A 57,671-nucleotide genomic window follows, 5' to 3' on the forward strand; every position below is an offset into this window, starting at 1 on the left:
CCCATTTTGGTTTGGGCAAGGTTGATAAGATCGATTCGGTGGTTATTAAATGGCAGAACGGTAAACAGCAAACGCTGAAGAACGTAAAGGCCGACCAAACCCTTGTGGTGGATATAAAAAACGCCGGTGACGGCTATAGTTTCGATATCGCGCCTATCGCTAAATCTACGTTGTTTACAGAAGTTACCAGCTCATTGGGTATTACTTACAAGCACCAGGCCGATGATTTTATCGATTTCAATATACAGAAACTGCTTCCACATAAATTATCGGCCTACGCACCCGCAATAGCCGTTGGCGATATAGATGGTAACGGCTTCGACGATATGGTGCTTGGCGGCACCGCTAAATACCCTGCACAGCTGCTTTTGCAGCAGGCAAACGGCAAGTTTACCCAACGTAACCTGCTGGCGGCTGTTGGCCCCGACGAAAAATACCAGGACGAAGGCTTGCTATTGTTTGATGCAGACGGCGACGGCGACCTTGACCTGTACGCTGCAAGCGGTGGTTACGAAGACAAAACAGGGGCAAAATCATACCAGGACAGGATGTACGCCAACGATGGCAAGGGTAATTTTACCCTGCAACCCAACGCCCTACCCGCAAACTTTACCAGCAAGCTGTGTGTAAAGGCGGTAGATTATAATAAAGACGGCTCGCTGGATCTGTTCGTATCGGGCCGTGTTAACCCATGGAATTACCCTAAACCGGTATCGAGCTTCGTGCTGCGAAACGATAGCAAGAACGGGCAGATAAAGTTTACCGATGCCACCCCAACAGTAGCCAAAGGGCTGGACAATATAGGTTTGGTATGCGATGCCGCCTTTACCGACTACGATAACGACGGCTGGCCCGATCTGGTGCTCACCGGCGAATGGATGCCCGTAACCTTCCTGAAAAACGACCATGGCGTGTTCAAAAACGAAACGCCAACCACCGGCATTGCCGATAAATTAGGCTGGTGGAACACGATAGCCGGCGGCGACTTCGACCACGACGGCGATATCGATTACATTGTAGGCAATACGGGCACAAACACCTTTTATAAAGCCAGTGACGAATATCCGGTGTACATCACCGCGAAAGATTTCGATAACAATAATAGTTATGATGCTTTTCCGTCTTTGTTTTTGAAAGACCGCGAGGGCAAGATGCAGGAGTTTCCGGCCCATACGCGCGAGGATATTGTTAAGCAGATGATCAGCATGCGCGTACGGTATCAAAATTATAAGTCGTTCGCGGTATCAACCATGGATTCGGTGCTTACGCCCGCTATGCGCGAAGGCGCCATCAGGTTAAAAGCCAATACCTTACAGTCGGGTTACCTGCGTAACGATGGCCATGGTAAATTTACCATGTTGCCGCTGCCTGCCGAGGCGCAAATATCGCAGTTGGCCGGTATGGTAGTAGATGATTTCGACGGAGATGGCAACCTTGATGTAGCACTAAACGGCAACGACTATGGCACCGAGGTAAGCACCGGCCGGTACGATGCTTTTAACGGCTTGCTGCTAAAAGGCGATGGCAAGGGCGGCTTTAAGCCTTTATCCATAATGCAAAGCGGTATTTATATCCCCGGCGACGGCAAGGCATTGGTAAAATTGCGTGGGGCAGGCGGGCAATACCTGCTGGCGGCCAGCCAGTTTAGGGGTGCCCTAAAAATATTCGAGCTGAAGAAGCCCGTGCAAACCATTGCTTTGCAGCCAACTGATATGTTTGCTACCATTGGGTACAAAAACGGGACAACCGCAAAACAAGAATTTTATAATGGACAATCGTTCTTGTCACAGTCGGGCAGATTCTTTAATATTGGTGGTTCAATGGCTTCGGTTACCATAACCGATATTGCTGGCCACAAAAGGAGCATACCAATTAAATAACCTATTGCACTAAATTATGAGATACATTAAAGTATTATTTGTCGCCGCGTTTTGTTTGGTTATCGCCGGCTGCGTTAATAAATCCAAAATAGCCCTTAAAAGCGATGCCGACGTATTGCACGAAAATGTAGACCAATTAACCCAGGTTATCATATACGATGTGTTTACGCCGCCCGTGGCCAGCCGCATATACGGTTATACTTCGTTGGCTGCCTACGAAGCCATGCGGTATTCAAACCCAAAATATAATTCGATAACGGGCCAGTTGAAGGGCTTCAAAAAAATGCCCGAGCCCGAAAAAGGCAAAAAGTACAACTTTGCGCTTGCTGCTACCAAGGCTTTTTTCACGGTAGCGCATAAGGTAACTTTCTCTATTGATACCCTAAAAAAATACGAATCGAAAGTATTTGCCATGTATCAGGACAACCTGGATACGGCAGAGTTTTCGCGCTCGGTTGATTTTGGCGAGAAGATAGGTAAAGCCATACTGGCCCGCGCCGCATTCGATAATTATCCGCAAACGCGCGGCAAGCCTCGCTTTATAGGCAGCAGCGACCCTGGTAAATGGCGCCCAACCGCTCCCGATTATCTGGACGGCGTTGAATATTGCTGGGGTACCATGCATACTTTCGCTATAGATACGTCTACCCAGTTCAAAATGCCGCCGCCGCCGCCCTTCAGCACGGATAAAAACAGCGAATTTTTTAAGCAGAACGTAGCAGTTTACGAGCAAAGCAAAAGCCTTACGCCCGAGCAGATAGAGATTGCCCGTTTTTGGGACGATAACCCCTTCGTAATAACGCACCAGGGGCATTTGATGTTCGTTAACAAGAAGATTACGCCGGGCGGCCACTGGATAGGCATAACCGCTATAGCCTGCAAAAAAACCAAAGCCGATGGCGTAAAAACCGCGCAGGCCTATGCTTTAACCTCTATTGCCCTGTTCGATGCCTTTATAAGCGGCTGGCAGGTTAAATACGATACCCGCTACATAAGGCCGGTAACCGTTATCAACGAAAAAATCGACCAGAAATGGCTGCCTATGCTGCAAACCCCGCCCTTCCCCGAGTATCCGAGCGGGCACAGCGATATCAGCGCGGCATCGGCAGTAATGCTTACGCATTTATTTGGCGATAATTTCGAATACGACGACACCAGCGATCTGCGTTACATAGGTATGCAGCGCCACTTCAAGTCGTTCATGAAAGCATCGGATGAAACATCCATTAGTCGCTACTACGGAGGCATCCACTATCTTAACAGCGTAAATGCGGGTGCCGCACAAGGCAAGCAGATAGGCGAATACATCTGGAACAAGCTAAAGCTGACCAATTAATATAGGCGGCGTTACTTTTATCATCAAAAATGAAAAGGACTTTTTTATTTACCTCCTGCATATTATCGGGGGTATTGGTATTATCCATAAGCACCATTTTCAATAGCTGCAAAAGCAAGGTTGGCGGGCCGTATGAGCTAACAGGCGATACTTTGGCCGATGGTAAAGCGCTTGTACAGCAGCATTGCACCAAATGCCATGCGCTTGTGCCGGTTGATGCACTCACCAAAGATGTATGGACGATACACACCCTGCCGGCCATGGCACAGTTCTTCTCGATAAAAACCTACGGTGCCGATTACTATAAAGCCGATAACGATACCAGCGGCATGAGCCTGGTTAACTGGCAGGCCATCGTATCCTACTATAAGAAAGCAGCACCCGATACGCTGGTTGCTGCAAAGGCCCCTACGCCATTATTGAATGATTGGGCGGGCTTTGCCCTGAGGAAAGCCGAGAAAACGGCGGATATTGCCTTTACCTCGATGGTAATGGCTAACCCTAAAACCGGCAACATTTATACGGGCGATGTGGTAACCGGCAATTTAACCGAGTTTAATAACCAGCTTAAGCCTATAAACAAAGTTAATTTGCCTTCGGCAGCTGTCGACCTTAAATTTATAGCAGATTCTGCCGGGGTAAACCAGGCCATTGTATCGTGCATCGGTCGTATCGATCCGGTCGATTTTCCTAACGGCCGCGTATTTAAGGTTAATCTGGGCAGTACGCTAAAGCTTAACCAGTTAGAAACCGACCTGCCGCGACCCGTGCAAACCCTAAGTGCCGATTTTGATAAGGATGGCAAACAGGAAGTTGTGATATGCGCCCAGGGTTTCCACACCGGCGGCGTTTACCTGCTTAAAGCATATGCAGACGGCAAGGGGTACAAGCGCACCTCCATTGCCGATAGGCCGGGCGCGGTACAGGCCGTTACCGGAGATTTCAACAACGATGGCTGGGCCGACGTTATGGTGCTATACGGTACCGGCGATGAAGGCCTTGCCATGTACATCAACAATAAAAAGGGTGGCTTTGATGCTACGGAGCTGCTGAAATTCCCGCCTACCAACAGCTCCACCAGTTTCCAGCTGGCGGATATTGACCACGATGGCGACCTGGATTTGGTTTACACCTGCGGCTACAACTTCCACGATTCGCGCATCCTGAAACCATACCATGGCTTATACATTTACGAGAACACGGGCAAATTCAGCTTGAAGCAAAAATGGTTTTACCCCATTAATGGTTGCACCAAAGCCATTGCGGCCGATTTTGACGGCGACGGCGACCTGGATATAGCTACCATTGCCTTTTTTGCCGATATGAAAGATAAGCCGGCCGAAGAATTTATATATTTTGAGCAGGATAAGGCCATGCAATTTAAGCCGCACGCCATCCCGGTAAGTAAATTAGGCCGCTGGATGGGCATGGATGTTGCCGATATAAACCACGATGGTAAGCCCGATATATTGCTGGCCAACTATGCTACCGGCTTTTTGTTCCAGCCGAATTTTGCACCAAATTGGGATGAGCATACGCCCTTCATCGTGTTAGAGAATCACACAAAAAAATAAATGCCATATGCAGGCGCAGCAGGCATAGGATATGCGGTGAGTAGGAGATCGCTAACCACCACGTCATCCCGAGCGAGCTGCGCGAGGCTGGAGGGCAGGGGTGAGGCGAGAATTTATGCGGCGTGTATGCGTGTACGCATATCAACGTATTCTTACGCCGTGACCTTCTTTCAAACCTGGAAATTCCTGGAAAACCATAGCTGAAACTGTTCAAAAACCTGGAAAAAGCTGGACAAGATTTCGCAGCCCGCAAATCTGCATTTAGCCTACAAATGCCATTTTGATGCAAATTTCGCCCTTTTTTAGCCTGCGATGAAAAAACCATAAAAAAGCGTAAAAAAGTCCGAAAAAAACCGAAAAGCACAGATTTTCACGGGTGTTTTTTGCATGTTTGAACCGCAGCCGGGGCAATAAAACCGGGTTTGAAATTATCTGAATCTGTCATGTTTTCCGGCTGATTTTCCAATTTTCTATAAAACAAAAACTAGACAAACAAAACTTCTCACCATCCGCCCAAATAGTATAACCAAATGATAAATAAGTACACTCTTTTCGCCCGCGTTGAGCGTAGTTTTACCTCGTTAACTATTACTGATGAAGAAACTATTTTTCGCCGCCACGTTCGGTACCCTCATAAACGCTTTGCTGCTTACAACCGCTTTTGCCCAGCAGGTTAAACAGGTAAAGCTTACCAATTTCGATTTACAATCCTCCTCGCTTATTAAAGAAAACGGTGCCGAACTATCGACCACAAAATACCATTCGGGCGTTTATTGGTTCCCGGTAAAGGTACCCTCAACCGTGCTCACCGGCCTGGTAGCCAATAAAATATACCCCGACCCCTACCAGGGCCTCAACAACATGCTGATACCCGATGCTTCGGACCAGTTCAACAAAGAGTACAACCTGGAGCAATATAGCCACCTGCCAAACGACCCCAACCCATGGAAAAAGCCATACTGGTACCGCACCACCTTTAAAGTGCCGGCGGCAGACAAGGGCAAATTTTTTCAGCTGATATTTAAAGGCATCAACTACCGCGCCGCGGTATGGGTAAACGGCAAGCAAATTGCCGATTCTACCCAAATGGCGGGCATGTTTGCCGAACATAACCTTGACGTTAGCGCAGCCATTATAGCCGGTGGCGATAACGCCCTCGCCGTAAAGATATACCCGCTTGATTATCCGGGTTATCCTGCAAAAGAACAATTGAAGGCCCTCGGCCCATTCTATGAAAATGGCGGCCCTACAGGCGATATCGGCAAAAACGTTACCATGCTTTGCTCTGCAGGCTGGGACTGGATACCCCCCGTGCGCGACCGTAACATGGGTATCTGGCAACCTGTATTCCTGCGCACCACAGGCGGCGTTACCATTGGCAGGCCCAAATTAGTTACCGACTTACCCAAACTACCCGATACCAGCGTGGCTAAGCTATCCTTGAGCCTCACGCTGGCCAACCATAGCGCGGTGGCAAGTACCGGCAAGCTCACCATCAGCATAAAACCTGAGAACTTTACGGGTGCAGCTGTACAGTTCTCGCAAAGCTTCAACGTGCCTGCCAATGCAGGCAAAACGGTGTCGCTCAGTGGCGATAATATTAGCCAATTGCTTATCAAGCAGCCAAAGCTGTGGTGGCCAAACGGCTATGGGAGGGCCAATTTATACCGTATTCGCTTACAATATAGCAGCGGCACTGCTGTTTCTGACGATACCACGTTCGTTTTCGGCATACGTACGGTAAGCTCTAAGGCCGAGGTGGTGAACGGTTTTGTGCGCCGTAAGTTTTTCGTGAATGGCCAAAATGTGCACCTGGTTGGCGGCGCCTGGGTGCCCGATATGATGGTGAACCGCGATTCGGCACGGTACGATTATGAAATGCACCTGTGCCGCAACGCCAACGTGAACCTGGTGCGTATTTGGGGTGGCGGCGTTACCGAGCCCGATGCTTTCTGGAACGCAGCCGATAAATATGGCCAGATGGTATGGTCAGATTTTTGGATAACCGGCGATACCCAGGGCGAATTCAAAGGCTCGCCCGATTGGCCGCTGGAGGGTAACGTGTTCATCAACAACGTGGAGAGTACCATATACCGCATACGCAACCACCCCAGCCTGCTGGTTTGGACGGGCGGCAACGAGGGCCACGCCCGCAAAGAACTGTATGATGTAATGCGCAACGACATCATTACGCTGGATGGCACGCGCCCATTTATCCCAAGTTCATCGGGCTTTGCCAAATTGCCCGAGGGTTGGAAAGGCTCCTGGCCGGATGATATGCCATCGGGCGTGTACAGCGGCGGGCCATACGAATGGAAAGACCCTAAAGACTATTACGCGCTAGCCAATGCCGGCAAGGATTGGGTGTTCAAAGATGAAACCGGCCTGCCATCGCAACCGCCATACACTACCCTCAAGCGGATAATCCCCAACCTGGTTTGGGATACCAAACTGCCTTTCCCGCTGAATGATAGCTGGGGTTATCACGATGCCGCCACCGGTGCAGGCAGGTACGATAAGTACATCAACGAAATGGCAAAACGCTACGGCCAGCCCAAAACCATGGTGGAGTTCAGCGATAAAATGCAGCTGATGAACGACAACGGCTACCGCGGCATTTTTGAGGCCGACGGCCATAAATTGAACGAAACCGGCGGCGTAATGCTCTGGAAGCTGAATGCCGCGCTACCCAGCGTTATCTGGCAGATTTACGATTGGTACCTGGAACCTAACGCGGGCTACTACGCTATGCAAAACGCTTGCGAGCCGTTGCACATCCAGTATAATTACGATAACGGCAGCGTGGCCATCATCAACCGTATGCACAAGGCTACCGGCAGTTTAACCGCCACCGCCGATGTTTACGATGTGGATAGCAAACTCATCAAATCGATAAAGGTTGCCCATGTGGGCCTCGCCCAAACAGGCGTGCAGGAAGTGGTACAATTGAAAGACGTATTGGCCGGCAACAAAAGCATGAGCTTCGTGGTGCTTAACCTGAAGAATGCTGTCGGCAAAGTGCTGTCGCATAATGTGTACTGGTTATCGGCTACCGATGACTTTAATGCGCTGAACACGCTGAAAACGGCCACTGTTATCGCCAAAGTCATCAAAACCGAAAAAGGCGCAAGCGAAAATAAATGGACTATTACGTTCAGCAACACATCTGATAAGCTCGCTTTCTTTGTGCGCCCGCAGTTGATGAGCAATGGCGACGAAGTGATGCCCAGCTATTGGACGGGTAACTACTTTTCGCTCGCGCCGCACGAAAGTATTACCGTAACTGTAGGCGCTCCGCTGGCCAAATTAGGCGGCAAAACTCCTACAGTACTATTAGAAGGATGGAACCTGCAAAAACAGGTAATTACGTTGCCAGTTAAATAGTTATATATAGTTGGGAATTGGTGTAAGCCGGGCGACACTTGCCCGGCTTTTTTTTGCACGGCCACCATGTACGAAAGTGTACGTAGTAGTGTCCGTTATCGTACACCTCAAAAATAAAAAAGGCTCTAAATACTGTTTCAAGGCAGTTTTTGCGGGTGGCATTGGCTTTGACTTAGTTTGGCAAGCTAATTAACTAACCCAACTGTTATGATAAAAAACCTCTTTAAAACCGCATGGCGTAATGTGTACAGGCAAAAGGCCTACACGTTTATCAACATTATCGGCCTGGGCTCGGGCATTGCCGTTTGCCTGGTGATTTTCGTGTTGATACAGTTCCATACCAGTTTTGATAACTTCCACGCCAAAAAAGACCGGACGTACCGCCTGCTTACGGAGTATCACCATGCAGATTCTAAAGAGATTTTTTACGGGAAAGGCGTGTCGTGGGCTATACCGCAATTCCTGAAACAATATATACCCGGCGTGCAGGAAGTTGCGCCGGTATTCAACGCCCGGCAAGAGCAAATGCAAGTGTTGAATGCAGAAGGGGAGGTATTAAAGAAATTTAAAGAGACCCAAGGCGTATTCGCAACCACACCCGCTTTTTTTCGCATTTTCGATTTCCCGATGCTGCAAGGCAGCCCCAACGTGCTGAAAGACCCCAACATTGTTTTGCTAAGCCAGGCTACTGCCGAGCGTTACTTTGGCGACTGGCACAAGGCCATTGGCCAATCTATCAAATGGAATAATCAAACAACCATGAAAGTGGCCGGCATCATCAAAAATGCCCCTGTCAATACAGATTTCAACCTCCAGATCGTAATGTCGCTAGGCACCGGTTGGACCGAACGCATGGTGAAAGAGCATGAGTGGAACGGCACCATGGGTAGTTTTGGCTGTTATGTATTGGTACCCCCCGGTATGACGGGCGATTACCTTACTGCCCAGGCACGTGCCATGGTGAAAAAGAACCACGAGCCCGACAATAAAGATAGCGAAATAGCCCAGGCACTGAATGCTGTGCATTACGATACCAAAGCCGGTGATTTTTCAGATAAAAGCATCAGTCCGCAGATGATAACCATGCTTTGGATGATCGCATCCTTCATATTGGTAATAGCCTGCGTAAACTTCATCAACCTGGCTACTGCGCAAGCGATAAATCGTGCTAAGGAAGTAGGGATCCGCAAAGTATTGGGCGGCAACAGGGGGCAGCTACAAATGCAGTTCCTGGCAGAGACCCTGGTAATCGTATTGATTTCGCTGGTACTGGCTGTTATCATCAGCTTAATCGCCATTCCCATGATAGGTAAAATAATGGATCTGGCACTTTCTGCAGCTATGCTGCTACAATTTAAGGTTGCTGCATTTGTAGCCGGGTTAGTGGTAGTGGTTACTGTGGTAGCCGGGTTCTATCCGTCTATGGTGTTATCGGGCTTTAACCCAATCAATGCATTAAAAAGCAAGCTTGCATCTAAAGTGCCTAAGGGGATTTCGCTAAGGCATGCCCTGGTGGTGTTCCAGTTCGTGATAGCGCAGGGGCTCATTATCTGTACTTTCATCATCGTAAAACAGATGAACTATTTCACTAAGCAAAGTATGGGCTTTGCCAAAGATGCCATCGTTAACGTGCCTTTCCCGGGCGATAGCGCAGGCATCAGCAAACTGGACTACCTCAAACAGCGTTTGGCTACCATAAAAGGAGTGGAGGCAACCAGCCTTAACTCGAGCAGGCCCGCCGATGGCGATGAAGACTGGACGAACTTTATTTTTGAAAATTCGCCTAAGCGGGTAGATTTTTATTCGATAATAAAGATGGTGGATGAGAACTACGCGCCGCTGTACCAACTTAAATTTGTTGCGGGCCATAACCTGGCCCAATCAGATACCATCCGGGAGTTTTTAGTTAATGAGGCCTTGGTTGCCAAACTTGGCATCAGTAAGCCCGAAGATGCTTTAAATAAGCAGATAGCATTTAACGACAAAGTAAAAGGCAAAATAGTAGGCGTGCTGAAGAACTATCATAACCGTTCCTTTAAAGAAGAGTATGCGCCGCTGCTGATTTCTTCCAATAAAAAGCAGTTTTCGCTTGCCAGTATCCAATTGTCGGCAGCAAATTTCAAAACGGCTTTGCCCGAGGTTGGGAAAGCTTGGAACGATATTTACCCCGAATTTGTGTTCGAATACGAGTTTGTAGACGACCAGTTGGCCAGCTTTTATAAACAGGAAAACCAACTGAGCCAGATATACCAGTGCTTCGCAGTAATTGCGATCCTACTAAGTTGCCTGGGTTTATACGGCCTGGCCTCGTTTATGGCAGTGCAGCGTATCAAAGAGGTGGGTATCCGCAAGGTGCTGGGTTCATCGGTATCGGGCATCGTTTACCTGTTCTCTAAAGAATTCGTAGTGCTTATCGTTATCGGCTTTGCTATCGCATCGCCCATAACCTGGTACCTGATGAATAAATGGCTGCAGGATTATACCTATAAGATCAGCATCAATTGGAGCATATTTGCTATGGCGGGCGGCATAGCGGTTTGTATAGCCCTGGCCACCGTGAGTTTCCAGCTGATAAAAGCTGCGTTAGTGAATCCAATTAAGAGTTTGCGTTCCGAATAAGAAGCTGAATTTAAAATTATCTAGTTGATTATGAAGTATTTGTAATTAAATAGATAATTCAATAGTACTATGTATTGCATAATACCATGTAATGTTTATTTTTGTCTATATAAAAACGACAAAATATGAACAGGTATAAAAAATTGCAGGCTGTAGTGCTCGGGTTAGCATTCATGGCCTTAACTACATCGTGCTCGCACCGTAACACCACCATCATCGCAACGGATGATAACGGCCAAACCAAGCGCATCGAATATTCGGGCCAGGTGGTTTTTAGTAAAGACAAAACCGGGATAGACTACATATCTGAGGGCGGCTACGTTAAATTTGAACATAACGGCCGTAAGATTGAAGCCGAAAACGAAAAAGGCAAGGTAGTTTATAACTACGATGGGGGCTATAAGGCCGCAGTATTGAATGCCGATGGCAAACAGTTTTTAACAGAAGCCGTGCAGGAAATTAGCCGCGAGCAGGAAAAGATAAGGGCAGCTGCCAAAAAGGTTCAGTAGCTGCCCTTGATTTATTTCGTGCTTAAGCTTGCGCCTGTGGCAACACAAATCAAAGTTTGCACCCTGGCCCGGTCGCGAATAAATATGCATAGAGCCTTTGAGGCTAATTTTGCGTCTCTACGTTGATTTTTTTGTAGAGGCGCAACATTTTGCGTCTCCTGTATGCATGTCCGCCAGAAATTTATTTCTGCAGTTCCGGCACTAACTCGGTTGTTATCCCTATCCGGTTCCAACCGTTTATAGCGATAATGGCCATCAGCACCTGTGCCAGGTAAACTTCGTCGAATAGCGCTGCTGCCTTTTTGTAGGTTTCGTTGGATACATGGGTACCTGCTATCAATGTAACCTCTTCGGTAAGGGCCAATATGGCTTGTTCCTGCTCGTCGAAGAAATTGGTGTCGCGCCAGGCGTTGAGGGCGTAAATGCGCTGCTCGGTTTCGCCGGCTTTGCGGGCATCGCGGGTGTGCATATCTATGCAAAAGGCACAGCCGTTTATTTGCGATGCACGGATTTTTATCAGGTCTTTATGTTTGTGGCTTAGGCCTGTGCTTTCAACGTATTTTTCTAATGCAAGCATAGCGCGGTATGCCGTAGGTTCTGCGATATTTAACTTTAATCTGCTCATTTTCTTTTGTTTTTGTTAAGACAAAGATGGGCATTTGGAGGGGCTCGAAAAATGAACTGAGTTTAAGAAAAACGAACCTTCGCGTGGTTATTTAACCGCAAAGGCCGCTAAGAAGACACAAAGAGGCGCAAAGCCTGTCCTGGTCTTATTTTTTATCCCTGAGAAAAATTCATTAACCTACTTGCAAAGCTTTGTGCTCTTTGTGCCAACAAACCTGCAAATCTTTGCGCTCTTTGCGGTTAAAAATAACTCACACCTTCTTCGCCCTTAGTCTACTCAAAAATTGCGGCGTAAACCCCAGGTACGATGCCAGCATATATTGCGGTATGCGCTGCACGAAGGCCGGGAACAGCGAGGTGAAAAAACGGTAGCGCTCCTCGTCGTTTTGGTTGAAGATGTAGCCTACACGCCGTTGCGCGGCAATGAAGGATTTCTGCATCATGATGCGGAAGTAGGTTTCCAGCTTGGGTATCTTTTCGAAAAGTTCGGCACGGTCTTTCTCGTGCAGCAGCAGCACTTCGGTTTCTTCTATGGTTTGTATATAGGTGCTTGCGGGTTGGCGGTTCAACAGGCTGTCCTGATCGGCTATCCACCAGCTTTCCAGCGCAAACTGGATGATTTGCTCGTTTAGCTTATTGTTTACGTAATACTGCCTCAAAAGGCCCTTTAGCACGAAGTAATTGCCCGCGCAATGATAACCCGGCTCCAGTATCATGGCTTTCTTCTTGAACTTCTTTAGTTCCAGCCTGCCGCAGAAAAGTTCTTCTTCCGCAGGAGTTAATTGAACGTAGCGTTTGATATGGGCAAGCAATAGCGGGTACATGGTAGGCGAAGATACAGGTTAAGGCAGTTTATACCCAAACCTATACATCACATTTTTGCCGGTTTGCACCTTGTTGTCCACCACCGTTCCATCAACGGTTTGTATGGTTATCAGCTGACTTGCCGGGTTGGCTTTGGGAAGCTTAACGTCGATTTTCAACATTACTTCCTGCCCGGATGGCAAATCGACGGACTTTTCCCAATGCCCGGTTGCATCTTTTACGGTTTGTGCAGCGTTGCCCTTATCTGTATAGCTTATAGCAGCTGTGGTACCGGCAGGGATATCTATCGAATACTTTACCAGGTAAGAATCTTTTTTAGGGATGCTTAGTAAGCCCTTGTTCATATCGTAAACCGTGTAACTGCAGCCCGCCAGTAAAAAGGCAAGCAAGCATAGGTAGATGGTGTTTTTCATGTAAACTAATATAGGCGGCACGCTTATTAAATCAAAACTTATCTCCAAAACATTACAGCATCGATGGCGCAACGCCAAAAGTCTTTTTGAAGCTGTACGAAAAATGCGAAAGGTTCTCGAAACCCACATCCAGGTAAACATCCGATGGCTTTCGGCCTTTTTTGCTGATGAGGTAATGGGCTTCGGCGAGGCGTTTTTGCAGCAGCCATTGCCCCGGAGAGGTATGGAATATCTTCCCGAAATCGCGCTTGAAGCCGGCCAGGCTGCGGCCGGTAAGCGTGGCGAATTTTGCCGCAGGCACATTGTACATGTAATTGCGGTTCATGAACGATTCGAGATCGATTTTACCGGGTTCGCTAAAATCGAAGAGGATATTTTTCAGGCCAGGATCATGGTGCAGTAAGAGTTCTACCGCCTCCCTCGTCTTCAATTCTGCCAAAGGCGCGTTTGGCTGGGTGTCTTGTGCAAAATAGGGCAGCAGCGAGTCGAAATACCCTTTCATATAAGCGTCGGGCCGCAACATGTACAGCGGCGCACCCATGTAAGGCCCAACCTGGCCGAGTTTGTTTTCGGCACTGTACCGCCGCAAAAAATCCTGGCTCAAAAATATGCTCAGCGATTTAAACGCCCCGCCAGGGGGCGGCACCTTAGTGGTTTTTATCAGTTGGTTCCGCCGAACCAGCCCGATAGTGCCGGCTTTGAATATTACAGGGCCGTTTGTGGTAGCCATCTGCATTTCGCCCGAAACCACGTAGCCCAGGGCATGTTCGTAAACAAACTGCTCATTACCGCGCTGCTTTTCGGCACCGCAGGAATATAGCAGGTTGTTGAACTGGATATGGCCTTTTTCGTCCATCATACTGGTGTTAAATATATTCAATAATTATTTCAACTGGCTCATCAATATGGCATCGAAGGCCCTGTCGGGGAGCAGCTTCCGCAAAAATAACAGCGGACCAGCCAGGTAACCGCCGTGGTAGCGTGTCTTCGGTTTTTTAGCTTCTATAGCCTTGCGTACCAGCGCAGTAATAACACCGGGTTCTGACTCGTTGGCTTTCGTCTTTTTTGTAATTTGCCCCGAGCGTTCTACCATTGCACTGTAAGCTCCGCTGCCCGATACCTTATTGAGGTTGTCCATGGCAATATCAACCCATTCAGATTTTATGCCGCCGGGTTCAATCACCACAACGTCGATCCCAAATTGGGCAACTTCATTGCGCAGGCTATCGCTTAAACCTTCCAATGCAAATTTGCTGGCGTGGTACCAACCGCCCAGGGGTGTGGCCAGTTTGCCGCCGATTGAGGTGATATTGATGATGCGCCCGAATTTCTGCGCGCGCATATGCGGGATAACCAATTGCGCCATGCGTGCCGCGCCAAACACATTTACATCAATTTGCTGGCGGGCATCGCTGAGGGGTACATCTTCTATCGCGCCGTAGGAACCGTAGCCTGCATTATTTACCAATACATCAATCCTGCCCTCGGCTTTTACGATTTTGTCAACAGCGATTACCATCGAGGCATCGTCGGTTACATCCAGCGATAAAACCTTAACACCGAGTTGGCGGATGTCTTCCATCTTATCGGTGCGACGGGCAGCGCCGTAAACAATGTGGCCATCGTTCAATAATTCTTTTGCGAAATCTTTACCCATGCCGGCAGATGCGCCGGTTATTAGTATTACTTTTTGTGTGGTTTTCATTTGTTTTAAATTTTATAAAGCTTTTGTGCTTTGTATAAAACAAATGTCGGGGTAAATTAAGGGTCGGGTTTTGGTAGGAAGCTCAAATTACTTTGGTATAAAGCTCAGATTACAGGTTTACAGCTGTTGGTCTCCCTGGCTAAAGGTTTGTTTTTCGGCATAGCTCAGTTCCAATGCTTCTTCAATATTGTCTTTTGTGGGCCTGATGTAGATGAAATAGCCCACCAATAGCAAAGATATTACGATAAAAAACAACGAGCCGGTGATGAAAAAGGCTACGATGCCAAATAACGATGGGCCTTCCAGCAAAGCCAGCCGTACAATTAGCGCGGTTTGGTAAATTGTCAGTTTTTGTTTTAACGTATTATCGGGCTTTACGGCGCTGCTCAATATCTTCTTGAATATAAAATTGCTGAGTATAAAACACGTTATGGCAAGCGCGGGTACAGCGTACAAAAGCGGGTCGTGCGTATCGCGCACGTTGATGATAATGCGCTTGCTTAGCAAAGTAACTACGACAGCAAAAAGTATCTGCCCGGCAGCTAATGCCAGGTGGATTATGATAAAGACGCGCATGAACGCTACCGGGGTTTGTGGTTGATTTGTATTATATGCCATGATAAGGTACGTTGAAGCCCCAATATACAACAATTCAGCAGCAGTTGTTGTGAGCAGTGCAATTAATGGGGTGACAACAACCCCTCATTATCCTTCAGCGCCACGCCCGATAACTTGCGGTTTAAGGACTCCTGTATCAGGTAAAATAATTTATCCGCAGCCTGTGCAATGGGTAAACCTTCGGGCCGGATATTGGAGATGCAATTGCGCGAATCATCGGTTAGGCCGGGTTTGGGCATATAGGTGAGATAGGCTCCCATGCTATCAGCCGAGCTTAAACCAGGCCGTTCGCCAATCAGTATCACCGAAAGCGATGCGCCAAGTTCTGCCGCTATGCCATCGGCAATGGCTACCCGGCCCTGCTCTACCAGGCAAAGCGGAGCGAGTTTCAGCTTGGCGGCTTGTAGTTTGGGTATCAGCAGTTTTAATAGATCCAGCGCGTTTTGATTGATGGCTGTTGCCGAGAGGCCGTCGGCCAGAATCAGCACAATGCCGTCGTTCGCTATCTGGTCGGCCAGGCGGTTTACGGATAGCTCATCCAGCAGGCGGCCAAGGTCGGGCCGTTGCAGGTATTGCTCGCGGCCGGTGGCCCGGCTATGCAGCTGCAGCACGGGAAGGTGGAATTGCTCCAACTCATCGGCCAATGCTTCCGTATCCATTACCGAATACACCGCATCGCGGGCATGGGCGTGCGCCAGCTTAAACTCCAGTGAGGGTTTGATAGGGATGCTGCTGCCCGTGCTGCCCAACGCAATGCGTGCCTGCGTAAACTCCTTCAAAAAGCTTAAAGGTTCATCGGGGTTGGGTTTATGCTTTACTATTTTAGCCACAAGGATCGCGTTTTGTTGATGAAAGCTTCCGGCCCGCCCTTATTGGGGTTGCCATCCGCATCGGTTATGCCCTGCCTGATTAACCAGGCTTCAAACTCGGGGGCGGGCTTTAGGCCCAGTACTTTGCGCAAATAAAGCGCATCGTGAAAGGAAGTGGACTGGTAATTGAGCATGATATCATCAGAACCGGGTATGCCCATAATAAAATTGCAGCCCGCCACGCCCAGCAGGGTGAGCAGGTTATCCATATCGTCCTGGTCGGCCTCGGCGTGGTTGGTGTAGCAAACGTCCATGCCCATGGGTAGCCCTAGCAGTTTTCCGCAAAAATGATCTTCCAGGGCGGCGCGGGTTATCTGTTTGCCATCGTATAAATATTCGGGACCGATGAAACCCACAACTGAATTTACCAACAGCGGCTTGAATTTTTTGGCTACGGCGTAGGCACGCGCTTCGCAGGTTTGCTGGTCTACCCCGTAATGGGCATTGGCCGATAAGCAACTGCCTTGCCCGGTCTCGAAATACATTACGTTATGGCCCACGGTACCGCGCTTGAGCGATAGGGTTGCTTCATAGGCTTCCTCCAATAAATTTAAATTGATACCGAAACTGGCGTTCGCCTTTTGGGTGCCGGCGATAGATTGGAAACACAAATCGATAGGCGCGCCTTTGTTCACCAGCTCTAATGTGGTGGTGATGTGACTGAGCACGCAGGATTGCGTGGGGATATCGAATTGTTGGCGTAGCTGGTCTATCAGCATAACAATTTTAAGTACAGCTGCGGGACTGTCCGTAGCCGGGTTTATGCCGATGCAGGCATCGCCGCTGCCATATAGCAAGCCCTCTAAAAGGCTGGCTGCAATGCCACGTGGGTCGTCGGTAGGGTGGTTCGGTTGCAGGCGGGTTGCAAAATGACCTTTTAGACCGATGGTGTTGCGGAATTTGGTAACTACCTCGCATTTTTTTGCTACCGCGATAAGGTCCTGGTTGCGCATGATTTTCGATACTGCGGCGGCCATTTCGGGCGTGAGGGCATCTTCAACGCTTTTCAATACCGCAGTATCGGTTTCATCCAGCAACAGCCAATCGCGCAGTCCGCCAACCGTGAGGTGGCTAATGCGTTTAAAGGCGGCGGCATCATGGTTATCGATAATCAACCTTGTTACCTCATCTTCCTCGTAGGGGATAACTACCTCGTTCAGAAAATCCCCCAGCATCACGTCCGATAGGGTTATCTGCGCAGCAACGCGTTCTTCGTAGCTTCCTGCGCTTAACCCGGCCAGCACATCGCCGGTACGGTGCGGCGAAGCCTTGGCCAGCAGCACCCGCAGGCTATCGAAGCTATAAACTTTACCAAGGATGGTGTGCTGGTACATTTAGTTAAGGACTGAATTATTGAATTAGTGAATGACTCTATACTTCGTTGTCGACATTGAATTATCCGAAGCCTCACCCTGCCCTCTCCAAAGGAGAGGGTTCTAAAAAAGTCCTCTCCTTTGGAGAGGATTTAGGTGAGGCCACAGCCCACTGCAAACCGCCTACTGCAAACTGCCAACCGGCGTGTTAAGCATTTCATCGTCCATAATTTTGGTTTTGTGTTTGCCCATAAGCATAAAAATTGCCAGCGCAATGGCCAGTCCCGCAAAAAAAACCAGGCTTAGCTGCAGGTTGTAGTAAACGATGGCAACCAGGCAAATAACAGAAATAAGCAAGGCTATGGCCGGGAAAACCGGGTAAAATATGGCGGCAAAGGGCCGCTCGAGTTTTGGTTCTTTGTGGCGTATTACAAACAGGCTGATCATGCTCATCATATACATGGTTACTGCTCCCAATACCGATAGGATGATGATTTGGTCCAGCTGTTTTTGATAGATATACAAAGCCGCAAAACTAATTACCCCGCCGGCAATAATGGCCCAATGCGGTGTTTTAAAGCGTTGGCTTACGCTGGCCAGCGGCCTTGGCAGGTAACCGCTACGCGCCATGGCATACACCTGCCGAGATGAGGCGATGATGGTGCCGTGTATAGATGCAATAAGCCCGAACAAACCAATGCTGGCGAAAAGCTGAGTAAGTCCACTGCCTTTGCCCAGCACCAGGCTGATGGCTTCGGGCAAAGGGTAGGCAATGCTACTTAGCTTGTGCCAGTCGGCAACGCCACAGGTAAGTATCATTACGCCGAACGCTAAAATAACCAGCGTGCCTAAAGCGTAAATGTATCCCCGGGGAATGTTCCGTTTGGGGTTATCCACTTCTTCGGCAACCATGGCCACGCCTTCTATGGCCAAATAAAACCACACCGCGAAGGGCAGGGCCGCAAAAACGCCGCTCCAGCCGAAGGGCATGGCATCGGTTAAAAAATTATCCATCTTGAAATGCGGGCCAACCACGCCCATAAAAAGCAGCAGTTCGATAACCGCTAAAATGGTGATGAACACCGAAAATGTTGCCGACTCCTTTACCCCGTAAATATTGAGTATGATAAAAATCGCGTTAAAAGCCATGGCCGAGGGCAGCACCCCGATGGCCGGATGCAAAAAGTGCAGGTATCCGCCCAGCGAAAACGCGATGGCCGGCGTGGCAATCAAAAAATCGACAAGGGTAGCGTAGCCGGCAATAAGCCCGCCGAAGGGCCCCATGGCGCGGTAGGCATAAGCAAACGCACCGCCTGCATGGGGTATAGAGGTGGTAAGCTCTGTATAGCTGAAAATAAATGTAATGTACATTACAGTAACGATCACTGTGGCGATAAGGAACCCTACCGTGCCCGATACGTTCCAGCCGAAATTCCAGCCGAAGTATTCGCCGCTGATAACCAGGCCCACCGCTATGGCCCATAAATGCAGGGGCTTTAGCACCCGCTTCAGTTGTTTCGAATCTGTGTTTTCCAATGCCTGTAGTTAATGTGCCTTTAAGGTACAGATAAAAAACGTGAGCCGGAAATTTTGCGTCACAAAGGGGCAAAACCGGCCTCACTGTTATCTTAATCTAATAATAAGATAACGGTGGTTTAATATTGGGGCGATTTTTTAACTTTGCAGCCCTGATTAATATTGTAATAGAATAGTGCCTAAGAATAATACCCGTACGATAAAAGAAATTTGGGTGGAAGCCCTGCAAATGCCGGAAACACGCTCCAAAATATTGCTGGCTTCTGTACTTACCATCATCATATTAGCTTCCATGCCCTTCTTTTTCGGGCAGATAGAGAAACGGAACGGCATCGTATTGAACGATTGGGTACTTGCTTACCTGCCCGCCTACAACGTATCCCTCCTGATTTTTGCCATTATCTGGAGCATGGGCATACTGGTAGTATCGCGCGCCTTGTACGACCCCAACATCTACATCAAATACGCCTGGACGCTTTTCTTCGTAAACCTTACGCGTATGATGACTATCGCCGCCTTCGCGCTTGATCCGCCGCGCGGCATGGTTCACCTCATCGACCCTATCACCGGTATATTCTATGGCAATGCCGTTATCACTAAAGATCTTTTCTACAGCGGTCATACCTCTACCATGATGCTGATTTTCCTATGCGTTGATAAACGCAGCGATAAAATCGTTGCCTTTTGTGCCCTCGTGGCGGTAATTGTATTGCTGCTGATACAGCATATCCACTACACCATCGATGTTTTGGCGGCCCCGATTTTTGTCTACATCATCTACCGCATTACCTGTCATTTCCTCAAGCTAAGTCCTCCCGCTAAATTTACGGGCGATCAGGCTTAAAAAAGCTTGCGGTTAGTGCATAATATCTTAAATTTATAGCTCGTTATTACCAATATAAACGGCTATACTATGTTCAGGAAAATCTTCGTAATTGCTTTGGTACTGATTACCTCATACGCGCATGCACAGCAAAAAACGCCGCGCCAGTTGTTCCCCGGCTTGTTCGAGGCGGTGCAATCGTCGGATATCTTCCCCGATAATAAAACCTTCGTAGATTGTACGCCCAGGTTCGAGCCCAGCCAGATCATGAAATCGTACAACGAGCAAAAGGGCAAAACCGGGTTCGACCTGAAGGAGTTCGTGCTATCTAACTTTACGCCGCCAGCATCGCCTACGCATGCCTTCCAAACCAATATCGAGGATGGCATCCGCAAGCATATCGATACCCTTTGGCAGGTGCTGCAGCGCAAGCCCGATGCCGGCTCAAAGTTATCGTCATTAGCAGCCTTGCCTAACCCGTACATCGTGCCGGGTGGCCGTTTCCGCGAGATATACTATTGGGACAGCTACTTTACCATGCTGGGCTTGCAGCAAAGCCACCAGGAAAAGGTTATCGAAAGCATGATCGATAACTTTGCCTACCTCATAGATACTTATGGCTTTATCCCCAACGGCAACCGCGCTTATTACCTTACCCGCTCGCAGCCGCCATTCTTCGCCATGATGGTGAACCTGCTGGCTAAAAGCGAAGGGAACGCCATTTTTACCAAATACCAACCGCAACTTATCAAAGAATATAACTACTGGATGCTGGGTTCGGCCGGCCTTGCCAGAGGTAAAGCCGCGCACCGCGCCGTGCGCATGGCCGATGGCAGCCTGCTTAACCGCTATTGGGACGAAAGCGACCAGCCGCGCGAGGAATCGTACATCAAAGATGTGGATGCCGCCAAAACAACTATCCAAGCACTACCTGTTTTCTACCATCACATCCGCGCGGCAGCAGCTTCGGGATGGGATTTCAGCAGCCGTTGGTTTACCGATCCTGCCAAAATCGGCACGATACAAACCGCCGACCTGGTACCTGTAGACCTTAACTGCCTGATGTATAACATGGAGTTGACCATTGCCCGCAGCTATTACGTAAAAGGGAACAAGGCGCAATACCTATTGTATGCCGCCAAAGCAGTTGCCCGCAAAAAAGCCATCCTGAAATACTTTTGGGACGAGAAGAACGACTGGTTCAACGATTATAACTGGACAACCAACAAGCGCAATGCCATACCAACCCTTGCGGCGGTTTTCCCGCTGGAGTTCAAAATTGCTACCGCGGTGCAAGCCAAAAAGGTTGCCGATGGCCTGAAAGCTAACTTCCTGAAACCGGGCGGCCTGGTTACCACCCTCAACTTTAGCGGCCAGCAATGGGATGCGCCAAACGGCTGGGCGCCGTTGCAATACATGGCTATTGACGGTTTGGAGAACTACAACCACCACGAACTTGCCAAAGATATAGCCACACGCTGGATGAACCTCAACATCCGCGTGTTCAAACAAACCGGCAAACTGCTCGAGAAATATAACGTGGTTGATACCAGCCTTACCGCCGGCGGCGGCGAATACCCCCTGCAAGACGGTTTCGGTTGGACGAACGGGGTGTTGTTGAAGCTGATGAACAGGTATAATTTTGATGAGAAGAAGGGGGAGTAGGGGGATGCGGGATAGGCAAAAGCTTCTCCATAACGTCCTTGCGAGCGATAGCGCGGCAATCATCGGCAAGCAAATCAGACTTGCAAAGCGGCTCTGCTTGCCGATGATTGCCGCGTCGCGCCACCGCGCTTTACCCCACGCCGCTCCTCGCAAGGACGATGTGGTGAGTTTTTTTTGCGATGCCTGCTTACTGGCAGGCAGACCAGGCCTTTCGTTTGCCAGAATAAAAAATAAATAACCCAATGTCTATCGAAAGGAAAATCATTTATATCGCCGTTGCCTGTTTAACAGTAATGGTGGTGTATATGCTGCTGGATGAGTACGTAGGCTACGTGTTCTCAGGTTTGCACCCGTAACCGGAAGAAAGCTTAGAAGCCAAAAAAACAGCTGGATGCGGCAAAAAAACTTCAGCCACACGGCGGCATCTATCTCTGCAAGTTGAAATAGCGATGGGGAGTAGCAGCCAGGGCAGGCGCAAAATTGAAGGTTTTAAACTTTGTCAACTTTTAAAAAGTTGACAAAGCTGCCCCTGTTTATTTATAAGCGGATATATGTGTTGTTTTGATGCTCAGCACAAAGGATTTGCCTACCGACATCTTCACATGCCTTTCCTGTAAAAAGGCTTTGATGGCTTCATCGTCTTTAAGCGCCTCGTAAAGGTCGCGTGCTACTGCAGATCCGCTGACGTTGTTGGTAACCTTGCCATTCTCCATGGTTAGATTAAATGTGTACCCGGATTTACCGCGGTCGCCCGCCGATTCGAAATCGGTTATGTTTAATTTAAAACTTTGCTCTTCGGTAAGGCTTCGTTTTAAATGCAAGCGGATAACGGGGATGTACCTTTTCCAGGTAGTTAAATATTTTCTTTCTTCCATGCGTGAACAGCAAAGGTATGATAATAGATTGGTGTGGCTCCACTATTCCGCGTTCATTTGTCGAAAAGTTTGACTTTTAATAATCGTTATAGCGCAGGCGCAAATTTCCACTCATCAATCTCTACCAATTATTTGCCATTCCCAATGTGTCACGGTAACACTTTTAATACATACTTGCCTGATAGCTATAAATTTATAATTTTGGTAAAACCAATTACCAAACCAATTTAAATTCATGGAAAAGCAGAACTTAAGCCGTCGCCGGTTTCTTGGCAATAGCGCAATTGCCGCAACGGGGTTATTTTTATTATCCAAACCCTCGTTTGCCGGGGCTTTTTTAGGCCGGGCCGATAAGCCGAACTCCATGGTGAACGGCGTGCAGATAGGCGTTATCACCTATTCGTTCCGCAGCATGCCGGGTACAGTGGAGGATTTGCTGAAGTACTGCATCGATTGCAATATCAACGCCATAGAACTGATGGGCGATGCCGCCGAAGCCTACGCAGGCGCACCAAAAAGGGCCGGAGCTTACGGTCGGCCGCAAACACCCGAAGAAATAACTGCTAATGCTGATCTGCCTAAACGTTTAGCCGAGTGGCGAGCCAGCGCACCGATGGATAAATTTGTTGAGCTGCGCAAAATGTATAAAGATGCCGGCGTAAAAATTTACGCATGGAAACCCAACGCCCTGGGTAAGAAGAACACCGATGCCGAAATAGAATACGCTTTTAAAGCAGGCAAAGCATTAGGGGTAAGCCATGTTACGGTAGAATTGCCGGATGATGAGCAAACCAAACGCCTTGGCGACCTGGCCGCCAAACATAAAATGATGGTAGGCTATCACGCCCATACGCAGGCTACCCCAACGCTTTGGGATACTGCTTTAAGCCAATCGTCGTATAATGCCATCAACCTGGATATCGGGCACTATGCCTCTGGTACCAGTAGCAGCCCGGTGCCATTCATCGAGAAATACCATGATCGTATCGTAAGCATGCACATCAAGGATCGTAAATTCCACGATGGGCCCAACGCGCCATGGGGCACGGGCGATACCCCGATAAAAGAAGTATTGACCCTGATGAAAACCAATAGATATAAATTCCCTGCCACTATCGAATTGGAATATATTATACCCGCCGGCTCGGATGCGGTGAAGGAGGTAAAAGTTTGCAGAGAGTATTTGGTGCAGGCCTTAAGCTAAGCCAAAAAGCTATAAAACAATAAAGGGTGTCAATGAGCACCCTTTCCTGTTTTATATGCCCAGTCGGTGCAGTAAGGCATCTCTGATATGTGCTTTAATACAAAAGCATAGGCCCAATCAGCAACTACGCTCCCTTAACACCCTACCGGCAGGAATAATGCCATCTTCTTCCCCCTCCAAATAGCGGGCCCCGGCTTTTTTTAGTGAGCTAATGCTGTTTTGTTGATTTTTTTAAGAGCGTTAAATAAAGTTTGAATTTAAAAAAAAAACACTATATTTAAGCACTAAACTTTATTAATCATGTGTAATTCAACGCCATGCCATATTCGCGGCCGGCCTATTCTTATGGGCTGTTGCATCAAGCCGTAAACTCGCGTCACTTTTCCTAAACCTAACCTTACCCCATATGTCACAAGAAGAATCCAAAAAAGAAGGATCCGATTCCGATGGAGCGGACGTTGTTATCACAACAATCGAGATAAAAGAGGAGCAACCAGAGGTTCCCAAAATATCCGGTATCGCGGTGGATGAAAATCTAATCAAGAAACGAGGCTTCCTTATTACGTTGTCTCATAACCCGCCGCCCGAAATTTTGCTTAATCAAACGCTAGCAGAAATCAACGAAAAATACAAAGAAATCTTAAGCGAGTTTAAAGAGCATCAGCTAAAACGCCAGGAATGCCTTAAAAATGAGTTGCAGCTTTGCGAAGCCCAACACACGGCACTCAATGATAAACAAGCAGCTTATGCGGCATATCTGGATAGCCTTAAGACAGAAGAGGTAGAACTGCAAACTAAGCTAAGCAAGCTTCACGAAAGCGTTGCCGAGGCTATAAAAAAACTGGGCGCGGCAAAAGAAACGGTGGTGAGCAAGGGCCTGGCAGATATGAAACTGGAGTTGGAGAAGGCGATGGAAATCAACTCGGGTCTACAACAGGGCCAAAATGTAGAACTGGAAAAACGCTATGTGAAAGATAGGCCCACGTTTCAGGAGAAGATTGATTTTTGGAAAATTATCCTTGGCAAGCATCAAGATCATTATCAGCAGGTTTCAGAAAGGTTAAAGCTCATGTCGCGCGATGGTATCAACGCGCAAATAGCCCAATTCCTTATTTACCTCGGCGGTATCTCTGCATTGGTAAGCGGCTGGTGGTTCTCTTTGTGGACAGGGCCTAACCCTGCGCAGAACGCGGTAAACAATGTAACGGGCAACACCAACGTACGGTTCTTTTTCCTGGATAATATCGGTAAATTCCTGGCCGGATACAGCCCCTGGGTAATGACATTGATTGTATTAGGTTACATAGTATGCATTGGCCTGATAAGTTATTTATGCCATATTTTGCTCGTAAGGTTTGGTTTTGTTATCGACGTGCGCGAGCTACGCAAAAAGCGCGATAAGAACGCGACAGAAAACCAGGATGATTATGATTTTGATATAGAAGAGCAGGAGAATTTGCTAAGGGCTAAAATTAAATCTACCGCGTGGTGGGGCCTATGGCTTAAATTAACCCCCATCTTGTTGGCGGTAGTCCCTGTAATTGGGGTAATTTCAGCAGAGCTAGCCAAGCAGAAAGGCGGTACGAATTTCCAGGGATTATTCGATTCGCTCATCAATGAATTTATCGGCACATCTATTGCCATCATGTTCTCAGCCTTTTCTATTTTATTACTCACCCGGGTAAGCGAAAATAAGTATTACAAGAAAAACCAGCATGCAGACGGACCCGAGGAAAGGCCAGGGCTAAACGTACAGTATATAGGGTTTGTTTTTTTCGGGCTGATGATCCTGGCTATGCTTCTTTACCATTACCCCATCGTAATATTCGACGATTTAAGGCGGGTAGCCACATTCGGTTTTATTGTTAGTTGCCTTGCCACAGGTTTTAGCCTGGCTTACGGATATATATTCAGTGGCCTGAAAAATAACTCGGATATGCTATTGTTTTATATCGATACTATCACCACTATTATCCATCACCTATCCAAACCTTACCAGGTTAATTACACCACCAACTGGAGCCTGAAAGCACGTATTTATAGGCTCCAGCAAAAAATGTTTGATTTAATTGAAGGCCGGGCAACCCTCGCTGCCGATATTGCTTACGGTAAAGAGGCACCGAATGCCAAAGGGCCGGTAATGATGGTGCGCAGCCAACAGGAAACGCCAACTGCAGAAAATACCGCCGGCGATAAAAAAGAAAAGAAAAACCAGCAAAAGGGTGATAAAGGCGATGCATCGGCTGCGCAAAAAAAACAGCCGGTTTTGCGCAGGTGGTTTAGCTGGCTTATACCCAAAAAATATAAGCGAGAGGGCAGCAGCGACGAATATCTGGATGAGCTGGCCGTTTCACATACCGATTTGATTTACTTCCCCGAAATTGCAACCACGCTTAAAGAACTGCACCATCAAATGCAGGAACTAAGAGACCGGATAAACAAAATACAGGAAGAGCGGGAGAACCGCTTGCGCAACCTTGGGGTGTGGCACTCTATAAACGACCAGATTGCTAACAACCGCAGCCGTATAGATAAGGCAAACGTAAAATTAACCGATTACAACATTGGCTGCCTTGCCGAAGAGGTGATGATAGGCGATATGGAAAAAAAGGAAAAGACGTTGCTTACCGAAGGCTATTACACGGGCTTGTGGTTTAAGGATATCGACCCCGGCCAACGATTCAACATTGGCCCTGCTATTAATCACGCAACACCCGCAAACGCTTAATTATTAGAAACCATGACTTGGAAAAAACCTTTCGACCTGGTTAAAAACAGGATAGATAAATATAAAAAGCGGATAAAAGAAACCGTAACCGAGCCCGCAAAGCCCGATGAAACAAAAATTGGCGAAAAACTGGCAGATGCCCTTAACAGGTTTTCGCGCGTGTTTACCATATCCGGAGATGTTGATACACTGGTGGATAGTATACAAGGGCACATTAATATCTGCGGTACCGATTACAGCAACATGGGCTACAATCATGGAAAGATAGGGGCGAGGGATTTTCAGATACGTAAGCAAACAGAAGCGCATGCTACGCTCATTACCGGCCGTGTAAGTGCGGCCCTCAGCGGGCAGGTGCAGGCACATGCGTTTATCATAAAGGAAAAGACAGATGATCTGGAACGCCTTAAAACCGAGCACGAACGCTGCCTGGAGGATAAGAAAGAACAGCAACATCAGGCTATTAATGATAGCAAACAGTACAACCGTTTTAATGCCTGGGTTTACCTTATATCGGGTTTGGCTATGATACTGGCGGATATAGCGGTGTCTATCAACCTGGTAGCGTTTTTCGGCGTTGGTAACCCAAAAGCAAAAGCTACCTTCTGGGAAAAGATTACCAATCTCGAACTTTTTTTCTTTTCGCTGGGCATTGCGTTGTGCACGGTATTCATCAAAATTTTCTACGATGAGTACATCAATACCAAACTTGGGCAAACGCAACTCAGTTTTAAGCAGCTCACGGATAAAGGCGTAACCATAGCATCTATAAAGAAAGAATTTGTGATTAAGCTTATAGTGAAAGGCGTAATCTTCGCCGGCTTGCTGGTGTTGCTTTACTACCTGGCAAAATACCGCACCTATTTTACGGTGAATAACGAATTCTCCCTCCTCACCAAGATGAAGGACAGGCAGCACCTCTCCAATATATCCGAAATTACAGATGTTATCCTCAATAGCTTTATCGGCATTACGGTGGTGATACCCGTTATAAGCGGTATTGCACTATCGGGCGGGCTAAAGATATTTGCCAACCGCAGGGCTCGAAAGGAGGCAGTTGCCGAGGAAGAAAAGGCAAGGCTGAGATGCGATGCAGTAGAAACCGAACTGAAGAATTTAACCTACAAGCAAAAAGATATTGAGCAATACAACAATGAATGGTCGGACAAACCACAAAAAATACTACTCACTGCCAGTTTTTTTGCGCATAACTACGAACAGGGCTTTAGGGTAGGTTACCGCGAAAACCATGGCAACGATCTTTACAAATTGGTTGAGGAGTTTAGGAACGAGGTAATACAGCAGGCATTTACAAATAGATTAAAATTACAATAGAAATATTATTTGTTATGGTAAATTATAAACTTTTAATGGCTAAAGCGGTGCTTTTTTGCGCTTTAGCTACCGCGTTTTTAGGGTGCAGCGGCGACCCTAAGAAAGATGATTCCGCCCAAACAACCGCAACCGATACCTCTGCAAATGAAGGGGGTGGGGCAGAGGAGACACCTACAACAGCCGCGGTAGTGGTTTTGTGCGATGTTTCTAATAGCGTTTCGGTTCTTGTTGGGAAAAATGGTGCGGCGCAGGGGAGGGTTGCAGATATGATTAATGGCTGCAAGCAATTGATAAGGCATTACCCGCCTGGTACCAACATCCGCTTTTTCCTGATCAGCTCCAACGCGTTCGAAACGCCTTTTTTTGAAATAAATACCCGCGAGGTATATGCCACAGATAAACAGGAAGTATTGGATGAGCTATTGAATGGCGATAAAAAAATCGAGCGAAGTATCGGTTCCGCCGCGGTCCACGCAGAAAATAACACCTGTATCTTAACTTCAATCGAAAATGGCTATACCGCCCTGGCCGCAAAAAATGCAAGTTCAATAAAAACCAAAGAACTTATCCTGTTTTCTGATATGTTGGAGCAATGCCATGACACGCCTGCGGACGGGCCGGTAATGATGCATACCAATGCCGATGTCCTTCTGGCTCCCGACCAGCTCGATCGTTTTGTAAATTACAAAGGTTCTAATACGTTTAACGCAGGTACAGTGGGCCTGCGCGTAATTATGACAACGCCTTACATGCCGCAAAAAACAGCACGGCAGATAAAGGATGCCTGGCAAAAACTGTTTAAAAATATGGGGGCTAAGCCGGCACTCGCAGGGAGTTTAATTTTTGAGCCGGCATCAAACTTTAGCACATTTGCCGATTACGCGGAGGAGTAATTCCTATCTATATTTTAATTACCATGCGGTAACTGGTATGGCCGTCATGGCTGGTTTCTAATTTAGCATCCAGCTGGCGGGCCATAAGATTAACTATCTTAAGGCCGAAAGATGGCGATTCGCTTTGTGTGGCCGCATGGTGCCAGCCGGGGCCGTCATCACTTAGTAAAAGTATAGCAGTTTGGGCTGTGTTTGCCCGCAAACTAAGGCTGATGGTTCCCGGGCGCTCTTTAAAGGCGTGTTTTATGGCATTGGTCATCAATTCGTTTACAATGAGGCCCACTGCTACCGCTTTGTCTGCATCAAGGTGCAATGGCGTAATTTCGGCCTTTATTGCAATGTGCGCTGTTTGTGGCCCCCCAAACGAATGCTTGATATGGCTTATCAAATTTTCCAGGTACTCCTGCATCCCTATAGATGTGGTACTGCGATCTTGATACAGTTTATGGTGAATAAGGTTCATTGAAGTAAGGCGCGATTCGTTCTCGCGCAGGGCGGCTTTTGCTGTTTCGTCGCTAAGGTTGTCAATCTGCATAATAAACAAACCGCTTAGTATCTGCAGGTTGTTTTTTACCCTGTGGTGAAGTTCTTGCATCAGCGTTTGTATATGCTGCCCCGCTTTTACCTTTTGCCGGTAAACGGCCAATAGTATAGCCAGCAACAACACCAGCAAAAATGCCGTAATGGCCATAACAATAATAAATTGGTGCTGCTTGGTGTTTACCTCGCGTTCCAGTTTGTTTTTTTGGGTTAAGGCAGCAATATCCCGTTGTTTTTGCTTGAATTGGTAAGTTGCTTCCAGCTCGTTGATGGTTTTGTCTTTTGCGGCCGTAATCAGGCTATCTTTGATATTGTTTTGCAGGTTTGTAAACTCGAATGCAGATTTGTAGTCTTTTTTTTGCTCGTAAACTTTTATCTGAAGTGCATAGGCATTCATCAAAAGCTCGGGGATGTGCAGCTGCTGCGCAATAGCAACCGCTTGCGCTGCATAAGGTTGGGCTGCACTTGCCTGGTGTTGCGCTATCAATACTTCTCCAAAATCAAGTTTTCCGCGTGCTTCTTCTTCCTGCATGTTATAAGCTTTTGCAATTATTAACGATCTGCTGATGTATGCCTTGGCCAGTGGCAGGTTGTTTTTCATTTTCCAGGCGGCGCCAATATTTTGCAACGTAAGCACTAAACGGCTGGAATCGGGGTTATTCCTGCGGATGGCCAAAGCCCTTAACAAATATTTAATAGCGGGATCCGGCTGCCTGGCAAGCCTAAGCACATAGCCTAAATTGCTGCACGATTGCGCAATGCCATCGTTGTCTTTAAGCCCTTCCCGTATAGAAAGCGCCTTGTGGTGGTAAATGATGCCTTTTTGATAGCTACCGGCAGAAGTAAAACAATTGCCTATGGCGTTGTAGGCATCGGCAAGGCTGGGCTCATCGCCCAGTTGCTGATAAATTTCGGCGGCTTTGATGTAAAAAGACCCTGCCTGCTCAAACCGGCCAAGTTTGCGTTGGCAAACGCCTATATTTAAATACGCTGTGGCTATGCGACCGTTATTGCCCCAGTGGCGGTAAAAAGTAAGGGCTTCCTGAAATGCGAGTATCGCCTTTTGGAACTGTGCGCTTCCCGATTGGATGCTCCCCAAAGTGGATAAAGCGTCGCCTGTAAGCGAATCGACCTGGGCCTGTTTTGCCATCTTAATGGCCGACAGCGCGTACGCTTCGCCTTTAGATGGGTTTTTATCTACATAGGCAAAGTAAGCAAGCAGGTTTAGCGCTTTGGCTTGTTTGGCCGACTGGTTGGTTTTTACGGCTGCATTATAAGCCTTTTGTGCTGTTGCTACCGCGGTTAAAGGGTCTGTGGGGTGCAAAACGTCGGCACGATTTAAAAGGGTATCTATTGGCACCTCACCCGTTTGTGCTGATGCCCACATGGCAAATAAACCCATACAAAATAAAACTAAAAGCAACTTTCCTTTTATTGTGTACATGGGCTTACGGTTAAGTGTGTACTAAAATAATAAAAAAAGGCGGCACGCCCCAACCGGGCGTGCGCCTTTTTGCTTTGCTTAACCCGGCTTAGTGGTGAGGCGGAAATTTTGGTCCGTCCTCATCGCCCGAATGCCCGCTTGAGTCTACCGCGAGCGTTAGCTGCGGCTTCCCTACCAGGCCTTTTGTAGGGTTTACGCTTTCCTTACCGCAACCAACTGCTGCGACACTTAATCCTGCCACTAAAATAAGCGTGGCCAACTTTGTTTTTGAAATCAACATGATGAACAGTGTTAAAATTGATTAAGGAGGGCGTATGGCTCGCCAGGAGAAACAGGGTCACGCCCTTAAATTGATCCTCCCGTTTTTTCTGGTTTGCCATTATCAACTTTTAACTTTTGTTACTTTGTTGCGGGGTAGCTATCCTTGCAACATCACTAATCTACACGTCGGCCCCCCGGGAAATGGGAACTGAAACACATACTTAAAAAAGATTTGAAGGAATTTGAAGATTCTTTTTTAGCAGCCGATTCTGGGTGAACGGGCCGTGTTTTGTTTTGAAAAACAGATAGTTATGGTATTGTTAGCACGCTTGGTGCTTATGCCGGAAAGGGCTAAAAGTGCAAAAGCAGATGAGGGGGTATGCGAATGCACGGGAAATGTGTCCCGGATGTTTTTTTCGGGAATTTCTACGTGCTTAAAATCGCCGTTTTTTAGAGATGGGGCGTAAGTTTTTGTAAAAAAATCTGTTTTGATAGCCCCTTGGGCTTACCTTTTATCAAAAAATGCGCTTAGTTGTTTGCAGCCTCAAGGTTGCCCGGTGATAGCTTCAGGCTTTCCAGCTTCTTGTTTATTGATTGGGCGTAATGCAGATATGCCTGTGCGGATGCAGGCGGCAAGCAAGATATATTGCTTATGGCTTGCTTAAGTATGTCGCAGGTATCCTTGGTCGGCGGTAGTTTTTCGTAAATAACTTGTTGGATAAGCGGATGCATTTTATAGGAGGTTTTTTTCAGGGGGAGACTCCAGCTTTTGTGCTCATCTGCCAAATTCTTGGTTTGTAGCCAGCCTATTTGCCGCAATTGATCAAGCCGGTCTTCAAAATCGTTTACGTCGTCATCTTTTACGCCCCAAAGGAAGCATAAATCGTCGATGGGGATGTCGGTAGCCGGCAGCACCGAAAAAAAACGCAATACATCTATTTTGCGCATATGTTCTGCATCTATGGCATCTATGCCGGTATTTGTTGTCAGGTACTCTGTCTCAAATAAGTCTAAAAGGTAATTGTGCAGGGTGTCGTTGCTTAGGGTTTTTCCATTTTGCCCAATTAATATAATACGCTGCAGTTTGGGGTGTTTAAAATCCCGCGCTTTTAATGATTGCAACAATTCCGGTAGCGACAGGCCTTTTTTTTCGCCTGCTTTTGCCAAAAGCTCAGTAAGGAGGGTATGTTTTAAGATGTGGTTCAATAAATCTTTGATTTCGCCCGCAAGGTTATTTTGAGCTATTAAAGCGAGTAGGTGCTCTTGAAGTTCATCGGCACCAAGCAAAGAAAAATCTCCCGGGAAATAATGGTAAGCAAACAGTAACGAGGCATCTTCGTCGTTAAGCTCATCTATATTCAGCCCGCTGTACGAATCGGGGAACGCCCTGCTGGTGATGATGAATTTCCACCCGGTTTCTGATAAGTGCGTTTGTATTTCCACCAGGTCATCATAGTCGTATTCATTGATGTTATCCAAAACAAACAAGTTGTTGTCTGCGCTCAACTTGCTCATCATGCCCGTAATCATGTTCAACTGCTCGCCCTCATCGGCTAAGGCCCGTTTTTCTTCTTCCAATCCAAGGGCCTGAGCGGCAGCGCTGATAAATGCCTGCTTCAAATTTTTGTTAACCGGGGCAACAATTATACGGTTGAAATGGCACAGGCAATGTGTTTGATACAAGTACTCCTGCATTACCGTTGTTTTGCCCATGCCACCAACACCATATAGCAGTAAAGCGTTGGATGAATTGTTGTTGCCCGCCAACCGTTGATGGATACCCTCCAGCAATGCTTTGCGCCCCAGGAAGAACGTGGGCCTTGGAGGTACACGAAAACGTAACGCGGGTTGCAATGATGGGCCTGGATCGGGAGGAGGGGGCGGCGGCGGAATTGGAAAGACAAAATTGTAAGTTATTTTTTGGGTTACGCCTTTAAAAAGATGAAGCGTAAATTTTTTAGGAACCAAATTGGGTTTAAATAGCTGATTGAGCTCATCATACCCGTCGTTTACATCTGCCATTAGTAAAACCGGCCTGAAACTGCTGTAGGTTAAACGCATAATATAATGCGAGTCGCTTTTTTGTAACAGTGCCTGGGCTTTTGCGTAACGCTGTCTAAGGTATTTAAGCCGGGTTTCTTCAATGGTATCAAACCATTGATTCTCGTCGGGCTTATCTGCCATTAACCTGTTTATCGCCAGATAAAGCGGGCGAACCCAATTATCCACTTTTAAATCGTCGGTGTCTTTGCCGATTTTTTTGAAACAGCGGCTGAAAATATAATGTACGGTAATGGCGTATAACTCAATCATGGAGGCTATGCGATAAGTAAGGTTGTTCATCGCAATTTAGCTAATTGCTTTTAAATCAGGAACAAGAGGACCAAATTTTTTCTTAAAATCCTCTTGTTTCTGGTTGTTTTTTATTGAATTCTGCGCTCAACTACTGCGTTTGCTTTCATATGGCCCGTATTGATAGCATTTGTGGCTTGTTTCGGGATTACAATATTCCATGATACTGATTCTCCCTCTGCCAATCCTCCCGAATCTTCCGTTCCGCCGGCTTCAAATAAGATGCCGTTATTAAGCACAACTTCAAAGGTGCCTATGTTATCGGGCGCAACTACGCATTTCAACGTTAATACCTTATGGCCTGGCCGTAAATTATTTGCGGCAAACGAGTTTATGCCCCCAATGCTTGTGGTGCCCAGCAGATAGCCGTCTAAATAAAGCTCGAACGAATCGTCGGCGATGTTGCCGTTGTCGCGCACGGTTATGCTACCGTCAACATTACCCTCTGTAATACACGGAAACGGGTCCTGCTGGCTGCCATCGGCATAGTTGTGCCCGTTTGGATAGTATTCGAAGTGTAGGTGAGCCCCCTTTACCCTTTTGCCGGTACTGCCCGATTTGGCTATCTCCTGTCCTTTTTTTACTTTTTGGCCCACCGTTACTTCAAATTTTGATAAGTGGGCATATAGCGTGGCAGTACCATCGCTGTGACGCAAAAAAACAATGTTGCCGTAAGATTCCCTGAATTGGCTTTTCTCTACTGTGGCATCAGAAACACTGAAAACCGCGGTTCCTGTCCCCACCCTAAAATCCACGCCCTTATGGTTTTGTAGTGTATTGCCGGTAATGGGGTCTGTACGCCAGCCAAAAGGCGAGCCTTTATAGGTTGTACAATCTTCAATGGACCCTAATGGGCAGGTAATCTGCGCAATTTTGCATCCATCGAGGGTGGCGTTCGTCCTGATTTGGTTGTTGGAAGAATTGATAGAGATGTTTTCGCCGGGGCTTGTAGCAATCATCAGTATGGCTTCGTAGCTTTTATCAGCAGTACGGGCATTTGTAAATACTTCCCGGGTAAGGTAAACCGATATTTCTCCTTTAGCAGCGTCGTAGTTCGATTTTACCATCGAAAAATTATCGAAGGTGTCCTCTTCTCCTTCCTGATAAATTTGCGCAAACACCTGGAACCCGTAGTTAGATGGTTTAGCCAACTTAAAGCCATCGGGTATCCTGATAGTCATTTTGATGCTGTCGGTTATCGGGTGCGCGGGCCCTATGTTAAGCACTATTTGGTACGGTAGCGCCTGCTTAACGCTGAAAAAATCCTTCGTTTCATCAAAAACCGCTTGCGTGCTTTTATCTACAACGGTTTTTAATGATACCTGTGTGGAATTTAAAGAACCCGAGGGGAACGACACCTTGATAGAGTCGCCAAGATGCGCTTCGGTAACTATTGTTGGCTCCTGATCGGCCTTGCGGTTTTTTTTGCAGGCACCTAATAGCGTCATAGCAAGCAGCGCAATTAAGTAATACTTAATGTTTTTCATGATTTTGGGATTTATTGTTCGTAAATAACTCTATGCGCGTATCGCTCTAAAACTTAAAAGCTACGCCTACATTAATGAATGATAGGCTTTGATAGCCTAATTCGGCATAGATGCCGGTTTTGCTCGATAGCAGGTATTTACCGCCGGCAAACAAGCCGAATCCGATGGCGCTTCCGGATGCATAATCCAGGCCGTCATCGCCACCGGTGCTTACAACTACATAACCTAAGCTGGTACCGCCATACAGATCCCACTTATCGTCCACGTCCAAAGCTTCGTTTAAATGGTAAGAGCCCCTTACACCGACATAAATGGCTGTTTGTTTAAAGGTGCCCACAACGCCGTAACCGGGATAGGTAAAAGTGTATTTTGAACTTGCGTATGAAAGCTGGCCGCCCACGCTTATCTCGTCTGATACGCCATGCTCAAAAGAAACTGATGGATTAACGGGTAAGGAGGCTGAGTACCCCGAGCCAAAAAAGGGGCTACCCACGCCGATACCAATGTTGAGTAAATTGTCGCCCTTTTTGTAGCTGCCCGTTTGCGCCAGGGCTATGTTTACGATGCATAAAAGCGCGGATAGGATAAAGATTTTTTTCATGATTAATTGTGTTTAAGGGTTAATTATTATTAGGCAAACAAGTACCAATAGCCGACTTTATTGGATGCCAATGTTTGTATATCCTAAAACTAAATATTAGGTTCTGCAGCATAGGGCCGAGATTTGCAAAGGCAGCGTATGGGTTTGTAAACGGTAACATATTGCCCGCCAAGTAACTCTGGGGAATGCATAATGCGGCGGTTTGTAAACGTATAAGCCATAATCACCTGGGAGTTTTAGCGAGGTTTCGAAAGCCTCATAGCGGGGATGATTAAAAAAAGCCTACCTTCATAGGAAAATGACGCTTTTTTTGGCATTTTTAGACTACTTTAAATAACCCCTAAACCTTTACCACGATGGATGCCGTAAAAGTTCTTATAGTTGAAGATGAGCCGCTAATTGCCGAAGGCTTGAAGATAATGCTTGAACAAATGGGGTATCTGGTGCCGGCAGTATTTGCATCAGGCAAAGACGTGCTTGATAATTTTACCCCCGGCTTTGCGGATATCGTTATTATGGATATTAACCTAAAAGGTGCCATGAATGGTATCGAGACATCTGCATGCCTGCATGCCATAACGCAGGCCCCCATTATTTATGTAACCGATAATATGGATGAGCGGCTGCGGAAACAAGCAATTTTTGGGAACAACACAGTACAATACGTAACTAAGCCTTTTACAAAAACAGATATAGCAATTGCTATCGATTTTGCTTTGAACGCCATCAAGAAATCGGAATTGTTGCAGCAACAAATGGGAGAACCATCTTATTTGGCCAACGATTGCATTTTTGTGAGGGATGGCTTGCAGTTTAGGAAACTACAGGTATCTGATATCATTTATCTTAAAGCGGAGGGGAGCTATTGCAAATTGGTTTTTAGGAACGACAAGAACGGGTTACGGGAGATCTTATTTAGCGAAAACCTAAGCTTCCTTGAAGATAAGCTGAAATTCGTGAAAACACTTTACAGGGTCCATCGTTCTTACATCGTTAATATAAATTACCTGAAAAAAGTACAGGAAAACCGGCTGTGGATAGAAGAGGAAGAAATACCGATTGGCAAAACCTACAGGGCCGATATCCGCAATAAAATCCGGTTTGTTTAAAAAAACAAACCGGAGGCAATAATGCCTGCCGGTCTGGGTATCCACTTGGGATAGGTTTAGGTTAAAGCCACTGTAACAACTTGTTAGTTGCTATGAAAAAAATCCATCCTAAAAATAACGGGATGGTGGCAACTATTATGCAATAGTTTTGTGAACGAGAGGATTTGGTTTGTGAACGGAAATAAAGGGGAAAATTCTACCGCCTGCCAGGCGTAAACCTTGTATAATTTACCAGGAATACAACATCCCCGCCGGCTCGGATGCGGTGAAGGGGGTAAAAGTTTGCAAAGAGTATTTGGTGCAGGCCTTAAGCTAAGCCTGTTTTAAACAAGAAAGGGAACCGTTTTGGTTCCCCTTTCTTGTTTTTATACGTTAGCAATAAACTACTGTTTCTTAATTTCCACGCGGCGGTTCAATACACGGCCGGCTTCGGTGCTGTTATCGGCAATGGGTTTGCTTTCGCCCCAGCCTTTTACAGTGAGGTTATCGCCGTTGATACCGCTATTGGTTAAATAAAGTTTCACCGCAGTGGCGCGCTCTTTAGAAAGCTCCAGGTTATGCGCATCCGTGCCTTCGGCAGATGCGTTGCCGTTCAGTACGAATTTAACCGACAGGTCTTTTTTCATTTCTGCAACCGCTTTATCCAAAATAGGGTAGGCATCGGTACGTAATATGCCCGAGTTGAATTCAAACTGTATGTTGCTGAAATTATAATCTGGTGGGGCGGGGGCTGGTGCAGGCGGCTCAACCGGTGTGGTTTTGGGCGCTTCTACAACGGGTGCCGGCGCTGGTGCCGGTGCAGGCGCTACGGGCGCTGCTACTACTGCCTTTTTTGCTTTACAAGCCGGAAAAAGGATAAACCCGCCTAAAATAGCGGCTACGAATAGGGACGATCTTAATAGTTTCATAATGAATAAGGATTTCCGTAAAAATATAAAACGTTAGCACAGGTTGCATATTGTAATTTAAATTTTGTTGAAGATGAGCTATCATTTTCACAATAAACTGCGCAACGTTGCATAGCAGAAGCAAAAACCGTACCTTTGCGGCATTATTGGGAAAATAGCGCCGGTTTTTATCTGCCTCATTATCAATAAAAAAATAAAAACAAGGGCGCAAGCATGAAAAAGATAGTTGATTACAGGAAGTTATTGGGTGTTAACGAAGCTGCAGAACTGCAGGAACTGAAAACTGTTTACCGCAGCATGATGAAAACCTGGCACCCTGATAAATTTCAGCATAGTGCCGAGGAAAAGGAAGCTGCCGAAGAAAAAAGCAAAACTATTATAGAAGCTTACCACTTTTTGGTGAGCATTGCGCCCGAAACCCGCAACCAAACTATTGCCGACTACACGCTAACCACCACTTCTTCGAACATAGCCGACTATGAGTACAAATCGCAGGTGCTTAAAGTGAGCTTTTTGGATGGAAGCGAGTACGAATACTTCGATGTACCGCGTGCGATTTACGTAAAGCTTGTGAATGCCGATTCGCCGGGCCGCTTTGCCCGCAGGCATATCTTCAATAACTATGTTTACCGCAGCGTAAGCCGGTTGGTAGCCAGCGCTTAATACAGCAGCGCGTTGTTTAGGATTTGATTTGTGTTATTTTAAAGCTAGATTTAACACAACAATCAACCTAAACAATGTTATGATTTTCCTTGCAAAAAACTTTTCTTACAAATCGGCCTTTGTTGGTTGCATAATGGGCTTATCCATAGGTTTGGGTATGCTCAACTTCAACATCGCGTTAAATTTAGGGTTGATTTTAGCGGCGGTTTTCGGATTCAAAAAGAATCCAACCAATGTACCTGTGCATCAAAAAATGCCCAATAGTCTATAATAAGGCTCTAATTATTGCTAACTCTTAAATGATTGGCAATCTGTTGCTGTTCTGATTTCGATAACTTATCGCCTTCGTATTCCCATCCATCGCTACCGGCCAGGTTTATCTCGCCCAGGTAATCCTTTAAGTTTATATTATCTAACCCGGGGATGTTATCGCCAATTTCGCCGGGGATACTGAGGTGGTTAAAAATACTATCATCTTTTTTGCTGCCGCGATAGATGGCATAAACTACGGTATCGCTCCTGTTGAGCAGCGCAGCGTTCATCACTTCAAAATAAACTTCCAGTGCCCTGCCATTATCGGCCTTTACAGTTAACGAAGGTACGTGCAGGTAGTTGATAGATGCGTTGTCCATAGTGTTTAAGTTTTAATAATATAGCTACAAAGTTGTGCTGTAAATGTTTCTGCGCACGTTAAAAACGGTCGACTATAAATTCAAAACGCCCCGCTGAACCAGCGAGGCGCTTATTGTGCTTCCGATGAGATTCGAACTCATATCGACGGCTTCGGAGACCATAATTCTATCCATTGAACTACGGAAACAATGTTGGCGCAAATATAGGATAATTATGTAAGCGGATTTATCTGAACTCGAATTTTATGGAATTAACGAATTGGCAGAATGTACTGGCATGTATCAAGAAATTCTGTTAATTCTTAAAATTCCTTAAAATTCGAGTTCAGACAAATTTCAGCTTACCCATTCCCAACCCTTTCTATCTCATCGCCGGCGCTGCCGCCGCTGCGCTTTACGGTTTTGTATTGTTTGCCAAAACGATAGGTGAACGATATGCTGTAAACCCGGCTGTCTCTCCGCAATAAAAAATACTCCGTTGCGCTGGGGAAGGTGGTAAAGCCTTCCATGGCATTGGTGTAGAATACATCGCGTGCGCTCACTTTTATTGTACCCTTTTTGCCCAGTACCGGCCGCGATAAACCTACCGACATTTGCCCCGTTGGATATAGCAGCTCCGCCACATCGTTACGGGCGCGGGTGGTATAAAAGGCCGATAGCTCGGCCGTGTACTTTTTGCCGATGCTGAACTGGTTGCTTGCGTTCAGGTTCAACTGGTCAATCTGGGTGGTGTAAGTATTGCCGTTGAAGCCTTTTAGCTGCTTGTGGTTGTATTGCGCCTGTGCGGTTATTTGCCACCAGCTTGCCGGGGTGGTGGTTAAGGTGAACGACGCACCCAGGTTGTGCGTGCTGCCTACATTACCCTGGGTGTACAACAAAATGGCATCGTTGCTTGGGTCGGCAACGAATATTTGAGAGAAATAATTTTTAATACGGTTGTACGATACCGCCGTGCGCAGCAGGTTTTTATACTGATGGCTCAGTTCAAAGTTCCAGCTGAATTGCGGCAACAGGTAAGGGTCGCCGGTAATGTAGGTGTATTTGTTTACGATAAGGTAAAACGGGTTAAGGTTTTGAAAAGCCGGCCTGTCTATACGGCGACTGGCGGTCAGCGTGAAAGTGTTGGCGCTATCAGCCTCTATACTTAGATAGCCGCTCGGGAAAAACTGACCGTACGAGCGCGAGAACGACGAATCCTTCTGTATAGCGTTTCCCCGTTGGCTGGCATCGTAACCAGTATGCTCATACCGTAAGCCAAATTGCCCGCTTACCTTGCCCAGTTTAGTATCGTACGAAGTATAGAGTGCGTTTATCCTCTCCTTATAAATAAAATGGTTGTTTTTTACGTTGTCATCCATCCAGTTGCTGCCAATCAGGTTCTGGTAATCGGCCAGGTTATCGGTATTGCTAAACGATGCTTTGCCGCCAAATGCAAGCACGTCGGTTTTGTTCACCTTGATGGTATAATCGGCCTTCGCGGATCCGATGCTAATGGTGGTGGGGATGTTTCCGCGCGATACTTCCAGGTAACCATTTGTACCGCTTAGCTCGTTTTGGAAGTTCTGGTTCGCTTTAATACTGTAATGCAGGTAGTCGGCATCAACGGCCAGGTCTTGGTTAGCCGTCACCTTGTGCCGCAGGTTAAGGTTGATGGCGCCGTTGCGGAAACGGTTGTCGCTTGTGTTGGTGGTATATATCGATGAATCTACTACACCCTGCGGGTTTTGCCAGTCGGCGTTGGCGCGATTGCTGTTATGACGATTAACAGCTGTACCCGTAAGCACGATGCCGATAGTGGTTTTATCACTCAGGTAATAATCGAGGCCGGTTTTTACAGTATTATTGAAGGCTTTGCCGGGCGAGTACGAAAACTGATCGAGCAGGGCGGTAAGCTGGTTATTGCTATCGTAGTATTTACGTAAGGCATATATGCTGTAAAAATTGGTGTTGTAGTTTGCGCTGTAATTGAGGAAGGTGTTGAACTTGCCCACCCGGTAATTAAGCGTAAAGCTGTTGTTGCTTTTAGAATAAACCCCCTGCGCAAAAGAACCGGTTACCGATCCATTAAAACCCTTAACCGTACTCTTTTTGGTTTTGATATTGATGATGCCCGCATTGCCGCTGGCATCGAATTTTGCGGTGGGGTTGGCTATCAGTTCTATCTGCGATACCTGGGTAGCGCTCATACTGCCCAACAGGTTGGCCAGTTCGGTACCCGATAGGTAGGTGAGCTTATCATCTATCATCACGGTTACGCCGGGCTTGCCGTTTAAAGCAATGCCGCCATTACGGTCTACGGTAACGCCGGGCGAGCGTTCCAGCACCTCCAGCACGGTTGAGCCGGTGTTGGTAACGGATGCGTTTACGTCCAGCACCACTTTGCCTTGTTTGTATTGTACAGGCAGCGTTTTGGCTGTAATATTCACTTCTTGTAGGCCTGTGCTGGCTGCCTGCAGGGTAACGGAATCTTTATTGATATTGCCGGGGATATGGTACGACCGCGTAGTAAGTGGCGCATAGCCGGTATAGGTAACCACGAACGTATAATCGCCGGTTTTGATATTGCTGAAAATGGCAACGCCCTGCAAATTGGTGAGCGTGCTTTGCAGCACGGTATTGCCCTGCAGCAGCTTAACCGTGGCAGCCTCGGCAGGTTGCGCTTTCTCTACAGAAACGATGAGCGAAAAACGATGCGCATTATCGGGCTGGCCATAAGCAAATGCACAAAAAAGGCACAGCAAAGCCATGCAAGCGGTCGTTTTTAAATAATTCATCGATCAGTATTTTTTGTAAGACTCCCGCACTACTTAAATAGTTACAAGGCACCTTAAGTTAATGAAATGCGGTAAAGTTTATTTCATGCGAAGGCGAAGATTTTTAAGCTTTTAACTTTGCGGTCTTGGCGGCTTTGTGTGAAATCAGTTCACTTTGTATTCAAAAGGCCATCCTACCAAATCTTTATCCTCTCATTTGGAGCCTTGTAATTTTTATCGCCCGGCTGTACTGTAAATGCCTGGTAAAATGGGTCGAAATTCATTAAAGGGCCGTTCACGCGCCACATGGCAGGCGAATGCGGATTAGTATTCACATAAGTGCGCAGAAACGCATCCCTTGTCTTCACGCGCCATATCCGCGCAATCGACAGGAAGAAGCGCTGGTCGGGCGTAAAACCATCAATTTTAACATTGCCTTTTCCTTGTTCCGTCATCTTGAAAGCGTCGTAAGCTATAGCAATGCCACCGTTATCGGCAGTGTTTTCGCCCAGGGTCAACGCACCTTTTACATGAACGGTATCTAAAACGGTAAACGAACCATATAAGTTAACTACCTGGCTAGTTTTCGCTTTGAATTTTTCATAGTCCTCTTTGGTCCACCAGTTTTTTACGTTACCATCCTTATCAAATTGTGCGCCCTGGTCATCGAAGGCGTGTGTCATCTCGTGGCCAATTACCATCCCTATGCCGCTATAGTTAATGGCATCATCTGCCGAAAAATCGAAGTAAGGGAACTGCAGGATACCTGCGGGGAAAACGATTTCGTTAAAAGATGGATTATAGTAAGCGGTAACGGTAGATGGCGTTGTGCCCCACTCCGTTTTATCAACGGGCTTGTTTAGTTTTGCCAATTGAACCTGATAATCATTCTGGTTGAGTGACAGCACGTTTTCAAAGTACCTGGTCCTGGTGATATGCACCCTGTCGTAATTGCGCCATTTATCGGGGTAGCCAATTTTTTTGGTGATGGCGTACAGCTTTTCTTTCGCCTTTTGTTTGGTGCTATCGCTCATCCAATCCAGATGATTGATCCTGTTTTCGAAGGATTTTTGCAGGTTATTCACCAGCACCAGCACGCGTTTTTTGGCATCTTCGTTAAAATACCTTTTTACATAAAGCTGTCCTAACGCCTGGCCCAAATAGTTATCTACATCGTCGGTAATCACCTGCCTGCGCGACTTTTGCTTGTTCTGGCCCGATAATACTTTACGGAACCCGAACGAGGCATCCACGAATGGTTTGCTCAGCGTGCCGGCGTAGTTGATAAGCGTATTGGCTTTTAAGTAGGTTTTCCAATCGTTTATAGGAACAGATTTCAATAGTGCATTCAACTTATCGTAATAAGCCGGTTGTGCCATATCGATAGTATCGGTTTTGGCACCTAAATTGGCAAGCAATGCAGCCCAGCCAATGTTAGCCTGGGTTTTGCGGAGAGATGTGATTGCTATTTTATGGTAATTGGCTTTGATATCCCTTAACTCGATATTTGTTTTATGCGATGCAGCGATTTGCTTTTCGATGTTATAACAAACAGCGGCATTCTTTGTGGCGGTAGCAGCACTGCTACCGGTTAATTGAAACAAGGTGCTGATGTACTTTTTATAAGCTTGCTGCGTGCGTAGCGTAGATGAATCTGTTTTAAAATAATAGCCCTTTTCAGGCAGGCCGGTGCCGCTTTGGTAGGCGTGGGCGATGTTGATGCCGCTGTTTTTATTATCGGGCGAGATACCGAAACCGATGATGGAGGAATTGCCCGTTTTTTGTTCATCAGCAACGAATTTCATTAGCGATGCTACGTTGGTTATGGCATTGATACGTGCCAGTAGGGGCTTAACCGGCTGGTATCCGCGTTTGTTGATGGTTAGGGTATCCATCCCGGAAGCATAGAAGTCGCCTACTTTTTGGTCAATGCTCCCCATGGTGTTCTTCGTTTTTGAAACGCTGTCAAGGATATTTTGCAGCAGTTGCTTCTGCGGGATGTTGAGGAAAGAGTAGGAACCCACACCGGCCTGGTCATCTGCAATCTTTGCGGTGTCGTACCAGCGGCCATTTACAAAACGGAAGAAATTGTCGCCGGGTTTTATGCTGGAATCTATTCCGGCTACATCAACGAAGCTTCTCTTAGGGCCATCCAGGAAGGTCCAGGCACTGAGGATAAATAAGGCCAAACACGGGTAAAGTACTTTCTTCATAACATTATAGGATTGTTTAAAGATAGATTTTTTTGGCTATTTAAATGCCGAACACCGAATGCTGAATTACGAACTCCGAAGTTACCTTCATCATTCATTATTCGAAATTCGGTGTTCGATATTCTGTTCCCCCTTCAGGGCCTGCCTGCCGGTAGGCAGTGGCTAGGGGGCTATACGTTAAACCTAAAGTGCATGATGTCGCCATCCTGTACAATATAGGTCTTGCCTTCTACGCCCATTTTACCGGCTTCTTTGATAGCTGCTTCCGAGCCGTTGTGTTTCACGAAATCCTCGTATTTAATAACCTCCGCGCGGATAAAACCTTTCTCGAAATCGGTGTGGATAACACCCGCTGCCTGCGGTGCAGTAAAGCCCTTGGTGATGGTCCAGGCGCGTACTTCCTGCACGCCGGCAGTAAAGTAAGTGGCCAGGTTAAGCAGGCGGTAAGCCGCCTTTATCAGTTGCGTTACACCCGATTCGGTTAAGCCAAGATCGCCAAGGAACATCTGGCGATCCTCGTACGAATCCATTTCGGCAATTTCCGCTTCAATCTGCGCCGAGATAATCAGCACTTCCGCATTCTCTTCTTTAGCTACTGCCTTAACGCGTTCTACATAGGCATTGCCGTTTACAACCGATGCTTCGTCAACATTACAAACATACATTACCGGTTTAGCGGTAAGCAACCATATATCGGCAATATATTCCTGATCTTCCTCGGCAACGGGGGCAGTGCGGGCGCTTTTACCTTCCAGCAGGTGATTGCGGTAAATGGTCAGCACATCGTAAGCTTTTTTAGCTTCCTTGTCGCCACCAGTTTTGGCCATCTTTTCTATTTTCGATATCTTCTTTTCTATCGAATCAAGGTCTTTCAGTTGCAACTCGGTATCTATGATCTCCTTATCGCGGATAGGGTCTACCGAGCCGTCAACGTGTATCACGTTATCGTTATCAAAACAGCGTAAAACGTGTATAATAGCATTGGTGGCACGTATGTTGGCCAAAAACTGGTTGCCCAAACCTTCACCCTTGCTGGCACCTTTCACGAGGCCGGCAATATCCACTATTTCGATAACGTTTGGCACGATGCTCTTGGGTTTCACTATCTCGGTAAGCTTGGTCAAGCGCTCATCCGGAACGGTAATTACGCCCACATTAGGCTCGATAGTACAGAACGGAAAGTTAGCCGCCTGTGCCTTTGCATTTGATAAACAGTTAAAAAGTGTCGATTTCCCCACATTTGGCAAACCCACTATACCACATTGTAAACCCATATTAAATTAAACGCTAAATACTAAATCAGAAATTCTAAAAACTTATTGCTAACTGCCCACTGTATACTGCAAACCGCCAACTGAAATCAGGCGCAAAGATAACAGAAAAAAAGGCTTGGAATTTGAAAAAATAAACGACTTTTGCCAGCATAACAGCAGGGTATAAACAACGTTAAAAAGATGTAAACAAGAGGGTTTGTGATATGGAAGAAATGGTTGAACAGGTAGAACTATTACTGGAGCAGGAGGACGTTGCGCAACTGCAGGATTATTTGAACAACCTGAATATATCTGATGTTGAGGAACTTATAGGCGAACTTCCCGAGCATGGCCCTAAAATTATCGCTACCTTATCGCTCAACCGGGCGGTAAACGTATTCCGCATCCTCGATTTCCCCACCCAGGAGCGCATCATCAAGAAGCTTACCGGGCAAAAGGTTGGAGAGATTATCAACGAACTGCCACCCGATGACCGTACCGCTTTTTTTGCTGAATTGCATGGCGATGCCGTAAAGAACCTCATCCTGCACCTAAGCCCGGCCGACCGCAAAGAGGCCCTTTCCCTATTAGGTTACGAGGAAGAAAGCGTTGGCCGTTTGATGACGCCAGATTACGTGGCCGTAAAAAAAACCTGGGACGTAACGCGTGTACTATCGCACATACGCCGCTACGGTAAAAATTCCGAAACCATCGACGTTATTTATGTGATTGATGAGAACGGCGTGCTGCTGGATGATATCCGGATCCGCGAGATATTGTTGGTGAAACCCGAAACTAAGGTGAGCGACCTTATGGACGGCCGCCTGATAGCCCTCAGCGCCAACGACCCGCAGGAAGAAGCCATCAACGTTTTCAGGATGAATAACCGCACGGCCTTGCCGGTAATTGATGCAGAAGGCATATTGCTGGGTATAGTTACGGTAGACGATATCCTGTGGATAGCCAACGAAGAATACACCGAAGACATACAAAAGATAGGTGGTACGGAAGCTTTAGACGAGCCTTATTTGGATATCAACATTTTTCGATTGGTAAAAAAACGTGTGGGCTGGCTGATTGTTTTGTTTATTGGCGAGATGTTTACGGCAACCGCGATGGGTTTTTTTGAAGATTTAATTAAGCGCGTAACAGTATTAGCATTATTTATGCCCTTGATTATATCAAGCGGAGGGAATAGCGGTTCACAGGCCTCGACACTAATTATTCAGGCCATGGCATTAGGTGAGGTGACTGTAGCTGAATGGTGGCGGGTAATGCGTCGGGAGATATTATCCGGGTTGATGCTGGGGGTTACTCTTGGAATTGTTGGTTTTTTAAGAATTTATACCTGGACATTTTTTACCGATATATACGGCGAGCACTGGATATTAGTGGGACTGACCGTTGGGTTTGCATTGGTAGGAGTGGTGTTGTGGGGGTCGTTAGCTGGTTCCATGTTGCCATTGCTTTTAAAAAAATTAGGCGCCGATCCGGCGAGTTCTTCGGCACCATTCGTAGCTACGCTGGTTGATGTTACCGGCCTCATTATCTACTTTACGGTAGCGGTGCTTTTCATGAAAGGCGTTTTATTGTAAATTGTTGTTGTTGTTTGAGTAGTTTTTTATATTTTTAAAAGAAATACTTAAACCCAAACAATGGAATTACCTGTACCACCTCAAGAAACATTAATGCCGGCCGATCAGCCGCAAATCGTACTTACCGACGAAGCAAGATATTACCTGCAAAAAGCCGGGCAATGGGCCTATTTTTTAGGCATCATGGGCTTTATAGGCACGGCTTTTATCGCCATAATGGCCCTATTTGCAGGCACTATGTTTGCTACCATGGCGCGGGTAAACCCTTTAATGGAAGGGATGGCCGCCGGCTTGGGTACATTAATGACTGTTATTTATTTACTGTTGGCTGTATTCAGTTTCTTTTTTGCCTTATACCTTTACCAATTTGGCGATAAAATAAAAAATGCAGTTGCCTACAACAATACTGCCGAGGCAACCCTGGCATTCAGCAAATTGAAATCCTTCTTTAAACTGTGGGGTATTACCACAATCGTTTACCTATCATTTGTGGCATTAGCAATTATTGGCACTATAGTAGCCGGAATAGGCGCAGCATCTATGATGAGCCGCTAACCAAATAACAATAGCCCTAAAACAAAAATACCCTGCCTTTCGGCGGGGTATTTTTGCTTGTAATATTCAGGTTTAAATTAGGGCCTGCTTAATAAGAGAAATCTTCGTCAGCTTTGGCAACTTCATGCCCCTCGCTGAATTCGTAACGTTTCTCTACCACATCCTGGTGGTCTTTTATGTAATCTACCGTTTCTTTTAATCCTTCGGCAAATTTTTCGAAATCTTCCTTGTATAAAAATATCTTGTGCTTTATAAAAACTCCGTCTTCCAAACGTTTCTTGCTCTCAGTAATCGTAACATAGTAATCGTTGGACCGGGTTGCTTTCACGTCAAAAAAATAAGTCCTTTTCCCGGCTCTCACCTTTTTAGAGTACACTTCCTCACGTTCTCTGTTGTCAAAATCTCCCATAAATCGTTATCGTAATAGTTTTGGTTGGGATAAATATAACTAATTTTTTAAACCACAACTATTAATTGTAACAATATTGAATATTTATTAAAACTAATGCACAATAAAATTGTATGGTACGGCGTTTGCTAAACTTTTTCCTCTTCCTCCAGCAGTTGCTTCTCGTACAGCTCAAAGTAGGCTGTTTTAAGTTCCATCAGTTGGTTGTGGGTGCCTTGCTCAATAATTTGGCCGTTATCAATCACCAATATCTTGTCGGCATTTTTTATAGTGGATATACGGTGCGAAATAATCACGCTGGTTTTGCCCTGCATAATGCGGCCAAGGTTGCTCAATATCTCCTCTTCGGTGCGGGTATCCACTGCCGAAAGGCAATCGTCGAATATCAATACCTGCGGCTGCTTTACAATGGCGCGGGCTATACTTACTCGCTGTTTTTGCCCGCCGCTTAGGGTAACGCCACGCTCGCCAATCAACGTGTCGAATCCCTTATCCAGCTCCATGATGTTATTATAAACGGCGGCATCTTTTGCAGCCTGCTCTACGCGAGGCATATCCAGCACATCAGCGCTAAAAGCGATATTGTGCGATATAATATCCGAGAACAGGAACACCTCCTGCGGTACAAAGCCTATTTGCGAGCGGTAGCTATCCAGATTTAATTGCGTTAGCGGCTTATCGTCAACGAGGATTTCGCCGCCGGTTGTATCATACATCCGCATAATTAAATTGCCGATGGTTGATTTGCCCGAACCCGTGCGCCCGATGATGGCCACCATCTCGCCCGGGTTAGCCACGAACGATACATGCTGCAATGCCTTAATGCCCGTATCCGGATAGGTGAACGATACATCCCTGAATTCGATTTTGCCTGCCAACGTGTGCGGCAATGATTTGGGTGATTGTATCTCCGGCTCTTCCTGTAAAAACTCATTTATCCGCTTTTGCGAAGCCGCAGCCCGTTGCACCAGCGACGTTACCCAGCCCAGCGAAATCACAGGGAAAGCAAGCATGTTAAGGTAAACGATAAACTCGGCAATGTTGCCTGCGGTGATGTTGCCTTTCATTACCTCTACGCCGCCTATATATATAGTAATAACATTACTTAGGCCTATCAGCAATAGCATCGATGGAAAAAACATGGCCTGCACTTTGGCCATAGCCATGCTTTGCGTTTTATAATCCTCGCTTTCGGCAGCAAATTTTTGGCGTACGAAACCCTCACGCACGTAAGATTTGATAACCCTGATGCCTGAGAAGTTCTCCTGCACAAAGCTGGAAAGGCCCGATAAGCGCTTTTGTATCTGCTCGCTGCGATGCTCGATAATGGTATTTACATAAAAGATGATAACCGCTAAAACAGGCAGCGGCAATATCGAGAATATGGCCAGCCGCAGGTTAACCGTTACCATGGCGTATATTACAAGTATAAAAAGGATTACGGTGTTGATGCTGTACATAATGCCCGGGCCCAGGTACATGCGCACGCGGCTTACATCTTCGGTAACGCGGTTCATGAGGTCGCCGGTGTTATGGCGGCGGTAAAAAGCGAGCGACAAGCGCTGGTAATGACTGTATATTTCGTTCTTCATATCATACTCGATATGGCGCGACATGAGTATGATGGTCTGCCGCATAAAAAACAGAAATAAACCCCTCAGCAGGGCAAGCAACAAAACCAGCAAGCCGAACAGCAATAAACTCGAGCCGAATATGTCATAGATAACGTTTTGCCGTTCGAAGCCGTTGAATAGCTGGTAGGTACTGATATTCTCGGTAACCAAATCGAACGCTACCCTAACCACCTGTGCAGGCAAAACCGCAAATATATTCGATATGATTACGAACAGCACGCCGGGTATAAGCCGCCAGCGGTATTTATAAAAGAATTTATTGAGATATGCCAGTGCTTTCATTGTTGTCTACAGTCCGGAAGTCGGAAAGTCCGCAGTCCGAAAGAAGGAAGCTCAAAAGTAGGTAAAAGCAAACAAGCACGGAAAGGTAAAAGGCGAAAGATGGCGTTGTTATGGCGTTATTTTACCAACCGCATATCAAACCTAAACGGTCGCACATCTCCTATTTCTAACCCGGCGGCCTCAGGATGCATGGGATTAATCAAAACATTGTTAGCCAGCGGGTCAATCGCGCTGGGGATGTATAGCAGCAATGCACCTTTTGATTTTAACCAGGCGTTACCAATCCGCTGCAGTATAGTAGGTGCAGGGTATTTTCGCCAATTAAGCGGCAATTGGGCTATTTCTATGCGTTCGCTGCTGGCATCGTCGGGTATCGTGATGCTTACGGTCACCAGGTCGTTATGTATCTCGCCGGTTTGCAGATGTACCAGTTTCTCTAAAATAGTGGTCGATGAATTTACCGACGCATATATCACCGGGATATGCTTATGCCAGCGCGCCACTGATAATAACCCACCTTTGCCACTTAAGTCGCGGGCGTATTTTTCCCTGGTTATTCTGTAGAATATCACGAGTAAAAACCGTGCTCGATGCTGGAAAGCAAATCATTCACCATACGTGCACCCTCGCCGGTATCGAGCAGCTCAATTGGCGAAACTTCGCCTAAAGCCATATTTGGGCGGGCAAGCCAGGTATCGGTAGTGGCGGCATCCCCTAAAATATCCAGGCCACGGGTGTAAATACGCGTAAATTCGTATAAAAAATTCGATTGCTCTGTGGAGAGGCGCTCGTCTTTTTCGTAACGGTTTAATTGGCGGGTGCTAATGTGTAGGATGTTGGAAAGCTGCGTGCGTGAAATATTGGTTTTCGCCAAAACGGTATCAATGGCCTGCTTGGGTAGCCCATCGCGGATTTTATCGATTGCGTTTTCTGTAGAGGGCGGCGTGCGCTGATAAACAGCGCTTGGTTCTGCTAGCAAAAAGTTTAGAACACTATCGCTCTCTGATAATTCGTATGGGAGAGATGATATATCAAATATTTTAGGCTCTTTCATCTGGCATCTGCTTTATGTCCTCAAATATACAGACATATGTCCTGGATATCAAATTTTTTCATAATTTTCCCAAAAAAAATCTTTTAATCTTCGGACTTGCGGCCCTTTTCCGACTTCCGACTAATATAGTTTGCGCCTATTGAAAAAACCCCTACTTTTGCAGAACTGAAAAACGAATATTTTTTTTGCTGTTCTGTAATGCCCTCTAATCAACCAACCGATAGTATTTTTAACCAGCTCGACGCTTTCGGACACAAAAAAGTTGTGTTTTGCAGCGATCCGGAAACTGGGTTGAGGGCCATCATCGCTATTCACGATACTACTTTGGGTCCTGCTTTGGGCGGTACCCGTTTCTGGGCCTACAAAACCGAGCAGGAAGCCCTGCAGGATGTTTTGCGACTATCTAAAAGCATGACCTATAAATCGGCCATTGCAGGTTTAAACCTGGGTGGGGGCAAGGCCGTTATCATTGGCGATTCGCGTAAAGACAAAACCGAGGCTTTGTTGCGCAAATTCGGCCGTTTTATCAAAAACCTTAACGGAGAATTTATTACTGCCGAGGACGTGGGCACCAACCCGCGCGATATGGAATACATACGCATGGAAACCCAGCACGTTACCGGCGTACCCGAAACCATAGGCGGCAGCGGCGACCCGGCCCCCATTGCGGCCTTAGGCGTTTTTATGGGTATAAAGGCTTGTATAAAGGAACTTTACGGAAACGATAACGTAACCGGTAAATCCGTTATAGTACAGGGGATAGGGCACGTGGGTGAGCATTTGGTAAAACTGCTGCGCGATGAGAACGCAAAAGTGTACGTAAGCGACATCAACGACGAGCGCACCCGCCAGGTATCAAAAAAATACGGGGCCGAAGCGGTATCAAACAATAGTATATTTGATATCAATGCCGATATCTATGCGCCCTGTGCTTTAGGCTCTACCATCAATACACAAACCATTGGCAAACTACAGTGCGGTATCATAGCCGGCTCTGCAAATAACCAACTACAGGATGAGGCCCTGCACGGCCAAATGCTTTTGGACAAAGGCATCCTGTTTGCGCCTGATTACGTAATAAATGCCGGCGGTATCATCAATTGCTATTCAGAACTGATGGGCTTCAGCAAAAAACGCACCCTGCAGCTTACCGAGAATATTTACGAGGCCACACGCAATGTTTTGCGCTTATCTAAGGCCGAGGGAATTTCTACTACTACAGCTGCAAACAAAATAGCCGAAAAACGCATTGCAGATATAAAAAAAGTAAAATCAACCTATTAATATATTATCATAAACAGCCCCGATTTACCGGGGCATAATCGTTCTTACAACATGTTAAACAGAAGGCATCTTAGGGTAAAGGTATTACAATCGTTATACGCATACCACCAATCGAACTCCCACGACATTAAACATCACGAAAAACAGCTGCTGAGCAGTATAGACCAGGTATATGAAATGTACATCTGGATGCTATCGCTCATTAGCGAGGTAATAGCCTATACCGAGCGCGATGCAGAAGAAAGAGCCAACAAGCATTTACCCACAGCCGATGATTTGAACCCCAACCTTAAGATATTAACCAACAAATTCTATACATCGCTTGGCGATAACAAAGAGTACCTGGTTTCGCTTAAGAAGTACAAGGTAGATTGGGCGTTCGACCCGGAACTGGCGAAATCCTTGTTCATTACGCTCAAAAATTCGACTGAATACGCCGAATATCTGGCCAAAACAGACGACACCATCGGTACCGATAAAGACATCATCAAATTTATCTTCAAAAAGGTTATCCTGAAATCGTCGCTAGCGGAGCAGGTTTTCGAAGATAAATTCATTTACTGGCCGGTAGATAGGGAGGTGCTGCAGGCCCTTATAGCCAAAACATTCAAGAATTTTGCGTACGATAACCCTAAAGAGAACCAACTGGCTGAAATCAGCGGTAACTGGGTTGAAGATCGCGAATTCGTGGTAAACCTGTTCGAGCAAACCATTCGCTTCGATACGCCTTACCAGGAACTGATAGCCGAGAAGACCCAAAATTGGGAGCCCGACCGTATAGCCATGATGGACACACTTTTAATGAAGATGGCAATCGTAGAATTTATTAATTTTACCTCCATACCGGTTAAGGTAACCATAAATGAGTACCTTGAAATTTCAAAGGAATTTAGTACGCCTAAGAGTAATTCGTTTATAAACGGTATCTTAGACAAAATTTTGGCAGAATTAAAAGCCGACAACAAAGTAAAGAAAATAGGCAGGGGATTAATAGAATAACCATATCATGAAAAAAATCATTTTGGGTACGATGGTAGCCGCCACCTTGATGACGGCCTTCAGTTCTTGCACGCAAACCGGCGGTGCCGCCACGGTTAATAACGCAAGTGCAACCAATGCGCCGGTTATCAAATTCGAAAAAGAAACGCACGATTTCGGCAAAATCAAAACAGGCGACAAGGTAACTTATGAGTTTAAGTTCACCAATACAGGTAAATCGCCCTTGATCATCAAAGATGCCATAGCTACCTGCGGTTGCACCAAACCCGAATGGCCGCAAAAGCCAATACAGCCCGGCGAAGAGGGCGCTATAAAAGTTACTTTTAACAGCGCAGGTAAAACAGGCCTGCAGGATAAACAAATAACCGTTACCGCCAATACCAACCCCGCACAAACCATGGTGCACCTTATTGGCGACGTGGCTAAATAAATAATATATAAACAGAAAATGATAGCAACTATTTTTTTAGAGGCAGCAGCCCCTACTATTTTTGGCATTAATCCCCAGATATTGATGTTTGGGTTAATTGCCATCGTATTTTATTTCTTCATGATACGCCCGCAAATGAAAAAGGCCAAAGATCAGAAGAAATACGTAGACGAACTCAAAAAAGGCGATAAAGTAATCACAACCGCCGGTATCCACGGTAAGATATACGAAATAGCCGAAACCACTTTCCTGATAGAAGTAGAGAACGGCGGCCGCATCCGCTTCAGCAAATCGGCTATCTCTTTAGAAGAATCCAGAGCTTTGAACACCCCTGCGGTAGTTAAATAGCAGGTAAAGGATTAAGGTAAAAGGCGAAAGGTTGGCTTAGTTATATATAGCCTGCCTTTCGCTTTCTTTTTTTAACAATTTAAGCTATTACGTTTACCTTTGTTTTTTCGCCTTTTACCTTTTACCTCAAATAAATGGCAATAATCAAATTATCGGCAATAGAGCGCAGGCGGTTATCCGCATTTGCCACTTGCCTGGTGTTATCGGTTTTTGCCTGGTTGTTTACCGCGCTTTCAAGCCAGCAAAACTACAAAGTAAAGCTGTTGGCGGTGTTCAAAAATTCTCCGCAAAAGCGTGCTTTCCATTCTCTGCAGCCCGATACCATCAACGCAACCATACAAGGCACGGGCTGGAAGATGCTGTTTTCGCGCATGAATGGCGACGATGATAAAATAAGCGTAGATCTTAGTGCCCTCGAGAGCAAAAACTATGTTGTTTTGAGCACGCAGTTAAAGCTGATAAATGCAAAAAGGGATATAGAGCGGCAGGTAGTTTCCATCGACCCTGATACCCTGTTCTTCGATTTGTCTAACAGGCTTATCAAGCGCGTGCCCGTGAGGTTAGTTACAGCGCTTAACTACCAACAGCAATTTGCCCAGTCGGATGCTATCAGCATAAAACCATCATATGTAACCATCAGCGGCCCGGCAGATGTACTGGCAAAAATTACGTACTGGCAAACCGATTCGCTTATCCTGAAGGACCTCAACGAAAGTTTCAACGCCCGGGTAAATTTACGCCCGCCGGCAGAAGGGAACCTTACCGTGCTGCCTAAAAGCGTTACGGTGAAAATACCGGTGGATGAGTTTACCGAAAAAACCATCCAGATACCCGTAAAACTCATCAATAACCGTAACTTTTACGATGTAAAGATATTTCCGCAAAAGGTGAAGATTACGTTTACTACATCCTTAAAAGATTACCCCGACATCAACGAGGACGATTTTGAAGCCGTTGCCGATTTAGATCAGTGGCTGCAAGGCTACCGGGTGCTATCGGTAAGGCTTACCCACACGCCATCGTACAGCAAAATTGTAAAGATAGAGCCGCTGAATGTTGATTTTATAGTGAAAAAATAATTTAGGTACGTACTGCACGAGATACTTTGCGAAAAAAGTCTCATACTCTACGTATAAATTTGCTTCACAAACAATCTCTGGCTGCGCTGGATTTTGACCCAAGTATGTTCGTTATTGAAGATGTATAACACAAACACCTGCTGTTGAAACCTAACGACTTGCAGGTTCCATCATGTTTATGAGATAATACCCTTTAGTAACGCTTAAAATTCTTGCATATAATTCGTTACAATGTTCTATATAGCTTACTAAGGACATCTGTTTCCGCCCTCTTCCACATTTTTGCGTCTTACAACTTCTATTTATTTTTCTATGTTACCAATTTGGTAACAATAACGTATCTTTGTAAAGATGCGTGTAATAGCTATAAAAACCTTAAAGGATTATATTACAGAATTTCATCAGGCAGAACAGGCGTTGCTAAGTTGGCATGAAGAAGCGGCAAGTGCCTCTTGGGATAATCCAAATGAATTGAAAGCTCAATATAGAAATGCATCTGTGCTAAATGAAAAGAGAGTGGTATTTAATATCCATGGCAATAGCTATCGTTTAATAGTGGACATTGAATACCGTTTAAAAATTGTTTTTGTTGTGTGGTTCGGAACGCATAAACAATATGATAAAATAAATGCTAAAACAGTAAGTTATGTTAAAACCAATTAAAACAGAAGATGAGTACAATGGTGCATTGGCGCGTATCTATGAACTTATGCAAACAGATATTTTAGATGGTTCTGCAAATTCCGATGAACTGGAGATCCTGAGTATATTAGTAAAGGAATATGAACTGATCCATTATCCTGTTGCCTATCCTAATCCGTTGGAGGCAATAAAATTCCGGGTAGAACAAATGAATTTATCGGAGAATGAGCTAAGTCATATCTTAGGAAACCGGTCAAGGAAATCTGAAATTTTATCGGGAAAAAGGAAGTTAAGCTTGTCGATGATTCGTAAACTAACCGAAATGCTGAATATTCCTGCAGAAGTTCTGATTCAAGCGTATTAATGATTTGCATCTGATTACCTGTGTTTTAATATAATAGTTACGAAAAAATAATGTTTAAAGTAGGCATTACAGGCAATATCGGCAGCGGTAAAACCACCGTTTGCAAAGTGTTTGAAACGCTGGGCATCCCCGTATTCTATGCCGATGATGCCGCAAAAAAAGTGATGGTAAGCGACGCCATACTGATTGATGGCATCAAAGAAGCTTTCGGGGCCGAATCGTACGAAAGTGATGGTTCGCTTAACCGTAAGCATATCTCGGCCATTGTTTTCAACAGCGAAGAGCAACTGGCTAAACTAAATGCCCTGGTGCACCCGGCCGTTTTCCGCGCATTCGATTTGTGGGTGCAGCAGTTCCAAAGCCGCGAGGATGTGCCCTACGTTTTAAAGGAAGCGGCTATCCTTTTCGAAAGCGGATCTTATAAAATGTGCGATCGCTCCTTATTGGTCTCCGCGCCTCAATCTTTACGAATCCAAAGGGTAGTACAACGCGATAACATACCCGCCGAAGAAGTGCAGAAGCGCGAAAGCCGCCAAATGGCCGAGGAGCAGAAGCTGGCACTGGCCGACGATGTAATTATTAACAACGATTCCCAACTGGTAATACCCCAGGTGCTCAAGCTGCACCAACTGTACTTGTCGCTGGCCAAACGCAAATGATACTAGACGATTTTTTACTCATCAACGCCAAGGGCATATACTGCCGCTACGGCGATTTCTACCTCGACCCAAAAGAACCTGTAGATAAAGCCCTGATAAGCCACGCCCATGCCGACCATGCCGTTAGCGGCAACACCAACATTTACGCCACGGCCGCTACCATAGCCTTTATGCGATTGCGGTATGGTAAAAGCGCAGGCAAGGTAATATACACCATCGCATACCATGTCCCGTTCACTATTGGCGGCGTGCAGGTGACTTTTATACCCGCCGGCCACATGCCCGGCTCTGCGCAAATACTGATGGAATACCAGGGCACCCGGTATTTGTACACCGGCGATTACAAACTACAACCCGACGCTACCTGCGAACCTATGGAGTTTGTGGAAACCGATGTATTGATAACAGAAACCACTTTTGCCAATCCTGATACCAACCACCCCGACCCGGTAGAAGAAATTAAGAAGCTGAACGATATCAAGATAAATATCCTGCTGGGTGCCTATAGCCTGGGTAAAAGCCAGCGGCTGATAAGGATGATAAACGACTACGCGCCACAGAAAAAAATACTGGTGCATCATCGCATTATGCCCATCAACGCTATATACGAGAAGATGGGTTTTGAACTGGGCAAGCACCAGATGTATGGTCGCAAGCTGATGAAAACACAGGAGGAGTGGGTGTACATCGTTCCGCCGTTTACTTTCGATAGCTACCTGCGTGCAACGGGGGTGAAGCGGCTGTTTGCTTCGGGATGGAAAAACCTGCAGGTGAACGTAAACGATACGCTTTACATATCTGACCATGCCGATTGGAACGATATTATCCACACCATCAACCAAACCCGGCCAAAGCAGGTGTGGACCCTCCATGGCGACGGAAAACAGCTGAAAGATTATCTCAAAAATGATACTTTTGTAAAGTTATTAAACTAATGCTGCAGGAAAACGTAGACTATTACATCAATGCCGATGGCAATTTTGTGTTTACCGAGGCTTACCACCTTAAACGAGGCTACTGCTGCAAAAACAAATGCCTGCACTGCCCCTGGAAATACGGCAGGGAAGACGAGGATGAACAAAAAGAAAAATAAATATTTATATTTGCATCAAAATCAAGCTATTGCGCTATAATGGGAATTGAGGAAGATATAAAAAGTACGAATTTTGAGGATAACTACCATAAGGCGGTGATCAACTTGTCGTACACATACGGCTGGATGACTAACATTTCCAGGCCCAAATTTGAGCAATACAACCTTACACAACAGCAGTTCAATATACTGCGCATACTACGCGGACAATACCCTAAGCCGGCTACCGTAAATTTGTTGAAGGAGCGCATGATTGATAAGATGTCTGATGCATCGCGCATAGTAGATAGGCTGGTACAA

51 protein-coding genes and 1 tRNA gene (2 of these 52 running past the window's edge) are annotated in these 57,671 nt (G+C 46.3%); 27 read left to right on the plus strand and 25 right to left on the minus strand.

Annotated features, from left to right (window positions below; translation table 11 throughout):
• The 6 genes from AC1DYT_RS18460 to AC1DYT_RS18485 all read left to right on the plus strand — a co-directional run.
• A protein-coding gene (locus tag AC1DYT_RS18460) for a VCBS repeat-containing protein (RefSeq protein ID WP_477471007.1) crosses the window boundary here: on the plus strand, positions 1 to 1,880 show its 3' portion. 1,693 nt of this gene lie to the left of the window's left edge; 1,880 of the gene's 3,573 nt are visible here — the last part of the coding sequence; its start codon lies beyond the left edge, outside the window; its stop codon occupies positions 1,878 to 1,880.
• Between the two features lie 16 nt (positions 1,881 to 1,896).
• Positions 1,897 to 3,216, plus strand: a complete 1,320-nt coding sequence (locus AC1DYT_RS18465) for a vanadium-dependent haloperoxidase (RefSeq protein WP_477471008.1) — start codon at positions 1,897 to 1,899, stop codon at positions 3,214 to 3,216.
• 29 nt (positions 3,217 to 3,245) lie between these two features.
• Positions 3,246 to 4,790 carry an FG-GAP repeat domain-containing protein gene (locus tag AC1DYT_RS18470; RefSeq protein ID WP_477471009.1) on the plus strand — a complete coding sequence of 515 codons (1,545 nt, stop codon included), beginning with the start codon at positions 3,246 to 3,248 and terminating at the stop codon, positions 4,788 to 4,790.
• A 594-nt stretch (positions 4,791 to 5,384) separates the two neighbouring features.
• Positions 5,385 to 8,174, plus strand: coding sequence for a glycoside hydrolase family 2 protein (locus AC1DYT_RS18475; protein ID WP_477471010.1), 2,790 nt, complete (start codon positions 5,385 to 5,387; stop codon positions 8,172 to 8,174).
• A gap of 207 nt (positions 8,175 to 8,381) precedes the next feature.
• Positions 8,382 to 10,793, plus strand: coding sequence for an ABC transporter permease (locus AC1DYT_RS18480; RefSeq protein ID WP_477471011.1), 2,412 nt, complete (start codon positions 8,382 to 8,384; stop codon positions 10,791 to 10,793).
• A 125-nt stretch (positions 10,794 to 10,918) separates the two neighbouring features.
• The gene (locus AC1DYT_RS18485) at positions 10,919 to 11,302 is read left to right on the plus strand and encodes a hypothetical protein (RefSeq protein ID WP_477471012.1); all 384 of its coding nucleotides are present in this window, start codon (positions 10,919 to 10,921) and stop codon (positions 11,300 to 11,302) included.
• A 181-nt stretch (positions 11,303 to 11,483) separates the two neighbouring features.
• Here AC1DYT_RS18485 and AC1DYT_RS18490 read toward each other — a convergent pair whose 3' ends face one another.
• The 9 genes from AC1DYT_RS18490 to eat all read right to left on the minus strand — a co-directional run bounded on the left by AC1DYT_RS18490 (position 11,484) and on the right by eat (position 19,205).
• A complete protein-coding gene (locus tag AC1DYT_RS18490) occupies positions 11,484 to 11,927 on the minus strand; it encodes a carboxymuconolactone decarboxylase family protein (RefSeq protein WP_477471013.1) in 444 nt (147 codons plus the stop codon).
• Between the two features lie 250 nt (positions 11,928 to 12,177).
• Positions 12,178 to 12,750: a Crp/Fnr family transcriptional regulator gene (locus AC1DYT_RS18495; RefSeq protein ID WP_477471014.1), complete on the minus strand. Its 573-nt coding sequence runs from the start codon at positions 12,748 to 12,750 to the stop codon at positions 12,178 to 12,180.
• An 18-nt stretch (positions 12,751 to 12,768) separates the two neighbouring features.
• Complete coding sequence (locus AC1DYT_RS18500) at positions 12,769 to 13,164, minus strand: hypothetical protein (RefSeq protein WP_477471015.1); 396 nt, start codon at positions 13,162 to 13,164, stop codon at positions 12,769 to 12,771.
• 52 nt (positions 13,165 to 13,216) lie between these two features.
• Positions 13,217 to 14,023, minus strand: a complete 807-nt coding sequence (locus AC1DYT_RS18505) for a helix-turn-helix domain-containing protein (RefSeq protein ID WP_477471016.1) — start codon at positions 14,021 to 14,023, stop codon at positions 13,217 to 13,219.
• Positions 14,024 to 14,047: 24 nt separating this feature from the next.
• Positions 14,048 to 14,869, minus strand: a complete 822-nt coding sequence (locus AC1DYT_RS18510) for an oxidoreductase (RefSeq protein WP_477471017.1) — start codon at positions 14,867 to 14,869, stop codon at positions 14,048 to 14,050.
• Between the two features lie 117 nt (positions 14,870 to 14,986).
• On the minus strand, positions 14,987 to 15,487 hold the full coding sequence (locus AC1DYT_RS18515; RefSeq protein ID WP_477471018.1) for a hypothetical protein: 501 nt from the start codon (positions 15,485 to 15,487) through the stop codon (positions 14,987 to 14,989).
• 62 nt (positions 15,488 to 15,549) lie between these two features.
• The gene (gene eutC / locus AC1DYT_RS18520; protein ID WP_477471019.1) at positions 15,550 to 16,317 is read right to left on the minus strand and encodes an ethanolamine ammonia-lyase subunit EutC; all 768 of its coding nucleotides are present in this window, start codon (positions 16,315 to 16,317) and stop codon (positions 15,550 to 15,552) included.
• Positions 16,305 to 17,690, minus strand: a complete 1,386-nt coding sequence (locus AC1DYT_RS18525; RefSeq protein ID WP_477471020.1) for an ethanolamine ammonia-lyase subunit EutB — start codon at positions 17,688 to 17,690, stop codon at positions 16,305 to 16,307. Before AC1DYT_RS18525 ends, eutC begins: the two co-directional genes overlap by 13 nt.
• Positions 17,691 to 17,852: 162 nt before the next feature.
• Complete coding sequence (gene eat / locus AC1DYT_RS18530; protein WP_477471021.1) at positions 17,853 to 19,205, minus strand: ethanolamine permease; 1,353 nt, start codon at positions 19,203 to 19,205, stop codon at positions 17,853 to 17,855.
• 175 nt (positions 19,206 to 19,380) lie between these two features.
• On the opposite strand from eat, the gene AC1DYT_RS18535 reads away from it, so the two are divergent.
• Both AC1DYT_RS18535 and treA read left to right on the plus strand, forming a co-directional pair.
• Positions 19,381 to 20,049 carry a phosphatase PAP2-related protein gene (locus AC1DYT_RS18535; RefSeq protein ID WP_477471022.1) on the plus strand — a complete coding sequence of 223 codons (669 nt, stop codon included), beginning with the start codon at positions 19,381 to 19,383 and terminating at the stop codon, positions 20,047 to 20,049.
• Positions 20,050 to 20,118: 69 nt separating this feature from the next.
• Positions 20,119 to 21,693 carry an alpha,alpha-trehalase TreA gene (gene treA, locus AC1DYT_RS18540; RefSeq protein ID WP_477471023.1) on the plus strand — a complete coding sequence of 525 codons (1,575 nt, stop codon included), beginning with the start codon at positions 20,119 to 20,121 and terminating at the stop codon, positions 21,691 to 21,693.
• Between the two features lie 533 nt (positions 21,694 to 22,226).
• Here the strand turns inward: treA and AC1DYT_RS18545 are convergent.
• On the minus strand, positions 22,227 to 22,568 hold the full coding sequence (locus AC1DYT_RS18545; protein ID WP_477471024.1) for a hypothetical protein: 342 nt from the start codon (positions 22,566 to 22,568) through the stop codon (positions 22,227 to 22,229).
• Positions 22,569 to 22,803: 235 nt separating this feature from the next.
• Here AC1DYT_RS18545 and AC1DYT_RS18550 point away from each other — a divergent pair, with 235 nt between their 5' ends.
• The 4 genes from AC1DYT_RS18550 to AC1DYT_RS18565 all read left to right on the plus strand — a co-directional run bounded on the left by AC1DYT_RS18550 (position 22,804) and on the right by AC1DYT_RS18565 (position 28,728).
• On the plus strand, positions 22,804 to 23,772 hold the full coding sequence (locus tag AC1DYT_RS18550; protein WP_477471025.1) for a sugar phosphate isomerase/epimerase family protein: 969 nt from the start codon (positions 22,804 to 22,806) through the stop codon (positions 23,770 to 23,772).
• 406 nt (positions 23,773 to 24,178) lie between these two features.
• The gene (locus AC1DYT_RS18555) at positions 24,179 to 26,500 is read left to right on the plus strand and encodes a hypothetical protein (protein ID WP_477471026.1); all 2,322 of its coding nucleotides are present in this window, start codon (positions 24,179 to 24,181) and stop codon (positions 26,498 to 26,500) included.
• Positions 26,501 to 26,512: 12 nt separating this feature from the next.
• Positions 26,513 to 27,835, plus strand: a complete 1,323-nt coding sequence (locus AC1DYT_RS18560) for a hypothetical protein (RefSeq protein WP_477471027.1) — start codon at positions 26,513 to 26,515, stop codon at positions 27,833 to 27,835.
• A 14-nt stretch (positions 27,836 to 27,849) separates the two neighbouring features.
• The gene (locus AC1DYT_RS18565) at positions 27,850 to 28,728 is read left to right on the plus strand and encodes a hypothetical protein (protein ID WP_477471028.1); all 879 of its coding nucleotides are present in this window, start codon (positions 27,850 to 27,852) and stop codon (positions 28,726 to 28,728) included.
• Between the two features lie 7 nt (positions 28,729 to 28,735).
• Here the strand turns inward: AC1DYT_RS18565 and AC1DYT_RS18570 are convergent, their stop codons facing one another.
• The 5 genes from AC1DYT_RS18570 to AC1DYT_RS18590 all read right to left on the minus strand — a co-directional run bounded on the left by AC1DYT_RS18570 (position 28,736) and on the right by AC1DYT_RS18590 (position 35,413).
• Positions 28,736 to 30,712, minus strand: a complete 1,977-nt coding sequence (locus AC1DYT_RS18570; protein ID WP_477471029.1) for a tetratricopeptide repeat-containing sensor histidine kinase — start codon at positions 30,710 to 30,712, stop codon at positions 28,736 to 28,738.
• Between the two features lie 88 nt (positions 30,713 to 30,800).
• Entirely contained in the window at positions 30,801 to 30,992 is a 192-nt protein-coding gene (locus AC1DYT_RS18575; protein ID WP_477471030.1) for a hypothetical protein, read from the minus strand.
• Between the two features lie 509 nt (positions 30,993 to 31,501).
• On the minus strand, positions 31,502 to 33,316 hold the full coding sequence (locus AC1DYT_RS18580) for an NB-ARC domain-containing protein (protein ID WP_477471031.1): 1,815 nt from the start codon (positions 33,314 to 33,316) through the stop codon (positions 31,502 to 31,504).
• Positions 33,317 to 33,396: 80 nt separating this feature from the next.
• Positions 33,397 to 34,812, minus strand: coding sequence for a M23 family metallopeptidase (locus AC1DYT_RS18585; RefSeq protein WP_477471032.1), 1,416 nt, complete (start codon positions 34,810 to 34,812; stop codon positions 33,397 to 33,399).
• Positions 34,813 to 34,858: 46 nt separating this feature from the next.
• Positions 34,859 to 35,413 carry a hypothetical protein gene (locus tag AC1DYT_RS18590; protein ID WP_477471033.1) on the minus strand — a complete coding sequence of 185 codons (555 nt, stop codon included), beginning with the start codon at positions 35,411 to 35,413 and terminating at the stop codon, positions 34,859 to 34,861.
• Between the two features lie 356 nt (positions 35,414 to 35,769).
• Here AC1DYT_RS18590 and AC1DYT_RS18595 point away from each other — a divergent pair, with 356 nt between their 5' ends.
• Entirely contained in the window at positions 35,770 to 36,522 is a 753-nt protein-coding gene (locus AC1DYT_RS18595; protein ID WP_477471034.1) for a LytR/AlgR family response regulator transcription factor, read from the plus strand.
• A gap of 383 nt (positions 36,523 to 36,905) precedes the next feature.
• Here AC1DYT_RS18595 and AC1DYT_RS18600 read toward each other — a convergent pair whose 3' ends face one another.
• Positions 36,906 to 37,430, minus strand: coding sequence for an OmpA family protein (locus AC1DYT_RS18600; RefSeq protein WP_477471035.1), 525 nt, complete (start codon positions 37,428 to 37,430; stop codon positions 36,906 to 36,908).
• 213 nt (positions 37,431 to 37,643) lie between these two features.
• Between AC1DYT_RS18600 and AC1DYT_RS18605 the strand changes: the two genes are divergently transcribed.
• Positions 37,644 to 38,093, plus strand: a complete 450-nt coding sequence (locus tag AC1DYT_RS18605; RefSeq protein ID WP_477459340.1) for a KTSC domain-containing protein — start codon at positions 37,644 to 37,646, stop codon at positions 38,091 to 38,093.
• A 278-nt stretch (positions 38,094 to 38,371) separates the two neighbouring features.
• Here AC1DYT_RS18605 and AC1DYT_RS18610 read toward each other — a convergent pair whose 3' ends face one another.
• From AC1DYT_RS18610 to ychF, 5 genes are all read right to left on the minus strand, one after another.
• A complete protein-coding gene (locus AC1DYT_RS18610) occupies positions 38,372 to 38,725 on the minus strand; it encodes a hypothetical protein (RefSeq protein ID WP_477471036.1) in 354 nt (117 codons plus the stop codon).
• 116 nt (positions 38,726 to 38,841) lie between these two features.
• Positions 38,842 to 38,913 (minus strand) — tRNA-Arg (locus AC1DYT_RS18615).
• Positions 38,914 to 39,066: 153 nt separating this feature from the next.
• Entirely contained in the window at positions 39,067 to 41,499 is a 2,433-nt protein-coding gene (locus AC1DYT_RS18620) for a TonB-dependent receptor (RefSeq protein WP_477471037.1), read from the minus strand.
• A 173-nt stretch (positions 41,500 to 41,672) separates the two neighbouring features.
• Positions 41,673 to 43,691 carry a M13 family metallopeptidase gene (locus AC1DYT_RS18625; RefSeq protein WP_477471038.1) on the minus strand — a complete coding sequence of 673 codons (2,019 nt, stop codon included), beginning with the start codon at positions 43,689 to 43,691 and terminating at the stop codon, positions 41,673 to 41,675.
• A 170-nt stretch (positions 43,692 to 43,861) separates the two neighbouring features.
• Positions 43,862 to 44,965, minus strand: coding sequence for a redox-regulated ATPase YchF (gene ychF, locus AC1DYT_RS18630; RefSeq protein WP_477471039.1), 1,104 nt, complete (start codon positions 44,963 to 44,965; stop codon positions 43,862 to 43,864).
• A 203-nt stretch (positions 44,966 to 45,168) separates the two neighbouring features.
• Between ychF and mgtE the strand changes: the two genes are divergently transcribed.
• Entirely contained in the window at positions 45,169 to 46,539 is a 1,371-nt protein-coding gene (gene mgtE / locus AC1DYT_RS18635) for a magnesium transporter (protein WP_477471040.1), read from the plus strand.
• A gap of 60 nt (positions 46,540 to 46,599) precedes the next feature.
• Complete coding sequence (locus AC1DYT_RS18640) at positions 46,600 to 47,094, plus strand: DUF5362 family protein (RefSeq protein ID WP_477471041.1); 495 nt, start codon at positions 46,600 to 46,602, stop codon at positions 47,092 to 47,094.
• Between the two features lie 88 nt (positions 47,095 to 47,182).
• Here AC1DYT_RS18640 and AC1DYT_RS18645 read toward each other — a convergent pair whose 3' ends face one another.
• From AC1DYT_RS18645 to parS, 4 genes are all read right to left on the minus strand, one after another.
• Positions 47,183 to 47,503 (minus strand): DUF3276 family protein, encoded by a 321-nt coding sequence (locus tag AC1DYT_RS18645; RefSeq protein WP_477459332.1) that lies wholly within the window; start codon positions 47,501 to 47,503, stop codon positions 47,183 to 47,185.
• A gap of 128 nt (positions 47,504 to 47,631) precedes the next feature.
• Positions 47,632 to 49,419: an ABC transporter ATP-binding protein gene (locus tag AC1DYT_RS18650; protein WP_477471042.1), complete on the minus strand. Its 1,788-nt coding sequence runs from the start codon at positions 49,417 to 49,419 to the stop codon at positions 47,632 to 47,634.
• Positions 49,420 to 49,535: 116 nt separating this feature from the next.
• Positions 49,536 to 49,991, minus strand: a complete 456-nt coding sequence (locus tag AC1DYT_RS18655) for an RES family NAD+ phosphorylase (RefSeq protein ID WP_477471043.1) — start codon at positions 49,989 to 49,991, stop codon at positions 49,536 to 49,538.
• A complete protein-coding gene (parS, locus tag AC1DYT_RS18660) occupies positions 49,988 to 50,473 on the minus strand; it encodes a type II RES/Xre toxin-antitoxin system antitoxin (protein ID WP_477471044.1) in 486 nt (161 codons plus the stop codon). Before parS ends, AC1DYT_RS18655 begins: the two co-directional genes overlap by 4 nt.
• 198 nt (positions 50,474 to 50,671) lie before the next feature.
• Between parS and AC1DYT_RS18665 the strand changes: the two genes are divergently transcribed.
• From AC1DYT_RS18665 to AC1DYT_RS18715, 11 genes are all read left to right on the plus strand, one after another.
• Positions 50,672 to 51,757: a Glu/Leu/Phe/Val family dehydrogenase gene (locus AC1DYT_RS18665; protein WP_477471045.1), complete on the plus strand. Its 1,086-nt coding sequence runs from the start codon at positions 50,672 to 50,674 to the stop codon at positions 51,755 to 51,757.
• Between the two features lie 51 nt (positions 51,758 to 51,808).
• The gene (gene nusB / locus AC1DYT_RS18670; protein ID WP_477471046.1) at positions 51,809 to 52,756 is read left to right on the plus strand and encodes a transcription antitermination factor NusB; all 948 of its coding nucleotides are present in this window, start codon (positions 51,809 to 51,811) and stop codon (positions 52,754 to 52,756) included.
• 7 nt (positions 52,757 to 52,763) lie between these two features.
• A complete protein-coding gene (locus AC1DYT_RS18675) occupies positions 52,764 to 53,186 on the plus strand; it encodes a DUF1573 domain-containing protein (RefSeq protein ID WP_477471047.1) in 423 nt (140 codons plus the stop codon).
• Positions 53,187 to 53,204: 18 nt separating this feature from the next.
• Complete coding sequence (gene yajC, locus AC1DYT_RS18680; RefSeq protein WP_477471048.1) at positions 53,205 to 53,534, plus strand: preprotein translocase subunit YajC; 330 nt, start codon at positions 53,205 to 53,207, stop codon at positions 53,532 to 53,534.
• A gap of 134 nt (positions 53,535 to 53,668) precedes the next feature.
• The gene (locus tag AC1DYT_RS18685; RefSeq protein ID WP_477471049.1) at positions 53,669 to 54,613 is read left to right on the plus strand and encodes a CdaR family protein; all 945 of its coding nucleotides are present in this window, start codon (positions 53,669 to 53,671) and stop codon (positions 54,611 to 54,613) included.
• 351 nt (positions 54,614 to 54,964) lie between these two features.
• The gene (locus tag AC1DYT_RS18690; RefSeq protein ID WP_477471050.1) at positions 54,965 to 55,276 is read left to right on the plus strand and encodes a type II toxin-antitoxin system HigB family toxin; all 312 of its coding nucleotides are present in this window, start codon (positions 54,965 to 54,967) and stop codon (positions 55,274 to 55,276) included.
• Positions 55,260 to 55,619, plus strand: a complete 360-nt coding sequence (locus tag AC1DYT_RS18695; RefSeq protein ID WP_477471051.1) for a helix-turn-helix domain-containing protein — start codon at positions 55,260 to 55,262, stop codon at positions 55,617 to 55,619. The genes AC1DYT_RS18690 and AC1DYT_RS18695 overlap by 17 nt, the downstream gene beginning before the upstream one ends.
• Before the next feature lie 50 nt (positions 55,620 to 55,669).
• On the plus strand, positions 55,670 to 56,278 hold the full coding sequence (gene coaE / locus AC1DYT_RS18700) for a dephospho-CoA kinase (RefSeq protein WP_477471052.1): 609 nt from the start codon (positions 55,670 to 55,672) through the stop codon (positions 56,276 to 56,278).
• Entirely contained in the window at positions 56,275 to 57,213 is a 939-nt protein-coding gene (locus AC1DYT_RS18705) for an MBL fold metallo-hydrolase (RefSeq protein ID WP_477471053.1), read from the plus strand. Before coaE ends, AC1DYT_RS18705 begins: the two co-directional genes overlap by 4 nt.
• Positions 57,213 to 57,371, plus strand: a complete 159-nt coding sequence (locus AC1DYT_RS18710) for a DUF5522 domain-containing protein (protein WP_158288432.1) — start codon at positions 57,213 to 57,215, stop codon at positions 57,369 to 57,371. The genes AC1DYT_RS18705 and AC1DYT_RS18710 overlap by 1 nt, the downstream gene beginning before the upstream one ends.
• A gap of 39 nt (positions 57,372 to 57,410) precedes the next feature.
• On the plus strand, positions 57,411 to 57,671 hold the 5' portion of the coding sequence (locus AC1DYT_RS18715) for a MarR family winged helix-turn-helix transcriptional regulator (RefSeq protein WP_477459321.1). 192 nt of this gene lie beyond the right edge of the window; only the first 261 of its 453 coding nucleotides appear in the window; its start codon is at positions 57,411 to 57,413; its stop codon lies off the right edge, out of view.

This window comes from Mucilaginibacter sp. P1_D10, assembly GCF_056406215.1.

What these genes read in the sequence shown, in the direction of transcription:
- AC1DYT_RS18665 (WP_477471045.1), top strand. Translation starts at nt 50,672, where the DNA reads ATGCCCTCTAATCAACCAACCGATAGTATTTTTAACCAGCTCGACGCT.
- AC1DYT_RS18710 (WP_158288432.1), top strand. Translation starts at nt 57,213, where the DNA reads ATGCTGCAGGAAAACGTAGACTATTACATCAATGCCGATGGCAATTTT.
- AC1DYT_RS18645 (WP_477459332.1), bottom strand. Translation starts at nt 47,503, where the DNA reads ATGGGAGATTTTGACAACAGAGAACGTGAGGAAGTGTACTCTAAAAAG.
- AC1DYT_RS18685 (WP_477471049.1), top strand. Translation starts at nt 53,669, where the DNA reads ATGGCAATAATCAAATTATCGGCAATAGAGCGCAGGCGGTTATCCGCA.
- AC1DYT_RS18475 (WP_477471010.1), top strand. Translation starts at nt 5,385, where the DNA reads ATGAAGAAACTATTTTTCGCCGCCACGTTCGGTACCCTCATAAACGCT.
- AC1DYT_RS18515 (WP_477471018.1), bottom strand. Translation starts at nt 15,487, where the DNA reads ATGGCATATAATACAAATCAACCACAAACCCCGGTAGCGTTCATGCGC.
- AC1DYT_RS18485 (WP_477471012.1), top strand. Translation starts at nt 10,919, where the DNA reads ATGAACAGGTATAAAAAATTGCAGGCTGTAGTGCTCGGGTTAGCATTC.
- AC1DYT_RS18595 (WP_477471034.1), top strand. Translation starts at nt 35,770, where the DNA reads ATGGATGCCGTAAAAGTTCTTATAGTTGAAGATGAGCCGCTAATTGCC.
- AC1DYT_RS18545 (WP_477471024.1), bottom strand. Translation starts at nt 22,568, where the DNA reads ATGGAAGAAAGAAAATATTTAACTACCTGGAAAAGGTACATCCCCGTT.
- AC1DYT_RS18690 (WP_477471050.1), top strand. Translation starts at nt 54,965, where the DNA reads ATGCGTGTAATAGCTATAAAAACCTTAAAGGATTATATTACAGAATTT.
- AC1DYT_RS18570 (WP_477471029.1), bottom strand. Translation starts at nt 30,712, where the DNA reads ATGTACACAATAAAAGGAAAGTTGCTTTTAGTTTTATTTTGTATGGGT.
- AC1DYT_RS18505 (WP_477471016.1), bottom strand. Translation starts at nt 14,023, where the DNA reads ATGATGGACGAAAAAGGCCATATCCAGTTCAACAACCTGCTATATTCC.
- AC1DYT_RS18495 (WP_477471014.1), bottom strand. Translation starts at nt 12,750, where the DNA reads ATGTACCCGCTATTGCTTGCCCATATCAAACGCTACGTTCAATTAACT.
- yajC (WP_477471048.1), top strand. Translation starts at nt 53,205, where the DNA reads ATGATAGCAACTATTTTTTTAGAGGCAGCAGCCCCTACTATTTTTGGC.
- AC1DYT_RS18695 (WP_477471051.1), top strand. Translation starts at nt 55,260, where the DNA reads ATGTTAAAACCAATTAAAACAGAAGATGAGTACAATGGTGCATTGGCG.
- AC1DYT_RS18600 (WP_477471035.1), bottom strand. Translation starts at nt 37,430, where the DNA reads ATGAAACTATTAAGATCGTCCCTATTCGTAGCCGCTATTTTAGGCGGG.
- AC1DYT_RS18625 (WP_477471038.1), bottom strand. Translation starts at nt 43,691, where the DNA reads ATGAAGAAAGTACTTTACCCGTGTTTGGCCTTATTTATCCTCAGTGCC.
- AC1DYT_RS18605 (WP_477459340.1), top strand. Translation starts at nt 37,644, where the DNA reads ATGAAAAAGATAGTTGATTACAGGAAGTTATTGGGTGTTAACGAAGCT.
- AC1DYT_RS18500 (WP_477471015.1), bottom strand. Translation starts at nt 13,164, where the DNA reads ATGAAAAACACCATCTACCTATGCTTGCTTGCCTTTTTACTGGCGGGC.
- AC1DYT_RS18585 (WP_477471032.1), bottom strand. Translation starts at nt 34,812, where the DNA reads ATGAAAAACATTAAGTATTACTTAATTGCGCTGCTTGCTATGACGCTA.
- AC1DYT_RS18565 (WP_477471028.1), top strand. Translation starts at nt 27,850, where the DNA reads ATGGTAAATTATAAACTTTTAATGGCTAAAGCGGTGCTTTTTTGCGCT.
- AC1DYT_RS18560 (WP_477471027.1), top strand. Translation starts at nt 26,513, where the DNA reads ATGACTTGGAAAAAACCTTTCGACCTGGTTAAAAACAGGATAGATAAA.
- AC1DYT_RS18550 (WP_477471025.1), top strand. Translation starts at nt 22,804, where the DNA reads ATGGAAAAGCAGAACTTAAGCCGTCGCCGGTTTCTTGGCAATAGCGCA.
- parS (WP_477471044.1), bottom strand. Translation starts at nt 50,473, where the DNA reads ATGAAAGAGCCTAAAATATTTGATATATCATCTCTCCCATACGAATTA.
- AC1DYT_RS18525 (WP_477471020.1), bottom strand. Translation starts at nt 17,690, where the DNA reads ATGTACCAGCACACCATCCTTGGTAAAGTTTATAGCTTCGATAGCCTG.
- coaE (WP_477471052.1), top strand. Translation starts at nt 55,670, where the DNA reads ATGTTTAAAGTAGGCATTACAGGCAATATCGGCAGCGGTAAAACCACC.
- AC1DYT_RS18490 (WP_477471013.1), bottom strand. Translation starts at nt 11,927, where the DNA reads ATGAGCAGATTAAAGTTAAATATCGCAGAACCTACGGCATACCGCGCT.
- AC1DYT_RS18620 (WP_477471037.1), bottom strand. Translation starts at nt 41,499, where the DNA reads ATGAATTATTTAAAAACGACCGCTTGCATGGCTTTGCTGTGCCTTTTT.
- AC1DYT_RS18675 (WP_477471047.1), top strand. Translation starts at nt 52,764, where the DNA reads ATGAAAAAAATCATTTTGGGTACGATGGTAGCCGCCACCTTGATGACG.
- AC1DYT_RS18465 (WP_477471008.1), top strand. Translation starts at nt 1,897, where the DNA reads ATGAGATACATTAAAGTATTATTTGTCGCCGCGTTTTGTTTGGTTATC.
- AC1DYT_RS18640 (WP_477471041.1), top strand. Translation starts at nt 46,600, where the DNA reads ATGGAATTACCTGTACCACCTCAAGAAACATTAATGCCGGCCGATCAG.
- AC1DYT_RS18590 (WP_477471033.1), bottom strand. Translation starts at nt 35,413, where the DNA reads ATGAAAAAAATCTTTATCCTATCCGCGCTTTTATGCATCGTAAACATA.
- AC1DYT_RS18470 (WP_477471009.1), top strand. Translation starts at nt 3,246, where the DNA reads ATGAAAAGGACTTTTTTATTTACCTCCTGCATATTATCGGGGGTATTG.
- AC1DYT_RS18705 (WP_477471053.1), top strand. Translation starts at nt 56,275, where the DNA reads ATGATACTAGACGATTTTTTACTCATCAACGCCAAGGGCATATACTGC.
- ychF (WP_477471039.1), bottom strand. Translation starts at nt 44,965, where the DNA reads ATGGGTTTACAATGTGGTATAGTGGGTTTGCCAAATGTGGGGAAATCG.
- AC1DYT_RS18650 (WP_477471042.1), bottom strand. Translation starts at nt 49,419, where the DNA reads ATGAAAGCACTGGCATATCTCAATAAATTCTTTTATAAATACCGCTGG.
- AC1DYT_RS18555 (WP_477471026.1), top strand. Translation starts at nt 24,179, where the DNA reads ATGTCACAAGAAGAATCCAAAAAAGAAGGATCCGATTCCGATGGAGCG.
- treA (WP_477471023.1), top strand. Translation starts at nt 20,119, where the DNA reads ATGTTCAGGAAAATCTTCGTAATTGCTTTGGTACTGATTACCTCATAC.
- AC1DYT_RS18610 (WP_477471036.1), bottom strand. Translation starts at nt 38,725, where the DNA reads ATGGACAACGCATCTATCAACTACCTGCACGTACCTTCGTTAACTGTA.
- AC1DYT_RS18575 (WP_477471030.1), bottom strand. Translation starts at nt 30,992, where the DNA reads ATGTTGATTTCAAAAACAAAGTTGGCCACGCTTATTTTAGTGGCAGGA.
- AC1DYT_RS18510 (WP_477471017.1), bottom strand. Translation starts at nt 14,869, where the DNA reads ATGAAAACCACACAAAAAGTAATACTAATAACCGGCGCATCTGCCGGC.
- mgtE (WP_477471040.1), top strand. Translation starts at nt 45,169, where the DNA reads ATGGAAGAAATGGTTGAACAGGTAGAACTATTACTGGAGCAGGAGGAC.
- nusB (WP_477471046.1), top strand. Translation starts at nt 51,809, where the DNA reads ATGTTAAACAGAAGGCATCTTAGGGTAAAGGTATTACAATCGTTATAC.
- AC1DYT_RS18580 (WP_477471031.1), bottom strand. Translation starts at nt 33,316, where the DNA reads ATGAACAACCTTACTTATCGCATAGCCTCCATGATTGAGTTATACGCC.
- AC1DYT_RS18480 (WP_477471011.1), top strand. Translation starts at nt 8,382, where the DNA reads ATGATAAAAAACCTCTTTAAAACCGCATGGCGTAATGTGTACAGGCAA.